The sequence below is a fragment of the Collinsella aerofaciens genome, assembly GCF_028206795.1.
Taxonomy (GTDB): Bacteria; Actinomycetota; Coriobacteriia; order Coriobacteriales; family Coriobacteriaceae; genus Collinsella; species Collinsella aerofaciens_AX.
The window spans coordinates 1-57,671 of record NZ_JAQLFJ010000001.1; the positions used below are offsets into that span (position 1 = coordinate 1).

A 57,671-nucleotide genomic window follows, 5' to 3' on the forward strand; every position below is an offset into this window, starting at 1 on the left:
TCCGCACGCAAAGGAAAGCACTTAATGTGCTTTCCGTCTTGCGCAGGACTGTAGAGCAGCAAACTTAAACAGCGGGCCGCCCGGACCGGGAATCCGCCCCCGCGCACCGAAGGGGATTCCTTTTGTGTAGGCTTTGCGGAAATATGCTCATTTTGGGATACGCCCGGCGGCGTGGTCTGTTGACGGCACAGCTAACGCCACGTATCCTATCGAACTGCGTGTTTCGTAGGGGGATGCTGACCCCTCGATTCAAGCCGTTGCACTTTACAGAAAGCTGGAATCATTCGAGAAGGAGTACGCTTTGCCTACTATTAACCAGCTGGTTCGCCAGGGCCGTCGTTCCGTGCCCAAGAAGTCCAAGAACGCTGCTCTGCAGCACAACTCCCAGAAGCGCGGCGTGTGCACCCGCGTCTTCACCACGAGTCCCAAGAAGCCGAACTCGGCTCTTCGTAAGGTTGCCCGTGTTCGCCTCGTCAACGGCATCGAAGTTACTGCTTACATCCCGGGTGAGGGCCACAACCTGCAGGAGCACTCCATCGTGCTCGTCCGCGGCGGTCGTGTCCGTGACCTCCCTGGTGTCCGTTATCACGTCATCCGTGGCGCCTACGACGCTGCTCCGGTCCAGAACCGTATGCAGGCCCGTTCCAAGTACGGTGCTAAGCGCCCCAAGGCTAAATAAGCCAGATAACGTTTTGATACTTTCGCCGTGTGCCGCCTAAGCGCCGCACGGTAGACACTTAAGGAGATTTCACATGCCGCGTCGTGCAGCAGCTAATCGTCGTGAGGTTCAGCCTGACGCCGTTTACAACAACCGCCTGGTGACTCAGCTCATCAACAAGGTCCTTCTTGACGGCAAGAAGGCCACCGCTGAGCGCATCGTTTACACCGCTTTCGAGATCGTTGCCGAGAAGTCCGAGGGTGGCGACGCTCTCGCTACCTTCAAGAAGGCTATGGACAACGTCAAGCCCACGCTCGAGGTTAAGCCCAAGCGTGTCGGTGGCGCTACCTATCAGGTCCCGATGGAGGTCAACTCCCGTCGTTCCACCGCTCTGGGCATTCGCTGGATCGTCAACTTCTCCCGCGCTCGCAAGGAGAAGACCATGGCCGAGCGTCTCGCCAACGAGATCCTCGACGCTTCCAACGGCCTGGGCGCTTCCGTCAAGAAGCGTGAGGACGTCTTCAAGATGGCCGAGGCCAACCGCGCGTTCTCTCACTATCGTTGGTAAGTTAAGGTAAGGAACTAACATGGCTAAGCCTAAGTACAAGCTTTCCGATACCCGTAACATCGGCATCATGGCTCACATCGATGCCGGTAAGACCACCACGACCGAGCGTATTCTTTACTACACCGGTAAGACCCACAAGATCGGTGAGGTCCATGAGGGCGCTGCCACCATGGACTGGATGGTTCAGGAGCAGGAGCGCGGCGTAACCATTACCTCCGCTGCTACCACGTGCTTCTGGAACAAGGACGGTAAGGACTACCGCATCCAGATCATCGACACCCCGGGCCACGTTGACTTTACCGCCGAGGTCGAGCGCTGCCTGCGCGTCCTCGATGGCGCTGTCGCCGTCTTCGACGCCGTTGCCGGCGTTCAGCCCCAGTCTGAGACCGTTTGGCGTCAGGCTTCTACCTTCAACGTCCCCCGTATCGCCTTCATCAACAAGTATGACCGCGTGGGCGCTGACTTCTTCAACGCTATCGAGACCATGAAGGACCGTCTCGACGCTAACGCCGTGGCCGCTCAGGTCCCGATGGGCGCCGAGGACAACTTCTGGGGCGTCATCGACCTCGTCACCATGACCGCATGGGACTTCAAGGCCGACGACAAGGGCATGACCTACCCCGAGCCGATGGACGAGATCCCGGCTGAGTTCGCCGACATCGCTGCCACCAAGCGCGAGGAGCTCCTCGACGCTGCTGCCAGCTTTGACGACGAGCTCATGGAGAAGATCCTCATGGAGGAGGACTTCACCGTCGAGGAGCTCAAGGCTGCTCTGCGCAAGGGCGTTCTGGCCAACGAGCTCAACCTCGTCTTCGTGGGCTCCGCCTACAAGAACAAGGGCGTCCAGGAGCTGCTCGACGCTGTCGTCGACTACCTGCCCAGCCCGCTCGACGTCGAGGCCGTCACCGGTACCGATCCGGACACCGGCGAGGAGATCGAGCGTCATCCTTCCTTCGACGAGCCCTTCTCCGGCCTGGTCTTCAAGATCATGACCGACCCGTTCGTCGGTAAGCTCACCTACGTCCGCGTTTACTCCGGCCGCGCCGAGTCCGGCTCCTACGTTGTCAACGCTTCCAACGGTCAGCGCGAGCGCCTCGGCCGCATCCTCGAGATGAACGCCGCCGAGCGTATCGACCGTGACGACGCTGCTGCCGGCGACATCGTTGCTTGCGTCGGCTTCAAGAACTCCACCACCGGCGACACCCTGTGCGCCGAGGGCAAGGAGATCGTCCTCGAGAAGATCGAGTTCGCCAAGCCCGTTATCGACGTTGCCATCGAGCCCAAGACCAAGGCCGAGCAGGACAAGATGTCCCTGGCTCTGACCAAGCTCGCCGAGGAGGACCCGACCTTCCAGGTGTCCACCAACCACGAGACCGGCCAGACCATCATCGCCGGCATGGGCGAGCTGCACCTCGAGATCATCGTCGACCGTCTGCTCCGTGAGTTCAAGGTTGACGCTAACGTCGGTAAGCCCCAGGTTGCCTACCGCGAGACCGCTGGTCACGACGTCGAGAAGGCTGAGGGCAAGTTCGTCCGTCAGTCCGGTGGTCGCGGTCAGTACGGCCACGCCGTCATCAAGCTCGAGAAGATGGAGGAGGGCTTCGGCTACGAGTTCGTCAACGCTATCGTCGGCGGCGTCGTGCCCAAGGAGTACATCCCGTCCATCGACAAGGGCATCCAGGAGGCCCTGAACACCGGTGTTATCGCCGGCTTCCCGGTCCTCGACGTTAAGGTCACCCTGTTCGACGGTTCTTACCACGAGGTCGACTCCTCCGAGGCCGCCTTCAAGATCGCCGGTTCCATGGCTATCAAGGACGCCCTCAAGAAGTCCGACCCGCAGCTGCTCGAGCCGATCATGGCTGTCGAGGTCGAGACCCCCGAGCAGTACATGGGCGACGTTATGGGCAACCTCTCCGGTCGCCGCGGCAAGATCGAGGGCATGGAGGATCGCAAGAACAGCAAGCTCATCCGTGCCAAGGTGCCGCTGGGCGAGATGTTCGGTTACGCTACCGACCTTCGCTCCCAGACCCAGGGCCGTGCATCCTACACGATGCAGTTCGACTCTTATGAGCCCGCGCCCAAGTCCATCGTGGACGAGGTCATGAGCAAGAACGCCTAAGTTCGAGCTCCCTGTTACGTAATCCGCGAGAACATCTCTCGCACTCTTTGGAGGTTTAAGTTGGCTACCCAGAAGATCCGCATTCGCCTCAAGGGCTATGATCACGAGGTCGTCGATCAGTCCGCGAAGCTCATCGTCGAGACCGCTCAGAAGACCGGCGCCCGCGTTTCCGGTCCTGTCCCCCTGCCCACCGAGCGCAACCTGTACACGGTTATCCGCTCGCCGCACGTGAACAAGGACTCCCGTGAGCAGTTCGAGATGCGCACCCACAAGCGCCTCATCGACATCCTCGACCCCACCTCGGGCACCGTTGATTCGCTTATGCGTCTCGACCTCCCCGCTGGCGTCGACATCGACATCAAGCTCTAAGCGATATCGCTCATAGCTTACAGAGCCCCGCTGCCATTACGGTAGCGGGGCTCTTTTGTTTTGCATGATGGGTTTTGACCGCCTGGTAATGCTGCTGAGTAGGTGGCTGCGGCGCCCTATTCGCCCAAGGGGCGCAGCGACGCCTCCTCAAAATGGAAGGATCGCAAGCCGTCTTCTGTTTCGATGCACGCGCGTCCAAAGGTATCGACGGTTTTAAAGATGCCTCGCGCCTGCTCGTCACCGGCAGGGGAGCGGGCGATAACGTGCTTTCCAATCCAATTGAGGTGAGCGACATATTCGCCGTGGACGGGCGCGAGCGATCCGGTGTTTTCTTCCATGGCGTTGAGGCGTTCTGCCCAGGCATCTACAGCGTCTATAACTGCGTGATAGACCTCATCGAGGAGCATGTCGACAGCAGGAACGTTCTCGTTAAGGTCCGAGAGACCGATTGCCGGCAGGCCGCCATCGGGCACCTCCGTGGGCACATAGTTCACGTTGACGCCGATGCCACAGACCGCAAAGGGGTTGCCTTCGTTATCGCGTGCGGCTTCGACCAGAATGCCGCCGAGCTTGCGTCCTCGCGCGACCAGGTCGTTGGGCCATTTGAGGCCAATCTCGTTTGCAAGACCCTGCTTTTCGAGCGCCTCGAGCACCGCTAGGCCGCTGACGGCGGCAAGGCCAGAGTACTTGGCGGGATCAACACGAGGACGTAGGACAATCGAGAGTAACAGATTGCCGGCGGTTGAATCCCACTTGTGGCCGCGTCGGCCGCGTCCTGCTGTCTGAGTCCGGGCGGCAAGTCCTGTGCCGTGCGGCGCTCCCTGTTTTCCTGCTTCGAGCAGGTCATCGTTGGTCGATCCGGTTACGTCGACTATCGTTAATTGGGCATCCATAGCGGCTGCTACCTCCCTAATGAATAAGTGAATGGCGCAATGGTGTCGATAGATAGACACAATGTGAAGCCTTTGTCGCATTTGGACAATTTAATGTTAACACGTCAACAAGGCGAAGAATGCGCTATCCTCTCTTGGTCGATGTAAACACGTCAACAACTCAAAGGAGGTTAGTGATGGGTTTCACGATTCTTGGAACAGGCTCGGCGCTTCCCAAGCGCAGTGTTTCCAATGACGAGCTGTCCGAGTTCCTCGATACCTCGGATGAGTGGATTTTTACCCGCACAGGCATCAAGAGCCGTCATGTGTGCACCAACGAGTCGCTCGACGACCTTGCCGTGGCAGCGAGCGAGCGGGCACTCCAGGTGTCCGGAATCGACGCGAGCCAGCTGGATTTGATCGTCTGCTCGACGACGACGGGTGACCACCTTGTTCCCGCCGAGGCGTGTGCCGTTGCTGAGCGACTGGGCGCGACGTGCCCTGCCTTCGATGTCTCGGCTGCCTGCGCCGGCTTCGTATTTGCGCTCGATGTTGCCGAGGGCTATATCGCCCGAGGACGAGCCAAGCATGTGCTTGTCGTTGCCGCCGAGCAGATGACGCGCGCGCTCGACTGGACCGACCGCGCCACCTGTGTGCTCTTTGGCGATGGGGCAGGCGCCGCGGTGATTGAGGCTGGGGGAGACAGCCCCCTTGCCGTTGAGCTTTCGACGGCGCCCGACGTCGAGACGTTGTGCGTTCCCGGTCTGGTCGGCACCTCGCCGTTTAAGGCCTCCGCAGATAGCGAGAGCGTGCTGTCCATGAATGGCCGCCGCGTGTTCAAGTTCGGCGTCAACGCCATCTGCGACACGGTCCATAAGCTTGCGAGCGATGCGGGCATTTCGGTCGAGGGCATCGACCATTTTGTATTCCATCAGGCTAACGAACGAATCCTGAGTCAGGCGGTCAAGCGCCTCGGCGTGCCAGGCGAGCGCGTGGTTCGAACGCTGCGCGAGACCGGCAACATTTCGAGCGCCTGCATTCCCTTTGCGCTTGACCGGCTGGCACGCACCGACGCACTGAATGCGGGCGATACCATCGCCCTCGTTGGATTTGGCGCCGGTCTGGATATAGGTGGCTATCTACTTCGTTGGAAGTAGTCGCACATAGGAAATAAAAACGCCCCTAGGGCACAAACAAAGGAGAACTACCATGGCAGATCAGAAGACCTTCGAGCGCGTTTGCGATGTTATCCGCGAGACCGCCGGTCTTGACGACGTCGAGATGAAGCCCGAGTCCACGCTCGAGGAGATTGGTCTCGACAGTCTGGGCACCGTCGAGATCCTCGTCGCCGTTGAGGACGAGTTTGGCATCCAGCTCGATACCGAGGAGAACCCCAAGACGGTCGGCGAGTTCGCCGATACGGTCGAGGCGGCATTGGAGAAGTAGAGATGCTCAAGACTCCTCTCTGCGATCTGCTCGGCATCGAAAAGCCCGTGTTCCAGGGCGGTATGGCCTGGATCGCCGACGCCTCGCTGGCGTCCGCAGTGTCCGAGGCGGGCGGCTTAGGGATTATCGCGGCCATGAACGCCGACGCCAACTGGCTGCGCGACCAGATTCATGAGCTGCGCGCCAGGACGGATAAGCCCTTTGGCGTCAACGTCATGCTCATGAGCCCGTTTGCCGACGAGGTCGCGCGGGTCGTGATTGACGAGCGGGTGCCGGTCGTCGTGACGGGTGCCGGCAATCCCACCAAGTACATGAAGGCGTGGAACGAGGCGGGCATCAAGGTCATCCCGGTCGTTGCCTCGGTGGCGCTGGCGCGCCTCGTGGCGCGTCGTGGAGCCACTGCCGTGGTTGCCGAGGGTACCGAATCAGGCGGCCATATTGGCGAGACCTCGACGATGGCACTGGTGCCGCAGGTTGTCGATGCGGTCGATATTCCCGTGGTTGCGGCTGGCGGTATCGCTGATGGCCGCGGCGTGGCGGCCGCCTTTATGCTGGGCGCCGCCGGCGTGCAGGTGGGTACGCGCTTTCTGATCGCAGATGAGTGCACCGTATCGGAGCAGTACAAGGAGATGGTCCTGAAGGCCAACGACACCTCGACGCGTGCGACCGGTCGCTCGACGGGACATCCGGTTCGCGCTCTCAAGAGCCCCTTCACCAACGCGTATGCCAAGAACGAGGCGGCTGGCGCAAGCCCCGAGGAGCTCGGGGCCATGGGCACGGGCGCGCTTCGTAAAGCCGCAAAGGACGGTAATTACGAAGAGGGTTCGTATTTGTGCGGACAGATTGCCGGAATGGTCAACGAACGTCAGAGCGCACGCGAAATCGTCGACGATCTGGTCGATGGCGCCGAGCATGTCCTGAAGGGTGCGTTCGCATGGGTAGCGTAGCGTTTCTGTTTGCCGGTCAGGGTGCCCAGCATCCCGCGATGGGCGTCGATCTTATCGAAGCATCGCCGGCGGCTGCCGAAGTGTTCGCCATTGCCGACGAGGTGCGTCCGGGGACGAGCGAACAGTGCCGGAGCGCCTCGAAAGAGGAGCTCTCACAGACCGAGAACACGCAGCCTTGCGTGTTCGTGCACGACTTGGCTGTTGCCGTCGCCCTGCGCGAGCGCGGCGTGGTGCCTGCCGCCTGTGCGGGATTCTCGCTGGGCGAGGTCGCTGCACTCACCTTTGCGGGGGCATTCGATACACGAGCGGGTTTTGAGCTCGTGTGTGAGCGCGCGGCATTGATGGCCACGGCGGCTGAGCGTCACCCCGGCGGCATGCGCGCCGTCATCAAGCTCGATGCAGCGCAAGTCGAGGGCCTGGCAAAACAGGCCGGCGAGAACTGCTGGCCGGTCAACTACAACAGTCCCCAGCAGACGGTTGTGGCCGGAGCGCCCGATGCGTTGCAGAACCTCGACGCCCTGGTAAAAGAGGCTGGCGGTCGCGCCATGAAGGTCGCGGTGTCGGGTGCATTCCATAGCCCCTATATGGCCGAGGCGACTGAGGGGCTGGCGACGTATATCCAAGCCGGGCACGCCCCGTCCCCTTTGCTGATTCCGGTCATGGCAAATATGACGGCGGCGCCCTATCCGGCCGACCCGCAGGCGGCATCGGAGGTGCTGGCCAACCAGGTGAGTCATGCCGTGCGCTGGGTCGACGCGCTGCATGCTCTGCAGGATCAAGGCATCGACACGTTTATTGAGGTCGGCCCCGGCAAAACGCTGTCGGGCCTGGTCAAGCGTACGCTGAGCGACGTTCGCGTGTATTCGTGCGAAACGGCCGAGCAGGTCGCAGCTATTGCCGACGAGCTCGCATAGTTCACAGGGCTGTAACCCGAAAGGAATGACATGGGCAACTTGAACAACGGCGCGCTCGAGCGCGACGGATCGCGCCGCGTGGCGATGGTCACGGGCGGCTCACGCGGCATCGGTCGCGCTTGTGCCGTGGGCCTGGCGGAGGATGGCTACGATATCGCCGTCGTTTATGCCGGCAGCGTCGATGCGGCGCGCGAGGCGTGCGAGGCCTGCGAGGCGGCTGGCGCCACGGCGCGCGCATATCAATGTGACGTGGCCGATTCCGCCGCCGTCAACACGTGCGTGGAGACGGTCCTCAACGACTTTGGCTCCATTTGGGCGCTCGTCAACAACGCCGGCATCACGCGCGACGGCCTGCTCATGCGTATGGGCGACGATGCCTTCGACCGCGTGCTCGATGTCAATCTCAAGGGCACGTTCAATACGACGCGCGCGCTCACCAAGACCTTTATGCGCCAGCGCGGCGGTTGCGTCATCAACATGAGCTCGGTTGTGGGCCTGATGGGCAATGCCGGGCAGGCCAACTATGCTGCCTCCAAGGCGGGCGTGATAGGGCTTACCAAGGCGGTGGCGCGCGAGCTTGCGCCCCGCGGCGTACGAGTGAACGCGGTCGCCCCCGGGTTTGTCGAAACAGATATGACGGCAAAGCTCTCGGAGAAGGTGCGTGCGGCAACCGAGGAACAGATTCCCCTTAAGCGCATGGCACGCCCCGAGGAAGTGGCCGGCGTGGTGCGCTTTTTGGCGAGTGATGCGGCTGCCTACATTACGGGTGAGGTCGTGCGCGTCGACGGCGGAATGGCGATGTAGAAACCAGGGCCGAAGAACGGCTTGAATGAGGAGAGCATGATGGAACAGAGAGTTGCAATCACCGGCATCGGTGCCGTGTCGCCGCTTGGCAACACCGCGCTTGCCACCTGGGCGGCCATGTGTGCCGGGACCTGTGGCATCGGCCCGATTACGCACTTCGATACGGATGCGTTTGCCGTCAAGGTGGCGGCCGAGGTCAAGGGCTTTGACGGCAACGACTACTTTGGCAAGCACGATGCCAAGCACTTAGACCCCTGCGTTCAGTTTGCACTGGCGGCGTCGGACGAGGCCATGCACGATGCGGGCTTTGATGTCGAAGGCGCCATCGATCGCGAGCGCCTGGGCGTCTACGTGGGTTCAGGCGTGGGCGGCATGCAGACGCTTGTCGACAACGTCCATACGATTGCCGACCGTGGGCCCCGCCGCGCATCGCCTTACATGATTGCGATGATGATTCCCAATATGGCTTCGGGCGATATCGCGATCCGCCACAAGGCAAAAGGCCCGACCCTGCCCGTGGTGACCGCGTGCGCGACCTCGGCTCATGCCGTGGGCGAAGCGTTCCGCGCCATCAAGCATGGCTATGCCGATGCGATTCTCGCCGGCGGTGCCGAGGCGGCCATCATCCCCGATGCCGTTGCGGGCTTTACGTCCTGCCGTGCACTCACTACCAATCCCGATCCTGCGACGGCTTGTCGTCCGTTCGATGCGAATCGCGACGGCTTTGTGATGGGCGAGGGCGCCTGCGTGCTCGTGCTCGAGAGCATGGAACATGCGCAGGCGCGCGGTGTGCACATTTATGCTGAGGTCGTGGGCTACGGCAACACCGATGATGCCTATCACATCACGAGCCCCGATCCCGAGGCTGCCGGCATTGCCCGTGCGATATCGCTGGCGGTGGCCGAGGGCGACGTTAAGCCTTCCGAGGGCCTCTACATCAACGCTCACGGCACCTCGACTAAACTCAACGATTCGTCCGAGACGGCGGGCATTAAGCGTGCGCTCGGCGAGGACGCGGCGCGCGCGGCGCACGTCTCGTCGACCAAGTCGATGACCGGCCACATGATCGGTGCTACGGGTGCCATCGAGGTCATGGCCTGTGCCATGGCGCTCGAGCAGGGCGTGGTGCCCCCGACCATTAACTACCACACGCCCGATCCCGCCTGCGATCTTGACTACACGCCTAATCGAGCGGTTCGCGCCGACCTTACCTGGGCGCTTTCGACCAACCTGGGCTTTGGCGGGCACAACGCCGCCATCGCGCTGCGTAGATATACGAGGAGCTAGAGCATGGATTCCAAAAGACTTGCCGAGATAGCCGATGTTATGGAGGACCGCGGCCTCACGCGCGTACGTGTTGAGGAGCCCGATGGCACCGCGGTCGAACTCGAGCGCGCGAGTGCCGCGCAGCCGGTTGCCGTGCCCATGCCTATGCCGGGTGCCGTGGCCGCTCCGGCGGTGGCTCCTGTCGCCATGCCTGCCGCCGCGCCGGAGCCCGCCGCGCAGGGGCCTGCCGCCGCGCCGGAGCCCAAGGGCACCGAGGTGACTGCTCCCATGGTGGGCGTCTTCTATGCTGCCCCTGCGCCGGGCGACGAGCCGTTTGTGCGCGTGGGCTCCAAGGTCAAGGCCGGCGAGACCCTTTGCATCATCGAGGCCATGAAGGTTCTCAACGAGGTGACGGCCGAGGCAGACGGCGAGGTGCTCGAGATCTGCGTGGCCGATGGCGACCTCGTGGAGTTTGGCAGCTGCCTCATGAGGATCGGATAGGTGATATCCATGAACAAAGAAGAGCTCAAGAAGCTGTTGCCGCATCGCGAGCCGATGCTTTTGCTCGACGAAGCCGAGCTGGTGGGCGACGAGGCCCACGGCAAGATCACGATTACGGGTGACGAGTACTTTTTGCAGGGACATTTTCCGGGAAACCCGGTCGTCCCCGGCGTGATTCAGTGCGAGATGCTCGCCCAGAACTGCTGCGTGCTGCTGATGGGCGATGAGGAGGCGCGCGGCGCGACGCCGTTCTACACGAGTCTGGACAAGGTGCGCTTTAAGCGTCCGGTGCGCCCGGGCGACACGGTGGATCTGGTGTGCTCCATCACGCGTGCGCACGGGCCGTTCCGCTTTGCGACGGGTACCGCGAGCGTCAACGGTGAGGTTTGCTGCCGCGCCGATATGTCTTTTGCACTCATGCACGAAAGTTAAGGAAGGCTTCATGTTCGACAAAGTGCTCATCGCCAACCGCGGCGAAGTCGCGGTCCGTGTTATCCGCGCGTGCCGCGATATGGGCATCAAGACCGTCGCCGTTTATTCCACGGCCGATGCGGACGCGCTACACGTGCAGCTTGCCGACGAGGCGTATTGCATCGGCGGCCCGCGTCTTGCCGAGAGCTACCTCAACGACGATGCCGTGCTCACCTGTGCCGTAAAGTCGGGAGCTAAGGCAATTCATCCCGGCTATGGCTTTTTCTCAGAGAAGGCGAGCTTCGTGCGCGACTGCGACAAATACGGTCTGGCGTTTGTCGGTCCTTCGGCCGAGGTGATCGACAGCATGGGCGACAAGGACGCCGCACGCCGAACGGCTGCTGCCGCGGGCGTGCCCATCGTGCCGGGCTGCGATTTGCTCAAAAGCCCCGAGGAGGCGACGGCCGAGGCCGAGCGCATCGGCTGTCCCGTGCTCATCAAGGCGCGTGCCGGCGGTGGCGGTCGCGGTATTCGCAAGGTCGAGCGCGTGGAAGACGCGGCAAAGGCGTTCATCGAGGCGCGTGCCGAGGGCGAGGCCGTTTTTGGCGACGGCGAGTGCTACATGGAGAAGTTCGTCGCGCCGGCGCATCACGTTGAGGTACAGATTATGGCCGATAAGCAGGGCCATGTGTTTTCACTCGGCGAGCGCGAGTGCTCGGTGCAGCGCCGCAACCAAAAGCTGATCGAGGAGAGCCCCGCGCCGTGCCTCGACGGACGCGACGATATTCGCGCGCGCATGCACAAGGCCGCGCGCGACTTGGCTCGTGCCGTCGGTTATGAGGGCGCTGGCACCATCGAGTTTCTGTACTCGGACGACGGCAATTTCTACTTTATGGAAATGAACACGCGCTTGCAGGTGGAGCATCCGGTTACAGAGTTTGTAACCGATACCGACTTGGTCAAGTGGCAGCTGCGCGTGGCAGCCGGCCAGCCTCTGCCCTTTGAGCAGGAGGACATGCCGGTGCGCAACCACGCCATGGAGTGCCGCATCAATGCCGAAACGCCGGACTTTCTGTCGTCGTGCGGAACGGTCACCGCGTTGCGTGTGCCGGGTGGCCCGCGCGTGCGCTGGGATTCCGCCATGTTTACCGGTGCGAAAGTTCCGCCGTACTACGACTCCATGCTCGGCAAGCTCATCGTGTGTGCGCCCACGCGTGACGGCGCCATTCGCAAGATGCGCTCGGCCCTGGGCGAGCTCGTGATTGGGGGCGTGAGCGAAAACAGCGAGCTTCAGCTCGACGTGCTGGCAAACGACGAGTTCTTGTCGGGCATGTATCACACCGATCTGATGGGGCATCTCTATGCTGATGAATAGGAAAGCGAAGACGGTCAACGTCCTTGAGGGGCCGATGACCGAGTCATGCGCCGAGTTTCCCGCGCGCCACGTGTTTATCAAGTGCCCGGAGTGCCGCCGTGTGATCGATGAGGCACGCCTGCACGACAACCTCGAGGTGTGCCCCCGTTGCGGCAAGCACTTTCGCGTGAGTGGGCGCGACCGTATGCGCATGACGGTCGACGAGGGCACGTTTGAGGAATGGGATGCTAATCTGGCGTCGGAGGACTTCCTCTCGTTTCCCGGTTATGCCGACAAACTCAAGAGCGTGAGCGAGCGTTCGGGCGAGCGCGATGCCGTTGTGTGCGGCAGGGGCAAAATCTGCGGTTGCGATACCGCGCTCTTCTTTATGGATGCCAACTTTATGATGGGCTCGATGGGCTCCGTGGTGGGCGAGAAGATCTGTCGCACATTTGAGCATGCGACCGAGCTGGGATTGCCAGTTGTCGGCTTTACCGTTTCGGGCGGTGCGCGCATGCAAGAGGGCGTGACATCGCTTATGCAGATGGCCAAGATTTCTGCGGCGGTTAGGCGCCACAGCGAGGCGGGCGGCCTGTATATCACGGTGCTCACCGACCCCACGACCGGCGGCGTAACCGCGAGCTTTGCCATGGAGGGCGACATTATCCTGGCCGAGCCCGATGCCCTGACGGCATTTGCCGGCCCGCGCGTGATCGAGCAGAACATGCACAAGCGCCTGCCCAAGGGATTTCAGCGCTCCGAGTTTTTGCTGGAGCACGGCTTTTGCGATGCCGTTGTTCTGCGTGGCGAGATTGCGCTCACGGTAGGCGAGCTGCTGGCGCTGCACGAAGGGCGCGCGCCCGGCCTAGGGGCTCCGCATGAGATCGTGCATATGGGTCGTCGCGGCAAAAAGCTGGGACACTTGTTTAAGCGCTCGGCCGCACCAAAAAGCGCGCTCGAAATCGTCAAACAGACTCGCTCGGCGAACCGCGCCACGGCAGGCGAGATGATCTCGTTGGGCCTCGACGGATTCGTAGAGCTGCACGGCGACCGTTACTTTGGCGACGACGCCGCTGTGGTGGCTGGCATTGGCTGGAAAGACGGACGCCCCGTAACGGTCATCGCCATCGAGCGCGGCACCACGACCAAAGAGCGTATGCGCCGCAACTTTGGCATGGCGCATCCCGAGGGTTACCGCAAAGCGCGTCGTCTGATGCGCCAGGCCGAAAAGTTTGGTCGGCCGGTTCTGTGCCTGGTTGATACTTCGGGCGCGTTTTGCGGCATCGGTGCCGAGGAGCGCGGCCAGGGCGAGGCGATTGCCCAGAATCTCATGGAGATGAGCGGCCTTAAGACGCCGATTGTCTCGGTGGTGACAGGCGAGGGCGGCTCTGGTGGCGCGCTGGCGCTGTCCGTGGCCGACCGCATCCTGATGCTCTCAAGCTCGGCCTATTCGGTCGTGAGCCCCGAGGCCTGTGCGTCGATCCTGTGGAAGGATACCGAGCGCGCGAATGAGGCCGCTGAGGCGCTTAAGCTCACGGCCCCCGATCTGTTGGCGCTCGGCATCATCGACGGCATTGTTGACGATAGGGGCCTGTCGCATGAGGAGATCGCCGGTGTCGTCATGTCCTCGGCATTTGATGCCTTCGATACGCTTGGGCAGCTCGACGACGCGACCCTCACAAACCTCCGCTACGAAAAGTACCGCGCAATCGGTCAGTACCGCACGATGTGACAAAGGGACAGTCCGCATGTCACATTGGGAAAGGCGTTCCATGTCACAAGTTTCTAACACCTCGTTTACAACGACGGTTTCATCAAACGCCATGGCCGTGGTGGACTATCTGTCCAAAAGCATGATGTCGGCGTTGCCGTTTATTGTCTGCGCGGCGCTGTTCCGCACCGTTGCCGTCATTATGGGCGAAGGCATGCTTGGTCTATGGCCTGCCGATTCCGAAATCTATCGCCTGTTTTACAGCTGGCTGTATAACGCTGGCTATTACTTTTTGCCCATCTATCTTGGTTGGGCCGCTGCCCGCCAGCTCGGTTGCTCGGAGCAGCTGGGCATGATGCTGGGCGGCGTATTGATTGTGCCCGATCTGCTTAAGCTCGTTGATGCCGCATCGACGACGGGGGCATCGATGACTTTCGTGTATGGTCTACTTCCCGCGCCGGTCAACGATTACACGACGACTGTTATTCCGGTTCTCATCTCGGTGCCCGTGCTATGGCAGGTGGAGCGTTTCTTTAAGCGCACTATCCCTCAGGCTGTGGCGTTTTCTTTTGTACCGTTTGCAACCATGCTTGTCATGGTTCCGGTGTCGCTGTGTGTTACGGCGCCGGCAGGCAGCTATCTGGGCATGCTGCTGGGACAGCTTATGTTTATGCTTGGCAATTCCGGTGGCATCGTGTCGCTGCTCACGCTCATGGGGCTTGCCGCGGGCTGGGAGTTTCTTAAGATCGCGGGTGTCAGCAACGTTGTCCTATCGCTCGCCTATGCGCAGTTTATGAGTGTGGGAACGGATTCGTGCATCCTGATCGCCGCGACGATGGCAACGTTCGCCGTTTGGGGTATGCCCTTTGGCGCGTCGCTCCGCGTTGCGGATAAGGACGAGAAGGCGCTCATGCTGGGCTATTCGATCTCGGGCGTGCTTGGCGGCGTAAGCGAGCCGGCGCTGTACGGCTGCGGCTTTAAATATGGCAGGTGTCTGACATGCATGGCCATTGGCGGCGCCGTCGGAGGCCTTGTTGCGGCCGTGGGCCACGTTACGGCCTATACCATCGGCATGACGAATGTCCTTATGGTCATTGGCTTTGCCACGGGCGGCATTTCGAACCTGCTGTGGTGCTGCGCTGCCGGTGGCACGGCATTTGCGGTGTCTGCGGCGCTGAGCTACTGCTTTGGCGTGGTGCCGGCGAAGGAGCAGGTGACGGGGGACGGAGCCGATTTGCCCGAAACCTCGAAGAGCGTGGCCGAGGCAAACGCATAAACCTGTGCGACAAAGGGACGGTCCCGCATGTCGCATTCCAAGGCCGTGGCCCGTGTGGGTTGCGGCCTTTTTGTATCTGGGGGACAAAGTAGCTACACTACAATCCGTTTGAGCAATAGATATATAGGTAGTACCGTGGGGGCGGATGCAGATGGTCGAGTGGATTGTTCGTCGTGCGCAGGGCGACCGTGCACGCGTGGGAACGTTGACGGGCATGGTGTGTATTCTCGCCAATGTGGCACTATGCGCTGCGAAGGGTGCAATTGGCGTGCTGTCGGGATCGGTTTCAATCGTGGCGGACGCTATGAACAACCTGTCTGATGCCAGCTCGAACATCGTGAGCGTGCTTGGCTTTAAGCTGGCGGGCAAGCCGGCCGACCCCGAGCATCCTTACGGCCATGGCCGCTACGAGTATCTCTCGGGTCTGGTCGTGGCGGCGCTCGTGCTGCTGATCGGCCTTGAGCTTATCAAGTCCTCGGTTGAGCGCGTCATCCACCCCGAACCTGTCGAGTTCTCGCTTGCCCTGGTGGCAGTCCTTGCGCTTTCGATGGTCGTAAAGCTTTGGATGGCGGCCCTCAACCAAAAACTCGGCGATCGCATTGAGTCCGAGACGCTGCATGCGACCGCGCAGGATTCCAAGAACGATGTTCTAGCCACGGGCGCCGTGTTGGCGTGCGCGATTGTTTCGCAGGTGACGCATATCAATCTAGATGCATGGGTCGGCCTTGCCGTTGGCGCCTATATTGGCTGGAGCGGCTTTGAACTCATCCAGGATACGGTGAGCCCGCTTTTGGGCCAGGCGCCCGATCCTAAGCTGGTCAAGCACATTCGAGACAAAATCATGAGCTACCCCGGCGTTTTGGGCGTTCACGATTTGATGGTTCACGACTACGGCCCAGGCAGAAAGTTCGCAAGTGCCCACGCCGAGATGGCGGCTGAGGCCAGCCCGCTGGAAAGTCACGACACGCTCGACAACATTGAACAGGCATTTAGGAACGAAGACGGCATGATTGTCACGCTCCATTACGACCCCATCGTGACCGACGATCCAAAGGTGGCGAGCATGCGTCTGCGCATCAACGCTATGGCTCAAGAGATTGATAGCCGCCTCTCGATCCACGACCTACGCTGTGTTCCGGGCCCCACGCACACCAACGTGATCTTTGACTGCGTGCGTCCCTCGGATCTACAGATGAGTGCCGAAGACTTAAAGCACGCACTGGCACAACGGGTCGAATCGGAATATCCCAGGTCGATTGCCAAGATCGCGATCGACGAAGACTACGTAGGGCATACCCACGAGTAAGGCTGTGCCGGCAAAGCAGGTTATGCAGAAGGGGAGAGCATGAAGAAGCTGTATCTACTCCGCCACGGTCAGACGGAGTTCAACGTCAAAAAGCTGGTCCAGGGCCGCTGCGATTCACCGCTGACCGACCTGGGTCGTCAGCAAGCCGGGATGGCAGCCGCGTGGCTCAAAGCCCACAACGTCGTTCCCGACAAAGTGGTCTCTTCGCCCTTAGGCCGAGCCATGGACACGGCAAGTCTCGTCGCAACCGAACTCCTCGGCCGGGATGCAGCAGTCGAGCCCTGCGAAGGCATCATCGAGCGCAGCTACGGCACCTTCGAAGAAGGCCCCCACGACGCCCTGCCCACCGACGTCTGGGACCCGGGTGAGGACCTGGTCCCCTTCGGAGGAGAAGGAAGTCGCGCACTGCAAGAACGCATGGTAGGTACCCTCACCAATCTCATGGGCGCTGAGGGCATCGAAACCCTTCTAGCAGTAAGCCACGGCAGCGCCAGCCGCCAATTCATCAAGGCTGCAGCCCCAGGGGGCTTCGAGCTCCCAACAAAACTCCCCAACTGCGCCATCATGATCTTCGATTTTGACGAGGCAAAGTCGGGAGAAGAAGGCGACGCGCCCCAATCCAAGTTCATCTTGCAGCAAATCATCGATCCTCAACAAAGTAATTAGCTGAGCGAGCAGAGTTAAGCAGACATCAACGTGTCGTCTCCCGAGCACGGCGGAGGGCCGGAGAAATATATTAAGGTCATCGCGAGTTCCGCACGCAAAGGAGAGCACTTAATGTGCTCTCCGTCTTGCGCAGGACTGTAGAGCAGGGACCTTAATATATTTCTCCGGCCCTCCGCCGTGCTCGGGAGCCATCCACGCACTTTACCTGCGTAAACAATGTGAGTGAAATATGAATCTCGATGGATACGCCCGCAGCCGTGTATACTAAACAGCTGTGTGAAACCAGGGGAGTATTCTGGCTGGACAAAATGCCTGCTTAATAGGGTTGTCAGGTAGTCCGGGCGAAATACAAGGCTGGGGAGCACGTCGTGTAAGTGGTGGTCCTCTAGGGGCGTACGCTCGGTGGTGTACGCATTGTCCCAAGACCACGCGAGAGTTGGGATCATATCTTGATCAGCATGATTCTCGGCCGCAAGATTGGCATGACCCAGGTTTGGGACGAGGACGATAACGTCGTTCCCGTCACGGTCATCCAGGCTGGCCCCTGCGCTGTCTCGCAGGTTAAAACTCAGGCAACCGACGGCTATGACGCCGTCCAGATCGGTTTCGGCGACATCAAGGCCAAGAACGTGAACAAGCCCATGGCTGGTCACTTCGCCAAGGCTGGCGTCGAGCCTGTCCGCTTCCTTCGTGAGGTCCGCGTCGAGAACGGCGAGGAGCACAAGGTCGGCGAGGTCGTCACCGTCGCTGATTTCGCTGATGTCGAGAAGGTCGATGTCATCGGTACCTCCAAGGGTAAGGGCTTCCAGGGTCGCATCAAGCGCTGGGGTCAGCGCCGCGGTCCTATGACGCATGGTTCTCACTTCCAGCGTCACCCCGGTTCTATCGGTCAGTGCGCCTATCCTGCGCGCGTCCTCAAGGGCGTCAAGATGGCCGGTCACATGGGTAACGAGCGCGTTACCGTCAAGAACCTTTCCGTTGTCCGCATCGATGCCGAGCAGAACCTCATCTTGGTCAAGGGCGCTGTCCCGGGTGCCAAGAATGGTCTCGTCGCCATCCGTATGGCCTAAGGGCCCAGCCCATTTAGCCCAGCGTCATACCAAGGAGAACACTTAAATGGCAAAGTTTGAAGTAAAGAACAGCGAGGGCAAGAAGGTCGCCGAGGCCGAGCTCGCCGCTGAGGTGTACGGCATCGAGCCGAACATCCACGTTATGCACCACATCGTCAAGTGCCAGATGGCCTCTTGGCGTCAGGGCACCCAGTCCGCTAAGGGCCGCTCTGAGGTTTCCGGTGGCGGCAAGAAGCCTTGGCGTCAGAAGGGCACCGGCCGTGCCCGCCAGGGTTCCATCCGTGCTGCCCAGTGGCGTCACGGTGGCGTTGTCTTCGCCCCCAAGCCCCGTTCCTACGCTAAGCGTATGAACAACAAGGAGGTCAAGCTGGCTATGCGCTCCGCGCTGTCCGCCAAGCTGGCCGATGGCGAGCTCGTGCTCGTCGACGACTACGGCTTCGAGAAGCCTTCCACCAAGGCTGCCGTTGCCATGCTCAAGGCTCTCGGCCTTGAGGGCAAGCGTCTGACCATCATCGTTCGCGATGAGGACGTCAACGCCTACCTGTCGTTCCGCAACATTCCCAAGACGTTCATCATCACTGCCGACGAGGCCAACACCTACGATCTCGTCAACAACAACGCCGTGCTGATGCCCGCCGACATCGCCGCTCACTTCGGGGAGGTGCTTGCATAAATGACCGCCCACGAGATTATCATCCGTCCGATCGTGTCCGAGCGTTCCTTCTCCGGCATGGAGCTGAACAAGTACACGTTCGAGGTCGCCAAGGATGCTAATAAGTATCAGATCAAGGACGCTGTCGAGGAGATCTTCGGCGTCAAGGTCGTTCGCGTGAACACCCTGACGGTCAAGCCCAAGACCAAGCGCGTGCGCTATGTCGCCGGCAAGACCCGTTCTTGGAAGAAGGCCATCGTCACGCTGGCCGAGGGCGACACCATCGAGGTCTTTGGCAACCAGGCCTAAGACTCGCTGCTGTTGAGTGAGCTCATGCCTCCCAAATAGGGGAGGCGGGAGCTCAAGGTTTTGGGCGTATAAAATGGACACGCCCGGAGCCGTGTATACGTCCGGTGTCATCGCACCCGAGGCAGAACCTCGAATCCCTGTCTGTGATGGCTAACGGATTCCTATTGAAAGGGATTGTAATGGCTGTAAAGCACCTTAAGCCGACCTCCGCTGGTAGGCGTTGGCAGACGATCTCCGACTTCTCCGAGATCACCTGCACCAAGCCCGAGAAGTCTCTTCTCGAGCCCCTGCCCAAGAAGGCCGGTCGTAACAACAACGGCCGTATCACCACCCGCCACCAGGGCGGCGGCGTGAAGCGTCGTTACCGCGTGATCGACTTCAAGCGCAACAAGGACGGCGTGCCCGCCAAGGTTGCCACGATCGAGTACGATCCGAACCGTTCCGCTCGCATCGCTCTGCTGCACTACGCTGACGGTGAGAAGCGCTACATCCTTGCCCCCAAGGGCCTCGAGGTCGGTCAGACCGTCATGTCCGGTTCTGACGCCGACATCAAGCCGGGCAACGCTCTGCCCCTCGCCGACATCCCCGTCGGTACGCTCATCCACGCCGTCGAGTTCCAGCCGGGCAAGGGCGCTGCTATCGCCCGTTCCGCCGGTAACTCCTGCCAGCTGATGGGTAAGGAGGGCAAGTACGCTATCGTCCGTATGCCTTCCTCCGAGATGCGCCGCATCCTCGTTACCTGCCGCGCTACCGTCGGTGAGGTCGGCAACGCCGATCACTCCAACATCGTCATCGGCAAGGCCGGCCGTAAGCGTCACATGAACGTGCGCCCGACCGTCCGCGGTACCGTCATGAACCCTGTCGACCACCCGCACGGCGGTGGCGAGGGCAAGAACCACACCTCTGGTCGTCCCTCTGTTACCCCCTGGGGTAAGCCGACGAAGGGCCTTCGTACGCGCAAGAAGAAGAAGGTCTCGAACCAGCACATCATTCGTCGCCGTAAGAAGTAATTTCGGATACCGAGTTTTAGGAGAAAGCACTTATGAGCAGAAGTCTCAAAAAGGGCCCGTTCGTGGAGACTCGCCTTCTCTCGCGTATCACCGCGATGAACGAGGCTGGCAAGAAGGACGTCGTGAAGACCTGGTCCCGCGCGTCCACCATCTTCCCCGAGATGGTTGGTCACACCATCGCCGTCCACGACGGCCGCAAGCATGTGCCCGTGTATGTTACCGAGTCCATGGTTGGTCACAAGCTCGGCGAGTTCGCGCCGACTCGTACGTTCCGTGGCCACAAGGCCAAATAGGGGGTTAACCGTAAATGGCAACTAAGTCTATTGAAACTGAGGCCACCGAGGTTCGCGCCGTCGCTAAGTACGTGCGTGTTTCCCCCAGCAAGGCCCGCCTGGTGGTCGATCTGATCCGCCGCAAGCCTGTCGCTCAGGCCTTCGACATCCTCCACTTCTGCGACCGCGCCGTCGCCGTGGATGTCGAGAAGGTTCTCCGTTCCGCCGTTGCGAACGCCGAGAACAACAACGGTCTGCGTGCCGACAATCTGGTTGTCGCCGCTGCCTATGTTGACGAGGGTCCGACGCTTAAGCGCATCCGTCCCCGCGCCAAGGGTTCCGCTTCTCGCATTCTGAAGCGTACTTCCCACATCACCGTCGTCGTTGCTCCTCGAAAGGAGGCGTAAAGCTGTATGGGTCAGAAAGTCTACCCCACCGGCTTCCGTCTTGGCATCACCGAGAACTGGCGCTCCCGCTGGTTCGCAGAGAAGGATTACGCTAAGACCCTCGGTAACGATCTCGAGATCCGCAAGTACCTCGAGAAGCGTCTTTCCCGCGCAGCTGTCTCCCGCGTCGAGATCGAGCGCGCTGGCGACAAGGTGAAGGTCATCATCCTCACCGCTCGCCCCGGCGTTGTCATCGGTAAGAAGGGTGCCGAGATCGATACCCTCCGCACCGAGCTCGAGAAGGTCGCTGGCGTCTCCAAGGGCCAGCTCTCCGTCGACGTTGTCGAGATCAAGCGCCCCGAGCTCGACGCCAACCTCGTTGCTCAGTCTATCGCCGAGCAGCTCGAGGGCCGCGTTGCCTTCCGTCGCGCTATGCGCAAGGCTGTCCAGTCCGCCCGCAAGGCCGGCGCTAAGGGCATCCGTATCCAGTGCTCCGGTCGTCTCGGCGGTGCCGAGATGGGCCGTCGTGAGTGGTACCGTGAGGGTCGTGTGCCTCTGCACACCCTCCGTGCCAAGATCGACTACGGCACGGCCGTCGCCAGCACCACCATGGGCGCTTGCGGCGTGAAGGTCTGGATCTACCTGGGCGAGAAGCTCCCGGGCCAGCCTGTTCCCAACCCTGCACTCGAGGGCTCTTCCCGTCCTCGTCGTCGTAACTCCGAGAGGAGGGGTCAGTAGTGCTTGCCCCTAAGCGTATTCTTCACCGCAAGGTGCAGCGTGGCTCCATGAAGGGCCAGGCCAAGGGTAATACCGAGCTGCATTTCGGCGAGTTTGGTATCCAGGCTCTCGAGGCCCATTGGATCACCAACCGTCAGATCGAGGCCGCTCGTATTGCAATGACCCGCTACATGAAGCGTGGCGGTCGTGTCTACATCACGATCTTCCCCGATAAGCCCATCACCAAGAAGCCTGCCGAGACTCGCATGGGTTCTGGTAAGGGTAACCCCGAGGAGTGGGTGGCCGTCGTCAAGCCCGGCCGCATCATGTTCGAGGTCAAGGGCGTGCCCGAGGAGGTCGCTCGCGAGGCTCTGCGTCTTGCACAGCACAAGCTTCCCATCAAGACCAAGATTGTTGCTGCTAAGAACGCTGAGCAGCGCATCGAGAAGGAGATGGCTGAGGAGGCCGCTCTCGAGGCCAAGTGGGCTGCTGAGGACGCCGCCGCCGCCAAGGAGGAGAACTAATGAAGCCCGCAGAGATTCGTGAGCTCTCGGACGCTCAGCTCGTTGAGAAGCTGAAGGAAATGCGCGCCGAGCTCTTTAACCTTCGTTTCCAGATGGCCACCAGCCAGCTGGACAACACCGCTCGCGTCAACACCGTGAAGAAGGACATCGCTCGCGTCCTCACGGAGCAGCGCGCCCGCGAGATCGCAGCGGAGAAGTCCGCTGTCGCCGAGTAGGACCTAAGGAGAGAACATGACTGATTCGCGTAACTCGCGTAAGGTCCGTACGGGTGTCGTTACCTCCGTCTCCGGTGCCAAGACCATTGTTGTCACCATCACCGAGCGCAAGCGTCACCCCAAGTACGGCAAGATGATGACCAGCTCCAAGAAGCTGCACGCTCACGACGAGGAGTGCACGGCTGGCGTGGGCGACACCGTCCGCGTTATGGAGACCCGTCCTATGTCCAAGATGAAGCGTTGGCGCCTCATCGAGGTCGTCGAGCGCGCTAAATAAGCAGTCGCTCTTACGACTTGTACGTTTCCGAAGATGTGCGTATGCCTGGCTTGCATACCACGAGCCGCATAAAGGCTGCGCACCTCTCTTCGGTTCTTAGTTCGGAGGAACATCTACCATGATTCAGATGCAAACCATGCTGAACGTCGCCGACAACTCCGGCGCTCGCAAGATTCGCTGCATCAAGGTGCTTGGCGGTTCCAAGCGTCGTTATGCAGGCATCGGCGATGTGTTCATCGGTGCTGTCCAGGAGGCTACCCCTGGCGCCAACGTCAAGAAGAAGGACGTTGTCCGTTGCGTCGTCGTTCGCACCGTTAAGGAGATCCGCCGCAAGGATGGCTCCTACATTCGCTTTGATGAGAACGCTTGCGTTGTCATCAACAACGATGGTTCGCCCGTCGGCACCCGTATCTTCGGGCCCGTCGCTCGCGAGCTTCGTGACAAGAAGTACATGAAGATCGTCTCGCTCGCTCCCGAGACCCTGTAGTTAGGGGAGATATATGTATATCAAGAAGGGCGATAAGGTCCAGGTTCTCTCTGGTAAGGATCGCGGCAAGCAGGGTGTTATCCTGCGTGCTCTCCCCGCCGAGAACAAGGTCGTTGTCGAGGGCGTTTCGGTCGTCAAGAAGGCCGTCAAGCCCAACGCTGCCAACCAGCAGGGCGGCATCGTTTCGCAGGAGGCTCCCATCGACGCCTCCAACGTCAATCTCGTCTGCCCCGAGTGCGGTAAGGTTACCCGCGTCGGTCACGAGAAGGACGGCAAGAACAAGCTGCGCGTCTGCAAGAAGTGCGGCCACAAGTTCTAAGCTGCCCGCAACATCAAGTTGCTAGCAAAGGCCCGGATGCCAAGGCACCCGGGCCTTTTTCTATCCCTACTCATTGGGTACTCATTGGGGACAGACTTAAATGAGCGGAAGTCGCTTGGCATTCATTGGGGACCATTTATTGGGGACAGACTTAAATGACCGGTCGTTGGGGGGCAGACTCTATGTGCCGGCAGTTTGGGACGGTCCTTTGATGTCTGGTGCCCCCAGAGGGGTGAAGTAATACAGCTGGCTCTGTTTTTTGGCTTCGGTGCTCCGCCCCTTTATGTTTCACAAGGATCGTCGCATGCGCATTTACGCGCATGCCTTGCGCGATAATGCGCATAGCCGCGCAAACATCTGACAACTATGGCTAAATAATGACCGATACGCAAATAAGCACGCAAACACGAGCAGATACGCGCGCAATTGTGCGAATATAGGGTTATTAGAAATGAAGGACTTCCGATGATTCAGGAGGCACATATGGCAGATTCCAAACAGGCTCCACTCGACTCCGCGGCAGCCGCAAAAGCAGCGTTCGCTTCGGTCCAGGACAAGCCATTCCCTGATGATATCTTTACGGCTCCCGAGCTTCGCTGGGCTGTGATCGGGTGCGGCGTTATCGCCAACCAGATGGCCCAGTCTCTCGCTCTTGCCGGCCGCAAGCTTGCGGGCGTCGCCAACCGTACGCTGTCCAAGGCTCAGGCTTTTGCTGAGCAGTATGGCATCGAGAAGGTCTATGAAACGGTCGAGGACCTCTATGCCGATCCGAACATCGACGCGATCTATATCACCACGCCGCACAACACGCATATTACCTACCTGCGAGCCGCTCTGGCAGCTGGTAAGCACGTGCTCTGCGAGAAGGCCATTACCCTCAATTCCGCTGAGCTCGACGAGGCGCGTGCCATCGCCGACGAGCACAACGTCGTCCTTATGGACGCCACCACGGTGCTTCACATGCCCTTGTACCAGGAGCTGCGCCGTCGCATGAATGCGGGCGACTTTGGCCGCATGAACCTCGCTCAGCTCAACTTTGGCAGCTACAAGGAGTACGGCGACCTGACCAACCGCTTCTACAATCGTAACCTTGCTGGTGGTGCCATGCTCGACATTGGCGTCTATGCCCTGTCCGTCATGCGCTTCTTTATGGCAAGCCAGCCCACTGAGGTCATTTCGCTGGGCAACACCTGCGAGACCGGCGTTGACGTTGCGGGCGGCATCGTCTGCCGTAATGCAGAGCAGCAGCTGGGTGTTGTGAGCCTTACGCTCCACTCCAAGCAACCCAAGCGCTCGGTCATTAGCTTCGATAAGTGCTATATCGAGGTCAACGAGTATCCGCGTGCCGACCACGCGGCCATCGTGTGGACTGCGGATGGCCACCGCGAGGAGGTCCACGCCGGCACCGAGGCTTACGCCCTTTGCTATGAGATGGCCGATCTTGAGCAGGTCGTTGCCGGCGACGACTCCAAGCGCGAGCTTCTGGGCTATGCTTCCGATGTTATGGAGCTGATGACCAAGCTCCGCGCCGATTGGGGAGTCGTGTACCCTGAGGAGGAGTAAGCGATGCTTGCGGAAGATAGGCTCAACGCGATCGTGTCGATGGTGCAGCAGGCTGGCTCGGTTACTGTGCCAGAGCTTGCCGAAGCCCTGGGTGTGACGGCGTCTACCATTCGGCGCGACCTGCAGACGCTCGACCGAGCGCACCGCATCGCCAAGGTCCACGGTGGGGCGACGAGTCTTGAGCGCGCGCACGTGACGCGCGACCTAACGCTTAATGAGCGCAGCGACCTCCATAACGATGACAAGGAGCGTATCTGCGCCCGTGCGGCGGCGCTTGTGGAGCCTGAGAGCTTTGTATACATCGACTCGGGCTCGACGACGCTCAGGCTCATCGAGCATCTTCCACACCTTGAAGATGTCACCTATGTGACCGATTCCGTGCTCCATGCTCAACGCCTTGCTTTGCGCGGCATGCGTACCGTGGTGCTGGGCGGCGAGCTCAAACCCGAGACCGAGGCGCTCGTTGGCCCCGATGCCTTGGCAACCTTAGACCGCTACAACTTCAACTGTGGCTTTTGGGGCTCTAACGGCATTGCCGCCGAGCAGGGCTTCACAGCGCCCGATATCGAGGAGGCGCAAGTAAAGCGTATCTCGATGCGCCATACGGCCAAGCGCTTCGTAATCTCGGACGCCAGTAAATTTGGCATGGTGGCGCCCGTCAAGTTCGCGGACTTCCGCGACGCAACGATTATTACCGCAGGCGAGGTGCCCGCCAAGTACCGGGCAATGGATAACGTCATCACGGTCTAACAGCAGGGGACGGGCTAAGGCTAAAACCGCCACGAAGGGGACAGGCACCTTCGTGGCGGTTTTGACGTTTGCCCGGATAAAACCTGCCAAAATAAACCTGTCCCTATTTGGCGGGTTTTAGGGCTCCCAGGGGCAGGGGGCTTCGATGTGGATGTGCTCGCCGGTTACGGGATGCGTGAAGGACACGCTGTGGGCGTGGAGCATCAGGCCACAGGGACGCGGCGTTCCGTACAGGTCGTCGCCAACCAGGGGATGACGCTCGCTCGCCAGGTGCACGCGAATCTGATGCTTGCGGCCGGTGAGCAACTCGACATCGATATACGAGCGCGTGGGCAGGCCACGGCGGCTCTTAAGACGCTTGAGCACCTTGACGCGCGTCTGAGAGGGCTTTCCGCTGGCGCCGACACGCATCTTGCGGCTATCGTGGCGGTCGCGGGCGATCGGCTTGTCGATGAGCTTCTCGTTCCAGTCGATCTTTCCCTCGGCGAGCGCCAGGTAGTGCTTTTCGAACGCGTGGTCGATGATCATCTGGTCAAAGGCGGGCTGCGTTTGCTTGTCGAGCGAGAACAGCACCACGCCGGTGGTGTCGCGGTCCAAGCGGTTGAGCGGCTGCATGTCGGTCGCGGCAAAGCCGTCGCCCATCGCCAGCAAAAGGTCGCTGGCGTAGTCGGTAAGTGTGCGCTCGCCGGTGCCGTCACCGTGGACGATCATGCCGGCGGGCTTGTCGATGGCCATGAGCCAGGCGTCGCAATAGAGGACTTGAGGTTCTTCGTTCACGTGTAAACCTTTCGGTTAGCTAATTCCCACAAACATGCAGCCCGAGGTGGCGCCGCGCAGGCGGGCGGCCGGCTTGCGGCCGGCTTGAGCCGCCTCGACAGCGCGACGGACGCGAGCGACGGCACGGCCAATCTCATCGGCCTCGAGCAGCGTTCCGTCCACCATGAGACGACGGACGCCGGCGTCGAGCAGCTGTGGTACCTGGGGCGTAAGGTCGATGGGGTAGGCGTCGTACAGGCGTGAGCGGCCGTGGATGTCGGTGCGCACCGGCATGACCTTGCCGTCGATATTCTTGAGCGACAGCTTGCGGGCGCGCAGGCGGCAGTTGGCACAATCGTGGATGCAGCCGTTGGCAACCTGCAGAATGCAATGCTCGCTTGTCATGACGCGCGGGCGGCCAAAGACGGTGATGCCCAGAGCCGCGGGCGCGGCGGCGCCGAGCGAGACGATCTCGTCGAGCGTGATCTCGGGCGAGAGCCAAAACGCACCGGCTCCGCGCTCGGCAAGCGCCTCCATGCAGGGCGTGTTGTGCACCGGCAGGCAAGAGCGAATCTCGGCCGTGGCGCCAACCTGGGCGGCCAGGGCAAGCTCAGAGATGTTGCCAATAGCGACCGTGGCGCCGGCAACAACCCATGGGTCAACGCGGACGTGGTCAACGGCGCGGCAGACCTCATCGAGCACGGGTACGATGCCCTGCTCAAACGTATCGGCGGGGGAGAGTTCGGCCGCATCGAGTGCGTCGGTGGTCATGTAGATGCGCGTTGCACCCTCGGCGCGAGCGGCCTCGGCGGCCTCGAGCGAGGTGACGGTAGCGCAGATCTGCGGCTCATCGCGGTAGTGCTCGGGCGCGGGGCGGGAATCATTGGTGACAATCGCCGGTAGCTCGAGCGTGCGGGCGCGCTCCTCGTACGGTGCCAGAATGGCCTCTTCCAGCGCCTTACAAGCGGCGGCGCGCACCTTGTGCACGGCGGAAAAGCCCATGCCGCAACTCTCGTCGAGGGCCACGTCAAAGCTCGCGGCCTCAAAGGGAGAGGAGCCCATGCGCCCGACGTGCTCAACCAGATCGGATGCATCGACGGCGCGTGTCTTGGCGGCCTCGACGGTGAAGCCTGTGGCGGTGGCGGTGAGCGCGGGGTCGTCACAGCAGGTGAGTGTGACAGTAAACGGCTTGCCCAGGCGCGCCACGACGGACACATCAACAGCGCGGCGGCGCAGCACATCGCGCTTGAGCGCGGCGCCGGCGGCGTCGATGGCACGCTGGCTGCGAATCACGCGGACGCGGCAGCCCTCGGGCATGCTACGGGGCACGCGACACTCGATAACATCGCCGGCAGCGGCATCATCGGCGGCAATGGTGGTCAGGAACTGGTCAAACTCGTTATCGTGGCGAAGCTCCAGCAGGTCGCCCTTGCCCACGGGCTCAAACAGCTCAATGCGGGCGATGGCGGCGCGGCGACGGCGGTCGTCGGGCTTGAGGCCGCGCACATCGCGGTTGGCCGGGCGGCTGCCCAGCACCGTGCCCACGATCTGGCCGCGGTTGTTGGAACGCTCATAGCTCATCATCTCGTCGCCCGAGGTGCCGTCCTGATAGGCGTGCGTAAAGTCGCGGTTAAAGCAGCGCTTGAGCTGGCGCTGGCGGGCGGCTTCCTCGTCCTTGGCAACGGTGGCTCCGGATAGCATGTCGTCAATTTCGTGACGATACACATCAACGATGGAGTACACGTAATCGGGCGCCTTCATGCGGCCCTCGAGCTTGAGCGACGCGGCGCCGGCGTCATACAGACGGCGAACAAGCTGCGAGGTGTTGGTGTCACGCGGGCACAGCGCGCGCTCGCGGCCGGCGGGGGAGAGCGTGCGGCCGTTCTCGTCGATCAGCTCGTAGGGCAGGCGGCAGGGCTGGGCGCACATGCCGCGGTTGGCCGAGCGGCCCGCCATGGCAAAGCTCGACAGCAGGCACAGACCCGAGTAGCAAAAGCAGATGGCGCCATGGCTAAAGACCTCAAGGTCCACATCGGGCGCGGCATCGTGAATGGCGGCAATCTCGTCGATGGAAAGCTCGCGCGAGAGGGTCACGCGGTCGGCGCCCTGCTCGCGGCACCAAAGGGTTCCGCGGTCGTCGTGGATGTTTGCCTGGGTCGAGATATGCGTCTCGATGCTGGGCATCGTGCGCTTGACCTCAAAGAACAGGCCCCAGTCCTGGATGATGAAGGCGTCGGCGCCCAGCGTGGAGCAGCGATGGATGAGCTGCAGCGCATCGCTCATCTCGGATTCCTTGATGACGATGTTGACCGTGACGTAGACGCGCGAGCCGGCCAGATGCGCGGCGCGGCAGGCCTGCTCAAAGGCCTCGTCGGTAAAGTTGGTGGCCTTGCGGCGGGCGTTGAAGCTGCCCATGCCGCAGTAGATGGCGTCTGCCCCGGCGGCGAGCGCGGCGGCAAAGGGCTCCGGGCCTCCGGCGGGCGCCAAAAGCTCGGGTCTGCGGTTGGTGGTTCGACTGGCGGTTGCGGTCATATCCTGCCTTTCAAAATGCTCAGATACTCAAAAGTATAGTGGTGCCGTCGCGGCAGGCGATGCCCGTGCTCTAAGCGGGATAAAGTCTTCAGCAGCTTGGACTGGCTGCTTCACATGAGAACCGTTCAGCGGTCCGGGGAAACCGTTGGACGATAAAATATTCTCGCAACGTGATAATAATCTTGCATCGCGCGGAAACCTTGAGTACTATCCCAATCAAGCGCGGTGTTCAGACCGAACTGTGCCTCCCGGTGTGAACGCCGCGCTCCCGTTCCCTTTTACTTGTAAGGAGAAAAACATGAGCAAGACCGTCGTGTCTTCCGATAACGCACCCGCAGCCATCGGCCCGTATTCCCCCGGTATCCAGACTGGCAACATGGTGTTCCTGTCCGGCCAGCTGGGCATCGACCCCGCAACCGGTAAGATGCCCGAGGGCGTCGAGGCCCAGGCCAAGCAGTCCCTTGCTAACGTCGAGGCCCTGCTGACCGCTGCCGGCGCCACGTTTGCCGATGTCGTCAAGACCACGGTCTACCTGGCCGACATCGCCGACTTTGCCGCCGTGAACGAGATTTACGCCTCCAAGTTCGAGGCTCCGTTCCCCGCGCGCAGCGCTTTCCAGGTTGCCGCCCTTCCGGCTGGCGGTCTGGTCGAGATCGAGGTTGTCGCCGCTCTCTAAGGTGTTGGTAACAACTAAACATGACATGCAAAAAGACCCTGCAGCGCGTGCGAGCTGCAGGGTCTTTTGTCAAGCGATGCGACAAAAATGATCCGTTTCCCTTCGTCCCCAAGGGATCACGTTTAGCCCTCCTTGCGGACTTTTTGCAGGTAGCGGTACACGCTGGGCTCCGAGATGCCCAACGCGGTGGCAGCGCAGGCCACGGCGCCCTTGAGCATGAACACCCCGTTGCCGTTGAGGTGGCGAATGACGTCCACGCGGTCGCTCTGACCAAGCGACGCTACATCCAGCCCGCGCGCGCTCAGCAACTCGGCAATGCTGCGGTCGATGAGCTCCTGGGTGGACTCCGAAAGGCTTTCGACCTCGATAGGGGCGGGCTCCGTGCGCGTCGGCGCTGCGTCGAAGCACGCCATGAGCTGCTGCGCCATGGCGTTTATGGAGCGTACGGTCGAGAGGTCGGTGTTGACGCAGAGCATACCGACGATCTCGTCATCCTCGCGGATAAAGAACGTCGCGGACTCCAGCGTCTTGCCTCCGGCGCCGCGGCCCTCGTAGCCCGTAATAAACGGCAGGTCGCGATACTTGGGGTCGTGCATGATCTTGAGCGCCAGATCGGTGGCGGGACCGCCGACCTTACGGCCGCTCACAATGCCGTTGCGAATATCGACGATGGCGTGGTCGGGATCCGAGAAATCGTGCAGCACGATCTCGCTGTTCTTACCGAGTATCTGCTCCAGGAAATCGACCATCGGCAAAAAGCGGCGTATGGTCTCGTTCACGGGCAACTCCTTTGGGTGAAATCGGGAATGTTCATAACAATTTTTTCTCATGGTAACACGGTGTCTATTGACTCGCATATTCGCAGGTACATTGCGTAATACAGACGAGCGGTAGGATTTTGGCGGTAAACGGTTGACCAAAAGAAAAGTTAGATGTTATTTTGACCGGACACTTTCCTGACCTGCGGAAATGCATTGTCTCAGCTTAAGAATAGTCTGATAACAAAAAATTATTATTGAGAATGAGAATCATCTTTAATACGATATGCAACGAAGGCACAACCTCAGCCCCGCACTGCGTCACAATAGGACGCTAGATGCGAAAACAACTACTTCTAGGATTGGTGGTCAAATGGCCCAGGAGACGGTTACGAACGGCACTGAAGCCCTGTTCACTCGTGAAGGCATGCCGCCCGTTAAGGAAATGATCCCGTGTGCCCTTCAGCACGTGCTGGCATCGTTTGCCGGCATCATTACCCCGGCGGTCATCATGGCCGGCGTCTACGGCTTTAATAGCCAGCAGAGCACCGACATCATTCAGGTCGCGCTCATCCTTTCGGCGATCGACACGGCCCTTCAGGCCTTCGCCCCCTTCCGTCGCATCGGCGGCGGCCTGCCCATCGTCATGGGCGTCTCGTTCGCGTTCCTGCCGGCCCTTCAGGCCATGGGCGCCTCGGGCTTTAGCTTTGGTGCGCTGCTGGGCGGCGAGATTGTCGGCGGTGCCGTCGCGGCCCTCTTTGGTCTGGCCTACAGCAAGATTAAGTGGCTGTTCCCGCCCGTCGTGACCGGTACGGTCATCTTCTCCATCGGCGTTTCGCTGTATCCCACGGCCGTCAAGTATATGGCCGGCGGTATGGGCACGCCGCTGTGGGGCACCCCGCAGGCATGGTGCGTCGCTCTTATCACCTTCGCCGTGGTCTTTGCGCTCGCCAACTTTGGCAAGGGCACGCTCAAGCTGGGATCCGTGTTCTTTGGCATGATCGTCGGTATGATCGTCTCCATCCCCTTTGGCATGATCGACTTCTCCAGCGTCGCCACCGCTCAGGTCTTCGCCCTTCCCAAGCTCATGCCCTACGCGCTCGAGTTTGATCCCGAGGTCTGCATTACCCTCGCCGTCGTGTTCCCCATGGTTGCCATCCAGGTTATCGGTGACGTCTCCGCCGCCTGCCTGGGCTCCATCGACCGTATGCCCACCGAGCGCGAGCTCTCCGGCGCTATCGTGTCCCAGGGCCTCACCTCTATGGTCGGCGGCCTGCTGGGCGGTCTTCCCACCAGCGCCCTTGGCCAGAACGTGGGCATCATCTGCTCCAACAAGGTCGTCAACAAGTGGGTCTTTGTGATCATCGCGGCCGTCTTTGCCATCGCCGGCCTGTTCCCGCAGCTCTCTGCCGTCCTTTCCGCTATCCCGCAGCCCGTCATCGGCGGCGCGACCGTCGGTGTCTTTGGCACTATCACCATGAACGGCGTGCGCATGTTCACCCGCGAGGGCCTCACGCAGCGCACTACCACCATCGTCGGCACCTCCGTCGTCTTTGGCCTGGGTATCTGGATGGCCAGCGGTTGCCTTGCCGGCGAGGGTATGCCCGCCTGGGTGTCCACCGTCATCGGCTCCAATGCCGTAACCCCCACCGCCATCATGGCCATTGTCCTTAACCTGATCCTTCCGCAGACGCCGGTCGTGGCTCAGCACATCGATGCTGCCAAGGACGCTGCCGTGGATCTGGTCTTGCCCGAGAGCAAGAAGTAACCAATTCGGTGCTATTCGTCGGCGGACGCATCGCCTCGTCCGCCGACGCCATGCGGCGCCAAGCCGCACTTCAAAGGGTTTGTCCCTTTGGTGAAGCGTTGACGGGAGAGGGCCCGTTTCCGGTGTAGGCCGGCGCTTCGCACTCCGCCATGTCAGAGGTGTCAAACCCCGCCCCTGATGTTGAAGGGAGCATTCATGCTTCTGGTCGCTAACGGTTCCGTCTTTACCCGCAACACTCAGACCCCGTTCATTCCAAACGGTGCGGTCGCCATTGACGGAGATACGATCGTCGAAGTAGGTCCCGAGTGCGAGCTCAAGGCCAAGTACCCGGATGCCGAGTACGTCGACGCCCAGGGCAACCTCATCATGCCCGGACTCATCAACTGCCACACCCACATCTACTCGGGTCTGGCCCGCGGCCTTGCCATTAAGGGCTGCAACCCCACCAACTTCCTGGAGAATCTTGAGCAGCAGTGGTGGAAGATCGACGACAACCTGACGCTCGACGGCACCAAGGCAAGCGCCTACGCCACGATTCTGGACTCCATCCGCGATGGCGTCACCACGATCTTCGACCACCATGCGAGCTTCTGCGAGATCCCGGGAAGCCTCTTTACCATTAAGGATGCAGCTCAGGAGCTGGGCATGCGTTCGTGCCTGTGCTACGAGGTCTCCGATCGCCGCGGCCAGGAAAAATGCGACCAGGCCATTGCCGAGAACGCCGAGTTTGCCCAGTGGGCCGCCAAGGAGCGTCGCGATAACGACAACCACATGATCGCCGCCATGTTTGGCGGACATGCCACCTTTACGCTTTCGGACGAGACCATGGATAAGATGGCCGAGGCCAACAACGGCCTGACCGGCTTCCACATCCACGTGTGCGAGGGCATGAACGACGTGTGGGATTCCCGCCTCAACCGCGGAGGCATCAGTCCCGTCGAGCGCCTGCTGCAGCACAACCTGCTGGGTCCCGACACCATGCTGGGCCACTGCATCCACGTGACGCCTGCCGAGATGGATATCGTCAAGGAGTCCGGCACCTGGCTCGTCAACAACCCCGAATCCAATATGGGTAACGCCGTGGGCTGCGCCCCCGTGCTCGAGTTCTTCCGCCGCGGCATCCCCGTGTGCATGGGCACCGACGCCTACACCCACGATATGCTCGAGAGCCTTAAGGTCTTCCTGATCATTCAGCGTCACAACGCCGCCATGCCCAACGTGGGCTGGTGCGAGGCCATGACCATGCTGTTCGAGAACAACGCCAAGATGGCAAGCAAGTACTTCGATCGCAAGCTCGGTGTGCTCGAGGCCGGCGCTGCCGCCGACGTCATCGTCATGGACTACAAGCCCTTTACGCCGCTGAGCGAGGAGAACATCGACGGCCACATGCTCTTTGGCATGATGGGCAAAAACTGCCGCACCACCATCATCAACGGTCGCGTCCTGTACAAGGATCGCGAGTTTGTCGGTATTGATGAGGACAAGATCAACGCGTGGACCATGGCTGAGTCCAAGAAGCTCTGGAGCACGCTCAACGATCGCTCCTACTAATTACAAGTAGATTCACGCGCGTCGGGTGTTTCGCCGCATCCGACGCGCGTATAGGCGGCCTCCGCGGGGTCGCCGGCGCTGTGCTAGCGCTACACCGTATTTGCGCCCGCCGCGCGGTCTCGCCGGGCGTTACAGAGAGGAGTTCATTATGAGCGACATCATGAGGCCGATCCCGTTTTCGCAGCTGATGAACTGGATCATCGAGGAGCATAAGACCCAGGACGCCATCTTTGGCGTGCGTAAGATGGTCACGACCAACCAGGAGGGCGCGCTTCCCATTTTTGACGAGCGCATCGAGACTCCGTTTGGCCCGGCCGCCGGCCCCAACACGCAGCTGGCCCAGAACATCGTGGCATCCTACGTGGCCGGCTCCCGCTTCTTTGAGCTCAAGACCGTTCAGGTTATGGACGGCGAGGAGCTCTCCAAGTGTGTGAACAAGCCCTGCATTGTGGCGCAGGACGAGTGCTACAACTGCGAGTGGTCGACCGAGCTCGAGGTTCCGCAGGCCTTTGCCGAGTACGTGAAGGCATGGTTCGCCTGCCACCTGATCGCTCGCGAGTACGGCCTGGGCAGCCCGAACGGTTTTGTCTTTAACATGTCCGTGGGCTATGACCTGGAGGGCATCAAGAGCCCTAAGGTCGACGCCTACATCGAGGGCATGAAGGACGCCAGCGGCTCTGACGTCTGGAACGAGTGCCGCACGTGGGCGCTCGCTAACTTGGACAAGTTTGAGCATGTCGACGCCGCGTTTGTCGAGTCCATCCCGGCGCGCGTCTCCAACTCCATCACCGAGTCCACGCTGCATGGTTGCCCGCCGGCGGAGATCGAGCGCATCGCGACCTATCTGATCACCGAGAAGGGCCTCAACACCTACATCAAGTGCAACCCCACGCTGCTGGGCTATGAGTTTGCACGTCAGCGCCTCAATGAGCTGGGCTTTGACTACATCGTCTTCGACGATACGCACTTCCGCGAGGACCTGCAGTGGGCCGACGCCGTGCCCATGTTCGAGCGCCTGATTGCCCTATGCGCCGAGCACGGCCTGGAGTTTGGCGTCAAGCTGACCAACACGTTCCCCGTCGACGTGACGAGGGACGAGTTGCCCTCCACCGAGATGTACATGTCGGGCCGTTCACTGTTCTCGCTGACCATCGAGGCTGCCCGTCGCATTACCGAGCAGTTCGATGGCAAGCTGCGTATCAGCTACTCCGGCGGTGCCACGGTCTACAACATCCGCGCCCTGTATGACGCCGGCATTTGGCCCGTCACCCTGGCGACCGACGTGCTCAAGCCCGGTGGCTACGAGCGCTTTAGCCAGATGGCCGGCGAGTTTGCCGACCTCGATGGCAAGCCGTTCGCGGGCGTCTCTCTCGACGCCGTGACCGCGATCCAGACCGACTCGCTCACCAACCCGCTCTACAAGAAGCCGCTGCGTCCGCTGCCCGACCGCAAGGTCGCCGGCAAGAGCCCGCTTTCCGACTGCTTTACCACGCCGTGCCGCACGAGCTGCCCCATCCAGCAGGATATTCCCGCCTACCTGGCGGCTGTTGACGAGGGCCGCTACGAGGACGCACTCAACATCATCATCGAGCGCAACGCCCTGCCGTTCATCACCGGCACCATCTGCCCGCATCCCTGCGGTCGTGCCTGTGAGCGTGCGTTCTACGAGCCCGAGGGCGCCCAGATCCGCGCCAGCAAGCTCAAGGCCGCCCGCGAGGCCATGACCGCCGTGCTGCCCAAGCTGCGCGCCCAGGCCATCGCAAACGACGGCGAGCGCAATGTTGCCGTTATCGGCGGCGGCCCGGCCGGCCTGGCGACGGCGTTCTTCCTGACGCGTGCCGGCGTGCCCGTCACCATCTTTGAGGCCCGCGATTCGCTCGGCGGCGTGGTCCGTCACGTGATCCCCGAGTTCCGTATCGCGAGCGACGATATCTCCCACGATGCCGAGCTCTGCTTGGCCTTTGGCGCCAAGGTGCAGCTCAACGCTCGCGTGGATTCCATTGACGAGCTCAAGGCCCAGGGCTTTACCGACGTGGTCGTGGCCACCGGTGCCTGGATGCCCGGCTCTGCGGGCCTGGGCGAGGGCGCCGAGCTCGACGTGCTGGAGTTCCTCGAGGCCGCCAAGAAGGGCGAGAAGCTCGAGCTGGGCGAGGACGTCGTGGTCATTGGCGCTGGCAACACCGCCATGGACGCGGCCCGCGTGGCCAAGCGCCTTGCTGGCGTGAAGAACGTGCGCCTGGTGTATCGCCGCACCAAGAAGCAGATGCCCGCCGACGAGGAAGAGCTTGATCTTGCTCTTGCCGACGGCGTTGAGTTCTGCGAGCTGCTGGCGCCCAAGGCACTCAACGGCGCCGTGCTGACCTGCGACGTTATGGAGCTTGGCGAGCCGGATGCAAGCGGCCGTCGCAGCCCCGTCGCCACGGGCAAGACCGTCGAGCTTCCCGCCACCACGGTGATCTGCGCCGTGGGCGAGGGCATCGATGCCAGCCTGTACGATGCCGCGGGCGTCGAGCACGACCGTCGCGGCCGCCTTGCCGCCACCTCCACCGGCGTCGAGGGCGTCTGGGCTGCAGGCGATTGCCGTCGCGGTCCGGCCACCGTGGTCGAGGCTATTGCCGACGCCGCCGAAGTCGCCCGCGCCATCGCCGGCGTGGACTTTAACAAGTACGCCGACTGCAACGAGCAGGCCGGTCGCGAGGACACCTGCTACGAGCGCAAGGGGTCGCTGTGCCGCGACAAGCGCAACTGCACCAAGACCCGCTGCCTGGGCTGCGGCTCGGTGTGCGAGGTCTGCTGCGACGTGTGCCCCAACCGCGCCAACGTTGCCATTAAGGTGCCGGGCCTGGCCAAGCATCAGGTCGTTCACGTCGATGGCATGTGCAACGAGTGCGGCAACTGCGCCGTGTTCTGCCCCTATCAGGAGGGTCGTCCCTACAAGGACAAGCTCACCCTGTTCTGGAGCGAGCAGGACATGGAGAACTCCGAGAACGAGGGCTTCCTGGCCGTGGACGAGGATCACTTTAAGGTTCGCGTCGCCGGCACGGTCCGCACCGTCTCGGTCGATGCCGTTAACACCGGTCTTCCCGAGGCCGTCCGCCTGACCATCAGGGCTGTGCGCGACAACTATTCGTACCTTCTTAAGAAATAGGCGAGTCTCTTATGGCCAAATCCATTCAACATAACGTGGCCTACGTTGCCTGCGGAAGCGGTTGCGCCTCCGCAGGCGGCGACGCCCGCTGCAGCGAAGGCTGCATTGGCTGTGGCGCCTGCGTCACGGCCTGCCCCCACGGCGCCATTGCGCTGGTCGATGGCATCGCCCGCGTGGATCGCTCAAAGTGCACGGGCTGTGGCCTGTGCGGCATGGCGTGCCCGCAGCGCGTGATCGCCTTCGTTCCCGGCTACCAGAACATTCTGGTGCGCTGCAACAACACCGATAAGGGCGCCATTGCGCGCAAGATTTGCGACACGAGCTGCATCGGTTGCGGCATGTGCGCTAAAAAGTGCCCTGCCGGCGCTATTCGCATCGAGGACAACTGTGCCCATATCGACGGCGTGGACTGCCTGTCGTGCGGTATGTGCGCCGTCGTCTGCCCGCATGGCGCCATCCACGACCGCACCGGCATCGCCGCCGGCGTGTAGAAGGGAATCACCATGGCACAGGAATTCACTTTTACCGTTAACGGCGTCGAGCGCACGACGACTCAGAACAAGCCGCTGCTCCGCTACTTGCGCGACGACCTGCATATCCACTCCGCCAAGGACGGCTGCTCCGAGGGCGCCTGCGGCACCTGCACCATCCATGTGGACGGTGCGGCCGTGAAGGCGTGCGTTCTGACCACCGCTCTTGCCGCCGGCCGCAACATCGTGACCGTCGAGGGCCTGCCCCAGGACGTGCGCGAGGCCTTTGTGTACGCCTTTGGCGCCGTGGCTGCCGTGCAGTGCGGTTTTTGCATCCCCGGCATGGTCATGGCGGGTGCGGCGCTCATCGCCGAGGACCCCGAGCCCACCGAGGAGCAGATCAAGTACGCCATCCGCGGCAACGTCTGCCGCTGCACCGGCTACAAGAAGATTATCGAGGGCATTTCGCTGGCCGCTGCGGTGCTCCGCGGCGAAAAGCGGATCGACGAGGGCCTGGAGCGCGGCGACGACTACGGTGTGGGCAAGCGCGCCTTCCGTATCGACGTGCGCAAGAAGGTGCTCGGCGAGGGCAAGTACCCCGACGACATCGACGAGCTCGATCAGCCGGGTCTGACCTATGCCAGCGCCGTGCGCTCCAAGTATCCGCGCGCCCGTGTGCTCTCCATCGATACCTCCAAGGCCGAGGCCCTGCCCGGTGTGGTGGGCATCCTGCGCGCTGAGGACGTGCCGGTCAACCAGGTCGGCCACCTTATCCAGGATTGGGACGTCATGATCGCGGCGGGCGATATCACCCGCTGCGTGGGCGATGCCATCGTGCTGGTGGTTGCCGAGGACGAGGCGACGCTCGAGAAGGCCAAGAAGCTCGTAAAGATTGATTACGAGCCGCTGGAGCCCGTGCGCAACATTGTCGAGGCCAGGGCTGCCGACGCCCCGCGCCTGCACGACAGTTTCTTTGCCTTTGGCAACACGGTGGAGCTCAAGGACAACGTGTGCCAGAGCCGTCACGTGACGCGCGGCGACGCCGCCAAGGCGCTGGCGGAGAGCGCGTTCACCGTGACACAGCGCTTTACCACGCCTTTTACCGAGCATGCCTTCTTGGAGCCCGAGTGCGCCGTCGCCTTCCCGTACAAGAACGGCGTCAAGGTGCAGTCGACCGACCAGGGCGCCTACGATACGCGCAAAGAGTGCGCCCATATGTTTGGCTGGGATAACGAGCCCGAGCGCGTGGTCGTTGAGACCATGCTCGTGGGCGGCGGCTTTGGCGGCAAGGAGGACGTTTCGGTCCAGCACCTGGCCGCGCTCGCCGCATATAAGTTCCAGCGTCCTGTGAAGTGCAAGCTCACGCGTGCCGAGTCGCTCGCTTTCCATCCCAAGCGTCATGCGATGGACGGCACCTTTACGCTGGGCTGCGACGCCGAGGGCATCTTTACCGGCCTGGACTGCGAGATCAACTTTGACACCGGCGCCTACGCGTCGCTGTGCGGCCCGGTGCTCGAGCGCGCCTGCACGCATGCCGTCGGCCCCTACAAGTACCAGAACACCGACATCCGCGGCTTCGGCTACTACACTAACAACCCGCCTGCCGGCGCGTACCGCGGCTTTGGCGTTTGCCAGTCCGAGTTTGCGCTCGAGAGCCTCATCGACCTGCTGGCCGAGAAGGTCGGTTTGGATCCGTGGGAGATTCGCTACCGCAACGCCATCGAGCCGGGCGAGGTTTTGCCCAACGGCCAGATCGCCGATTGCTCCACGGCGCTTAAGGAGACGCTGCTCGAGGTCAAGGATGCCTATTACGCGCATCCCGGACACGCCGGCATCGCTTGCGCCATGAAGAACGCCGGCGTGGGCGTGGGTCTGCCCGATGCCGGCCGCTGCAAGATTCGCGTCGAGGACGGCGTGGCCGTGGTCTATGCCGCCACGTCCGACATCGGCCAGGGCTGCAACACGGTCTTTTTGCAGGACGTTGCCGAGGCCTGCGGTCTGCCGCTGAGCTGCATCGCCAACGGCGAGTGCTCTACCGAGAACGCTCCCGACTCCGGCACCACGTCTGGCTCGCGTCAGACGGTTGTGACCGGCGAGGCCGTGCGCGGCGCCGCCTTCTTGCTGCGCGATGCCATGGTTGGCATCGAGGCCGGCAAGCCTGCGCCTACCGCCCCGGTGAGCGCCCATGGCGACGGCGTCAAGATCGAGTACGACGACGGCCGCGCCTATCAGCTGCGCACGCAGGAACTCGTCGCCGGCCAGGGTATGCATCCTCAGGATCCCGCGGCCGCCATCAAGGCACTCGAGGGATGCGAGTTTGGCTACGTGTACCTGGAGCCGACCGACAAACTGGGTGCGGATGTTCCCAACCCCAAGAGTCACATCTGCTACGGCTTTGCCACGCATGTGGTCATTTTGGATGATGACGGTCGCGTGAGCGAGGTCTATGCCGCGCACGATTCCGGCAAGGTGGTCAACCCCATCTCCATCCAGGGTCAGATCGAAGGCGGCGTGCTCATGGGTATGGGCTATGCGCTTACTGAGGACTGGCCGCTCAAGGACTGCGTACCCCAGGCAAGGTACGGTACGCTCGGGTTGTTCCGTGCCCCCGAGATTCCGGATATCCACGCCATCTACGTGGAGAAGGACGAGCTGCTGCCCGTGGCATACGGCGGCAAGGGCATCGGCGAGATCGCAACGATCCCCACGGCGCCCGCCGTACAGAACGCCTACCGCGCGTTTGACGGCAAGCTGCGTCCGGATCTGCCCATGGTGGATACGCCGTACAGCCGCGCTCGTCACCGCGGGTAGAGTAGAGCGCGGACGACCATTGCTGACTGCCGTCTGCGCTTGCCATCAACTGTATAAGCTGCGCCTTTGGCCCCAGCTCCATCGTGAGCCGGGGCCTTTTGCTTGGAGCGGAAACTGCGTCCCGGAATTGGCGCTCAGAATGGGATGCAGTTTCCGGATCGGCCTTCAAGCGGAAATTGCATCCCATTCTGAGTCTTCATTCTGGGACACGCTTTCCGCAAGGAGCTTCGTCGGGAAAGCGCATCCCATTTTGAGCATTCAATCTGGGACATGGTTTCCGCGGGTGCTGCCAACCGGAAAGTGTGTCCCGGTTTGGCAGGCAGACGGGCATAAGCTCAGCAGCGCCTACAGGTCTACCTCGTTGAGCCATGTCGGCAGCGCGGTCTGCCGGATGCCTGCCGTCTGCAGCTTTTTCGCGAACATGCCTGCCGAACGGACTTCGTTCATGGTAAAGCGCAGCAAGGGATGACCGTAAAGCGATAGATGCGCCTCGCGCTGTCGTTCGGCAACGAGCGCCTCGGCGGTGGTGCGTCCGGCCAGCATGGTCTGGTCGGTATATTTGATGAGCCCATCGAGTTCGCCCAGCGTGAGCTCCCTGGCTTGACGCTCCCAGGCAAAATCCGTTCGCATGCTTTCGGTCGAATCGAAGGGATCCGTTAGCTCGTATTGAAGTTGGTCGGGTGCAAAGCCGGTCTCGATCATGACAGCGCGGGCGACCGATTCCCCGCCGCTCTCGGCGCGCGCGTCAGCATATTGGAGCGTGGTGAGGGCCGTGCGCACCGCGCGACCGTTGCGAGCGCCCGCTCGTTTTTCGACTGCTCCCATCAGCTGCTCTCGCGTTAGGCCAAGCTTTGAGATCGCCGAATCGGCAATGGGCATGCCATCGGCAAAACCGGTCTGCAGCAGGCAATCCGTTACCGTTTTGATGGGCGGCGTTACCGATGTGCTGGATAGACGGATTGCTCCGGCCGGCTCGATCTGATGCCGCTGAATATGCGCGCCCGGGCGAGCCGATGGTTTTGTCGAGCTGCAGACGTGTGCGACGTTCAGGTGCCGCCACGAGACTTCGAGTCCCAGGAGGCATGCTGCCGAAAACGAGCAGAACGTCCAATCGGGGTGGATGATTGCAAGGGCGCGGATAATCTCGCAATGGCGTTGCGCTCGGTTGAGTTCGTCCCAGCGCGTTTTTCGCGCAAACAACCCCGGCATGGGCGAGGCGACCGTGACGCCCATGCGTCGAAGGAGCGCTTTTCGGATCGCCGTGCTCGGGGGAATAAGGCATCGTCCCTCCTGCTCGGCCTGAGTGAGCAGTTGGTCGATGAGTTGGTCATTGCAATGGGTCATGAGCTACCGCCTCCTTTTGGGTAGCAAAAACGTATCAGCCGGAACTTGCCGCTCAACTGACCAAAAGCTGACCAAAATCTAACCATGCAGGTAGATGGCCTGTTTTCGGCGACATTTTTACATCCGAATCGGTGGGCGGTAATCGGCGACCGTGAACGGTAGCGAGTTATGAAGACTGGGTAAGTTTCAGGTCGTGTACTTTTTAAAAAAATGGTTGTTTATCTGCTATTTTGCAGCTCTGGATTGCGCGTTTGAGGACGTGTGATGTGAGCGGTTGATCGGATTTCAACCGGAAACTGCGTCCCAGAATTCGGATCCAGAGTGGGAGGCCGTTTCCGAATCGGCCCTCAAATGGAAATTGCATCCCGGAACGAGCTCTCAGAGTGGGATGAACTTTCCCCAGCGGGACTGCAGACGGAAAATGCGTCCCGGATTCGACGCTCAGAATGGGATTCGTTTTCCGGTAGAAGTTTCAGTGGAAACCGCATCCCAGAATTTAGGCTCAGAACGGGACGCGCTTTCCTGATGGCATGCTTGGCGGAAACTACGACCCAGTATTTGGCTCCAGAACGGGATACATTTTCCGGAACGGTCCCCAAACGGAAACTGCGTCCCGGATTCGACGCTCAGAACGGGATGCCGTTTCCGGCTGAGTCTTCGAGTGAAAAGCGCGCCTCAGAATTCGGGGCCTGCGATATCGGTATAGTCCATTTACCGATGCTTGTCTCAGTTTAATTGGGCGGGTAGAATAAAGTCGACGGCAGCCCAAGTAGTGAAGAGCTGGGCAGCGCCGTTGCTTGGTCAAGAGGTCAGTGCCTTAATGGCAGCGACTTGTTAGGCTTCGAATGCTGCTTGAGTGCCTCGGAAAGTTCGATAAGCGCCGTGAAGAGCAAGACCAAAGCAACCAAGAGCTCTACGAGCTCTGATGGGCCCGGGATGACCGCTGATTCAAGTCACCGGGCCTAAATCTTTTTCATGCATTTGAATAGAGCGGGCGACTCCCTTGGTGCCGTCTGTGTGGCGAGTGCCTGGCGCATGGCATTGCGTCCCGCTTTCATGTCCGCGCGAGCGCCTATCCTTACGGCAATGTAGCCGCCTATGTAGCAAGCGGCAGGCAACGGAGAAAGGCCCTAACCGTGTCAGCTGAAAAGACGCCGGGTATCTTGGCTATCGATACGACGAACTTTGCGCGCCAGATTGTGCTGGACTTTGAGTTTGCGCCGGTGCCAAAGCAGCGCCAGCGCCGTGGACTGCGCAACGAGATTATCGAGGTCGGCGCCGTCAAGCTCGATTACCACGGCAACGTTATGGGCGAGTTCTCGCAGTTTGTGCAGACGGAATTTACCGAAGGCGTTGCGTTTCCCGTCCGCGAGCTTACGGGGATATCGGCTGTGGACACCGCGATGGCCGATCCGCTCTACGTGGTGATCAAAAGGCTCAGCGATTGGATCGGTCGCTACTCCGCCCAGGTGGTTTGTTGGAGTGGGACGGATCGTCGACAGCTTTTGACCGAGCGCCAGGCAAAGCACATCGATCTTTTTGCATTTCCTACGGACTGGGCCGACCTGCAGGCGTTTTACACCTCGATCATGGACGTGGGAAGCCACGGGCGCGTCTCGTTGGGCGACGCGGCAACGTGGTTTGGCATCGAGTTCGACGAGTCGACGGGCCACGCCCACAGCGCCCTGGCCGATGCGCGCGTAACCGCCAAGCTGCTCAAGCGGATGATGGAGGGGGACTATCACGTGAGTCCACACGCCCAGGAGATCCGCCAGCGGTGGGGGATAGGCGAGCGAGCCCAGACGCGCCTTTCCAGCAAGTGCCCCGAGCTGGGCGATCTGCTACTGAAGCTGAAAGCGGAGGGGAGGTAGGGGTGCTTATTTGGCGACAAGCAGAATGAATGGTTGCGCGAGGGATTCCGGAATCAGCATCAGAGGGCTGTGCTTGAGATGCTATTCAAGGACACGCTGACATCCGCCGAGACCAAGCAGGTCAAGAGTATGGACATCGAGATGGCATCCATTGTTGAAGAACGGCTTGCAAACATGATTCGCTGGATGGACAGGCATAGACCCGTGACGCTGCGCGCGTTATCGTGCACAATGAGGCATACGGGCTGCCAGAGGCGAGCTATCCCGACGAGGTTATGAACAACTGTATCATCGAGATTATCGAGTACTTCTACGAGAGGGATTTGGCGGCGTAGAGCAACCTGATTTTACGCGTTTGCAGGAGGAAACCGGTATGGCAGACGAACTTGTTTTTAGTGGCGGCGAGATAGTTTACGCCATGCCTCAACTGCCCAAAGTTACATCTGTGCCGCTGAACGGTAGCGCCGTGCTGGTTGGTTTTAAGGACGCTCCCGATGGGGAGGAGGTCCTCTTTGATTTTGACCCTCGGGCTGAAAAGGCTACGAAGCTCGACTATGAACTTGCAGCCGTTAGCGGGCTCCTCACGGGTGCGTTGAATATCCTTTGGCAGAAAGACTTCAACCTAGAGGGTGCCAAAGAGTGGGGCGACGAGAAGGTTGGCAAATTCGTTCTTACGATTGCCAAGTCTGCGGGTATGACAAAGGCGGATGCAACTCTAGAAGACGCTATTCGCTTTCTAGAGAAAGAGTTTTCTCTTGCCGCGGACAAGCTGACTGCCGAGTTTGGCGGCGGGCTCCAACACCATCTGCGGGATTTCTCGCACCACCCGAGCTTGGTTGGCCTTGCGTGTTCGATTCTCTCGCAATTCACGTGCAAAGGCTATGGTACCGATACGGCCGGCCGGTTTGTCGCCTTTGACCTGCCTGCCGCCGCCTTCGATCCCGACTGCCCTCTTGTAGGCAGGAACGTTCCAGAGAAGATCGCGTTTGGCACTCTGTTCTGGGCGATGCATCTCGTGAGCGACATGGCGGGGTCTAGTTCAAACCCCGGTAAGGGGACGGGCATTCCCGGCGTCGTGCTGTCCCTGCTAAAGGAGCTCTCCTCCCTGCCTGTTTTTCAAGACATGCAGATTGCCTATAAGGGCGAGGATATTCGCATTCAGCAATGGATCTCAAAGCTGTTTAACGGAACGGCGTTCAAAACCGAGGACGGCAAGCCCATTCGCTTCGACCTTCGGACGGAAGTCGGCCTGCTCGATCAAGCTTTAAGCCAGGTGCCAGCAGTCGTGGCCAACGAGGTTATCGTTCGTTGTCTCTACATGCTTTCAAGGCTCAAGGCCGAGCTGGAACGTTGCGAAGTGAGCAAGGTTTCCGGCTTGCACAAGCTCAAGGCTTCGCATTTTATGCCCTATAACAGCAGGGTTCTCACTCGCATGGTCACGGTTTCGAGCACTTCGTTCGTTTTGGCGAATCTAGCGACGGCGGCGGTCAGGGCGGGTATCGAATGCGAGGGGAACAAGGTTGTTTTCGCCCAGAAGTTCTTCTTGCGAATAAACTACGTTGGAGTTGGACGCCTTGCGTTTGCCCTCCATGCCGACTGGGGCTATATGGCGGAGGAAATGTCCGAGGCTTGGGCTGAGCGCGCCAGACGCCGCCAGGATATCTTCGATGGATTCCACTTTTATAGCCTAGATAGAGAAACGACGAGGATTGCCTTTTCGCTGAAGCTTGCCGCCATCAACTACGACTGCGGGAACGAGAAGAACGAAGTGCGCAAAGGGCAAAAGAGGAGCTGGGCTCGCGCGTGGCGGGATTCGGTCGCGGATGGCCCAGGCATAGATGCAGACAGCTACTTTTTGAGCGAGGAAGATGCGTACGGAGCCCTTGAGGCTATTTCGCGGCAGCGAGGCGGTAAGGTGCGCGCCCTGCTGGTTGCACAGGAGTTAGTTGAGTTTTGCCCCTATTCGCAGCTGGGAGATGAAGAGAAGAAGGAATACAAAGGTTTGAAGGAGAGTGGGTCTTGGGTTAAAGATGAATTTCCCAGGAGACAAGACGCGGTTGATCTGGACGCCATACGTTCCCTAGAGAAGCAATGCGGGGCGCATATCCGTGAGCTTTCAGGCACATTGCCAAAGGCCTTGGTGGGTGGCGCTATTGCCGTGGCGACGGCCCTGGGCACAGGAGGAGTGGCCGCGGCATTGGCTCCGGATATTGCTGTCGGTATCTTTGGAGGCTCGTTTGTCGGTCTCCACGGAGCAGCGCTTGTTAATGCGAGCCTTGCTGTGGCTGGCGGCGGTGCCTTGGCCGCTGGCGGCATGGGCATGGCCGGTGGCACTGCTTTGATTACGGGCGGCGGCGCCGCGCTTGGTCTATTGGGTTCCGGCGGCGTTGCCTTGGCGGCATCGATGGGGGAGAACTACGCGCAGTTCGTGCTCGTCGAATGTTCGAGGCTCCTTGCTTTTCTTGATGTGGCAACTGACCGCTGCCCGCATGAGGGGGCCATTTTGGTGCGGAAGGCGGCCGAGGCCGTGCGGCGCAGCATCGCTGGTGTTGAGGAAGATATCGGGAAGGAGAATGGAAAGGGGGACCGCAGGGATAGCAGGTTGCTTAAGCAGTTGAAGAAGGGGCTTGGGTATTTGGTTTCATCCCTTAAGCTGATCGAGAAGATGCAGAAGCGCCTTGGTGCCGTCGGTGAGAGCGAACCGCTCAACAGCTTGCCGGCATCAAGTGATGAATAGGTTCGGGCGGTCTGGCTGCAATTCTATGCCATCAGCGCCCTCGCTCAAGCTGGCGTCATGCTTACCCATCTCTTTGTGGAATGTGATAAGTGCGTCAGCGGCTTGCTCAGTTTCTTTTTGAGTTGCCGACTAGTTCTCGTCGAGCTCTTTCAGGCGGGGGAGACGACGGTTCAGAATGTTATTCCTCCTTCTTATTGGCGTTAATTACTTGTCTATCCATCTGTGCTAGACGGTAATTAGTTTTCAGTCCTTTGCTAGAATCATAGGCACATTTGTATTGCATCATGCAATCGCGGAGGTTGCCAATGAAATACGCCGAGCTTGTCGACGGAGAGGCCAAGACAAGCGAGCTCAAGAGCTTTCTTGTGGACGGCGAGAACGTTGCCGTGACCATTCGCATACCTAAAAACATGCGTGATGCGGCGAAGGACGCCGCTGCGCTTTCTGGCATCAGCTTTACCTCGCTGGTAAAGATGAGCCTCATTGAATACCTGACCAAGAAGGAGAAATAGCAGTGGCGGATAGCGACGATCTCATCAAGGCCGTTGGCGCCAATATTCAAGAGAAGGCATCTCTCATTTGGAGTGCCGCCGATACCCTGCGTGGCCCCTACAAGCCTCATGAGTACGGCCTGGTCATCCTTCCTATGACCGTTATCAAACGCTTCCACGACTGCCTTGAGCCCACGCACGATGCCGTTCTCGCCGCAGCTGAGAAATACAAAGCCTTTTCCGTGAAGGACGGCTTTTTGCGCGATGCCTCCGGCTACCCCTTCTACAACACCTCTAAGTTCACCTTCGAGACGCTCAAGGCCGACCCGGAGAACATCGAGGACAACTTCAAGGACTACATCAACGGGTTCTCGGACAATGTGCAGGACATCCTGGCGCGCATGAAGTTCGCCGACCAGATCGAACGCCTCTCCGACCCAGACGCCCCGCTGCTCTACCAGGTCGTCTGCGACTTCTGCAAGCCGCAGGCTGACATGTCTCCCGACAAGATAAGGGCGGTGGACATGGGCTACATCTTCGAGAACCTCATTCAGCGCTTCTCCGAGTCCTACGACGAGGACGCCGGCGCCCACTTCACGAGCCGCGACATCGTGTACCTCATGACCGACCTGCTCATTCAGGCGGACCCGCACGTCTTCGACGGCGACCGCATCACCAAGACGGTCTACGACCAGACCATGGGCACCTCGCAGATGCTCGGCTGCACCGAGGAGCGCCTGCGCCAGCTCGACGCCGAGGCCCGTGTAACCTGCTACGGCCAGGAGTTCAATCCCTTCACTTTCGGCATCGCGAAGGCGAGTGCGCTAATTCGTGGCGAGGACGACGCCAACATGCGCTTCGGAGATACCCTCTCCGCCGACAAGTTCGATGGCTTCAAGTTCGACTACTGCATTTCCAATCCGCCCTTCGGTGACCCGTGGAACCCGCAGGCAGCCGCGGTGGAGAAGGAGTTCAAGACTGCCGGCGGCGGACGCTTCCCGGTCGAGAAGCTCCCGGCAAAGGGCGACGGGCAGATGCTCTTCGTGCTCAACGGCCTGTCGAAGCTCAAGGACGACGGCGTGATGGCGATCATCCAGGACGCCAGCCCGCTCTACAAGGGCAAGCCCGGCAGCGGTGAGGACAGCATCCGACGCTACATGCTGGAGAACGACTGGCTCGACGCCATCGTACAGCTGCCCTGCGACTCGTTCTACAACACCGGCATCGCCACCTACGTTTGGCTCTTCAGCAAGGCGAAGGCACCGGAGCATCGCGACCACGTGCTGCTCATCGACGCCTCCCGGTGCTTCGAGAAGCGCCGCAAGGGCATCGGTGACAAGAAGAACGACATCACCAAGTCCTGCCGCGACCTTATCGTCCAGGCGTACTCCGAGTATCGCAACGGCACTTGGACGGGCGCCGGGTCCAACGGACTGGAGGTCTCCGTTGAGGCGCGCCTGATGGAGACGGTCGAGTTCGGCTTCAACCGCGTTGCCGTGGAGAGCCCCGTCGTCGACGAGGATGGAGATCCCGTCCTTAACAAGCGCGGGAAAATGCAGGCGGACAAGGCCAAGGAGGACACCGAGGACATCCCGCTCACTCAGGACATTGACGCCTATATCGAGCGCGAGGTACGCCCGTATAACAAGTACGCCTGGGTGGACAAGAAGAAGACCAAGGTAGGCTACACCATCCCGTTCACGCGCGTGTTCTACAAGTACGCCGAGCTCGAACCGGCCGATGAGATCGCCAAGCGCATCCTCGAGCACGAGAAGACGCTCGAGAAGAGCCTCGAAGCGCTCTTCGGAGAGGTGCGTTAGCGATGCGGGAGATGAAGGACAGCGGATGCAATTACCTTGGGATGATTCCGTCATCCTGGTCGACAAGTCGCCTGAAAGGCTATTTCAAAGTATCGAGAACAACGGGCAGGCCTGACGCGACGGTCCTGTCACTGTACCGTGATTACGGAATAGTGCCAAAGGACAGTCGAAGCGATAACCATAATGTGACGTCGCTCGATACGAGCAAGTACAAATTCGTTGAGGTTGGAGACTTTGTCGTTAACAAGATGAAAGGTTGGCAAGGCTCTATGGCCTTGTCTGCCTACGAAGGCATAGTCAGTCCCGCTTACCATGTGTTTAAGTTCACCAGCCCTCTGTTGCTGCCGAAGTATGCGCACTATCTGCTGCGCTGTCGTTCTTACGCTGACGAGTGGCACAAACTGTCAACTGGCCTCAGGGTGGGCCAGTGGGATCTTCATGTTGAGGATTTTCTCAACACGCGGATTCCGATTCCTTCGCTCGACGAGCAGCGCCGCATCGCGGACTGTCTGGACGAGGAGTGCGCCGAGATCGGCCGCGCCGTCTTTGCCGCCGAGCGATCCGTTGAGGAGTACAAGGCATATCGCCTATCGGTCATTTCGACAAAGATGCCCACAGGATGCATTACTATCCCCATCAAGTACCTCTGTGACTTGCTCCCTGGATACGCCTTTGAAAGCGGGAAATTCGTTCAAGGGAATGGCGTGCGCCTCCTTCGTGGCATCAATGTCGGCGTTGGAGAGACTCGGTGGGCGGATGCTGCCCATTATCCTGAGGAAGACCTTGACGGTCTTGAAGCCTATGCTCTTGAACCTGGGGACTTGGTTATCGGCCTGGATAGACCTTGGATTAAGGACGGGCTCAGGGCGTCGTTTATCACTGAGTCCGACTTGCCTTGTTATCTTGTGCAGCGCGTTGTTCGCGTTAGGGTGCCGGATAACTTGGAGCCTCGTTATCTTAAATATGGGCTCGATTCCGGAATTCTCGAGCGCTATGTGGCGTCTGGCACTACGGGAATCAGCGTTCCTCATATTAGCCATTTACAGATTGCGAACTGCAAAGTTCCTCTTCCATCTCTCGACGAGCAGCGCCGCATCGCGGACTATCTGGACGAGAAGTGCGGCGAGGTCGATGCCGCCATCGTCACCAAGCAAGCCATCATCGCCGATCTCAAGGCGTACAAGCAGTCGCTCATCTACGAGACCGTCACCGGAAAGCGGGAGGTGTAGCCAATGGGTGATTCCTATCGTCTTCCGGGCATCGTGCTTGAGGCGTCGTCGTCGAAAACGTGGGATGCGGCCGTCTCCGAATGGCACGTGGTGGGATGCCATGACAATGGGGATGCTTCCGGAGATTGCCTTTGTGGACACGAGGGCATTAGGTATGAGTTCACTATCAAGAACTCCGTCAACGGGAACGAGCTTTCGCCAATAGGCTCAACCTGCATCCTGAAGTTCGAAAACGATGAGCTCAAGAACGAGGTTGAGGGCTGGAAGGCAGCGATCAAGCTGCTGGAAGCCCTTGAGGCGAGGAAGCCGGGCACGCAGCTCGACGGCATTAACAGAGAACTGTTCTCCCGACGACTCTATGCCTTCCTTTATGAGAGGGGTGCTTTTCCGCCTAACAGATACAACGGTTACGACGGTTGGAATGACTACGAGTTCATGGTGGATATGTTCAACAAGAGAACGGCACCGACAGAAAGACAGCGCGCGAAGATGTACATGGTGCTAAACAAGAGCATCTTTCCCTGGCTCGTTCTCTTTGGTCGCGAGTTGAGAGAGATGAGGTTGTAGCATGCCTGCGCAGACCAAGGAAAAGAACCTCGAAGAGGATATCGAAGCGTTTCTCTGCTCGCCTGCTGGCGGCTTCCTCAAGTGCGCCGATAAGCATTCGCTCCTCTACGTCGAGGACGGTACCTATCAGATGGTCGGCGGCGGCTACATGGAGCACCGCGACCGCGCGCTCGATGCTGCGACTCTGGTCAACTTTATTCAGACGACGCAGCCCAAGGCTTGGGAGCGCTTCGAGCGCATGTGCAACTCTGATTCCACGGCGAAGTTCGCCAAGGTATTCAACGACGCCGTCGACCGCCTGGGTATGGTCGCGGTGCTCAAACACGGCTTCAAGCACCGAGGAATTCCGTTCAAGGTTGTATTCTTCAAGCCGGAGAGCGGGCTTAACGAAAGCGCCGCCGACCGCTATTCCAAGAACGTCTGCCGCTGCATCCGCCAGTTCCACTTTGCCGAGACAGGTAACCAGACCATCGATATGGTCCTGGACGTGAACGGCATCCCCCTGGTGGGCATAGAGCTCAAGGACCAGTTCACCGGACAGGACGTCGAGAACGCCATGCGCCAGTGGCGCGAGGACCGAGACCCGCGGTGCCGCTGTCTCAAGTTCAACACGCGCATGGTGGCGTTTTTCGCCGTCGACCTCGAGAGCGTCTACATGACTACCAAGCTGGAGGGCGCGAAGACCTTCTTCCTGCCCTTCAACCAGGGTTCCGCCGGGGCGGGAAACGACGGCGGCGCCGGCAACCCCGCAAACCCCGACGGCTATGCCACGAGTCACCTGTGGGAGGTCGCTCTACAGAAGGACAGCCTGCTCGACATCGTCAACAAGTTCCTCCACCTGGAGGTCAAGGAAGAGACAGAGATCGATGCGCGCGGCAACGAGGTGAAGCGCAAGAAGGAGCGCATCATCTTCCCCCGTTACCACCAGCTCGACTCCGTGCGTAAGGTCATCGCTGACGTGCGCGCGAACGGGACGGGCAAGAACTACCTTGTGCAGCATTCGGCGGGGTCGGGCAAGTCGAACAGCATCGCCTGGACGGCCTATCGCCTGGCATCCCTCTTCGTGGATGACACCCCGCTGTTCGACTCCGTGGTCGTCGTCACCGACCGCCGAGTGCTCGACAGCCAGCTGCAGGAGACCATCTCGGGCTTCGACCACGCCATAGGCTCGGTCGTGACCATCGGCAAGGACAAGACCTCGGCCGACCTGCGGGACGCCATCAACGGCGGCGCTCGTCTCATCGTCTCGACCCTGCAGAAGTTCCCCGTGATCTACGAGCAGGTCGAGAGCGAGGGCAAGCGCTTCGCCATCATCGTCGACGAGGCGCACTCATCCCAGACGGGAACGAGCGCGCTCAAGCTCAAGAGCGCCCTTGCCGACAAGCGTGACGCGCTCGAGGAGTACGCCGAGATCGAGGCGGAAGCCGAGGAGGCCGCAGCCGATTGGGAGGACCAGCTCGCCGACGAGCTCGCGAGCCACGGCCGTCACAAGAACCTGACCTTCGTTGCCTTTACCGCCACGCCGAAGGAGCAGACGCTCGAGATGTTCGGCGATGAGTGGCCTGACGGGTCCTTCCACCCGTTCCACGTCTACTCGATGCGCCAGGCGATAGAGGAGGGCTTCATTATGGACCCCCTCGCCAACTACGTGAGCTATTCGGAGGCCGTCGAGCTCGCGCGCACGGTCCCCGACAACCCCGACGTACCGAGCAGCTCCACGCTCAAGCTGCTCCGCAAGTATAAGGAGCTGCATCCCTACGCCCTCGGCCAGAAAGCCGAGATCATCGTGGAGACGTTCCGCAATGTGACACACACCAAAATCCGCGGCAAGGGCAAGATGATGGTGGTCACTGCCTCGCGCCTCGCGACGGTTCGCTACTACCACGAGATCAAGCGCTACATGCAGAAGAAGGGCTACGATGATATCGAGGTGCTGGTGGCGTTCTCGGGTGCCATTAGCGACCCGGCTGACGGTCCCGACGGTCCCGAGTACACCGAGCCGGCCATCAACGTCGGCCACGATGGGCAACGCGTCGCAGAGAGCCAAACGAAGGCCGAGTTCCACAACTATGGGGACGTGCTTGTTGTTGCCGAGAAGTACCAGACGGGCTTCGACGAGCCGCTGCTGCACACGCTGGTGGTGGACAAGAAGCTCAAGGACGTGAAGGCCGTCCAGACGCTCTGCCGCGTCAACCGCATCCACCCGGACAAGGAGGACACCTACATCCTCGACTTCGTGAACAAGCCCGAGGACATCCAGAAGGCTTTCGAACGCTTCTACACCGAGACGTCGCTTTCCGAGCAGATTAACACCGACCTCCTCTATCAGGTGCAGACCGATATTCGCGGCTACGGGCTCTATGACGAGTCTGACATCGAGGCCGCTGCCGAGATAATCTTCACCGATGGCAAGGGTAAATCGCAGAGCAACGTGCAGGGTAAGCTCGCGGCCGTCTTGAAGCCGGCGGTCGCGCGTTATAACGAGTTGGACGACGATGAACGCTATCAGGTTCGTCGCAAGGTGCGTAGCTTCTGCAAGTGGTACACCTACATCACCCAGATCGTGCGCATGTTTGACCGAGACCTGCATAAGGAGTACGTGTATTTAAGCTATCTGCGTCACCTCCTCAAGGTCGAGAAGATCCCCGTCGAGGCTGTGGACGACAAGGTCGAGATGCGCTTCTACAAGCTCAAGCAGGAGTTCGAGGGCAGCATTTCGCTTGAGCCTGGCGGCGGCGTGCTCGATCCCGGTGGCGCGGCCAAGACCGTGACGCCCGACAAGAAGCGCGACCCACTGCAGGTGCTCGTGGATAAGTTCAACGAGCAGTGGGCTGGCAACTTCACCGAGGGAGATCGTGTGGTTATCGACACGCTGTGGAAGCGTATCGCCGAAAACCCGCAGGTCGCCGACACCATCCGTCGCGACGGCAGACAAGTCTTCGAATCAAGCCTGCTGCCCAAGGTGTTCGATGAGGAGGCTCGCCGCGCCTATGTGGAGAACACGGACTCCTTTACCAGCCTCTTTGAGGACAGTGAGAAGTATCGCGCCATGATGAGCGCCATCGGGCAGCTGCTGGTGGAGAAGTTCAAGTAGACGATGAGGACTAAGAGCAAGGTGGGCTTAGCATGGCAAAAAATCAGTCAGATTACTTTCAGGCAAAACATCCGTGGTCTGAGACTAAGGATGATCTTCTGGCATGCTATCTAACGCCTTTTTTCACTAAAGTGTATCGACCTTCACGGAACGGCATTCTTTATATCGATGCTTTTGCTGGTGCGGGTTTATTTGCCGATGGCAGTAAAGGATCTCCCTTGATTGCCCTTTCTAAGTATTTTGCAATTGCAAAGAAAAATCGTTCAAAGACGCCCATCCAGTTCATTCTTAGTGAATCCAACGCGGAATCTAGAAAGCATCTCGAATCGACATTTAACGAAGCAAAGGGAGCTAGCGGCTATATCAAGCCGCCAATTATCGTTTCCAGTTGCGAGGATGCTATAAGACGGGCACAACAAACTAGCGTTTGTGGGGGCGGTAAGCCCTCAACAGTCTTCTATTACATCGATCCATTCGGGGTTAAAGACCTACGACTCGATCTTCTAACTAATTCGCCGAATATGGCTCACACGGAGGCCCTGGTCAACTTCAATAGTTTTGGCTTATTCCGCGTTGCCTGCGCTGCCATGAAAGTGCCACTGTCACTTCCAAATGAAGTTGAACTGCCGGAAGACGACTTTAATGAGCTCACGAAAGCCAGCGTTTGGGTTGAACGTCTGAATGCCTGCATCGGAAGTGGTGACTGGAAAGAAGTGGTCGTTCGTTATAAGGCTGGAAAGATCGACGCTTGGCAGGCCGAACATGCGCTCTCGGAACTCTTTTGCAACAACGCGCGTTCTTACTATAAGTATGTAACGAATATGCCTATCAAAGATATGAGTAAACGCGTTAATGTCGGTGGGCTCGTCAAATATAGAATGATCCATATGACCAATAGCCCAGACGGTTGCGTTCTGATGAACGATAACATGATTAAGCGCAACCTCGACCGGCAATGCAAGCAGTTGGGATTGTTTGCGGTGGATGTTGATGGTCGCAATGTTGAGACTGCCGTAATTGCGGCCAAGGCCAGTGATTTTGTCCAGCATATGCCCGTTCACCAAAACATGAAAATGGGCGATATTGCTGCCACGTTGATTTCCGAGTGCGGAGTCTTTGACAGAAGCAATACTATTTTGAAGACCTATGTGGGCCCAATGATTGAGGAAGGTGTTCTTGAGCGTGCGGTCAAGTTCACTTTGAAAGGAAAGCCAAAAAAGAGCTTTGCGCTCAAAGACGAGGTTTATCGAGCAAGATGAGTGCTTAGGTCGGTCGTATCTTTGGTGTGAGGAAGTTTAGCGAGAAGAGAATTAAAGAACAATGGAACAACTTGGGCACATATATCGAAAAAGTATGCTCTACCGTACAAAAGTTGAATATGGCGATTGGGCGATGAATCATGTGCAAGGCTGTTCGCATGGATGCAATTTTCCATGCTATGCATATTTAATGGCAAAACGTTTTGGGCGTGTCAAAACATACGAGGAATGGCGGCGGCCGAGCCTTGTCGACAACACTTTGGATCTGCTGCGCAAAGAGTTGCCGCGTTATTGTGATGAGATAAAACAGGTTCAACTGTGCTTTACAACCGATCCTTTTATGCTCGGATATCCAGAAGTTGGCAGTATGAGCTTGGGTGCAATTGAGCTCATTAACGAGTACGGTAAGCCGTGCAGCATTCTAACGAAAGGAGAGCTTCCCGTTGAACTTGCGGCGTTGCCTAATGCGGCGTTGAACACCTATGGAATTACCTTGGTGTCACTTGATGAGGACAATCGGAAAAGGATGGAACCCGGTGCAGCGGCATACTCAGTCAGGCTTGCCGCTCTCGAGTCTCTCCATAAGGCTGGCTGTAAGACTTGGGTTAGCATGGAGCCATATCCGACTCCAAATATCTGTGAGCAAGATTTGGATGCGCTGCTGCGCAAAATCTCTTTTGTCGATAAAATTGTTTTTGGTAGGACGCACTATGACAGGCTAACAAGCTCCTACGGCGACTGCGCCCGCTTCTATCGTGATAGTGCAAGGGAAGTTCGTGATTTTTGTTTTGATCACGGCATCGAGTGTCACATTAAAAAGGGGACTGTCAACTAGTGCTGAGCCTGCTGCGGTTTGGTAGTCATGGTATCGGGTTTCACTATGGTCCTGACTGCATTCGTGCAGCTATGTTTTTCAATGCGTCCTTAAGCTAGTTGCAATTTGGGACCATTGAGAGCTGCTATCCACGACCTTATTTGCACACCTCTGTCATCGCTATTTCTCGCATAACATCTTGTACGCCCATTGCTCTGCTTGCCAAGAAGCCGACGCACACGCTTGATCCCACCTTATTTGGGATGCAGGCTTTTACGTCCTCACACGTCAAGCGTTTAGTCACTTTTTATCAACACTCCCTGACCGTACATCGATTGCAATGTCGATGCGGGCAATCATTAATGTGGAGCTTTTGGCAACCAGATTGCGGAAAGCGGGCTCATCGGGATCGGTGAGCCCGCAGACGTTGTGCATGCCGTTGTGGTTGCCTAGTTTGAAGGCTGAGGCTGAATCTGCCGAGGGATGGGTGCGAGGTATTTGATGGCGAGCTAAAGCCTGATGCTGATGATGCCAATGGTGCTGGCGAGAAGAATGAGGGCTATCAACGCAATCACAACTGCCAAAACTGCATACAACCGCTTCATGTTTGCCTCCTGCCGAACTGGAAGAAATGAGTTCAATAACTGCTGGTAGAATTCTACCAGCAGATTACTACTCAATGGTATGAGTGAGGCTTGTTTTGAAACATAGCAAACATGAGAGGGGCATTCAGCCCGAATGTACCTCCGGGCATGATGAGCGTGTGGAAGTGATCCAAAAAGAAGCGGTCGAGGTGAATGACAAGCGGGGCAAGAAGGTTGTCGAGTTTTTCGGAAAGCTATCATTTAAGGTAAAGATTGTTTTTCTCGTGGTTGTGGCGGCTGTCCTCTTTGTCTTTTTTCTCGGCGTCCTTCCTTGGATAACCGATAACCATGAAACTCAGTATCTCACGACATCGGATCTTAAGTCTGCTGTAGATATCGACAGTCTTTCTACGGTTGATTACATCTACCACGGCATCGTCGAGAAGCACGGCAGGTTCCTCTGGATGGATCGCGTGGACTATCGCGTTAAATACGAGGCTCATATTCGTGCATCGTATACGATGAGCGACATCCAGTTTGGCATTGACAAAGAGAATAAGGTCGTTACCGCCTATCTCCCCAAAGCGCAGGTTGGCGAGCCTCAGCTAGACAATAGTAAGTTTGGCTACCTTCCCGAAAACGCAACTGCAGATATGAAAGATGTTCTGTCACTTTGTCGCAAAGATGCCGCAGATGAAGTCGATAAAAAGGAGATTAAAAAACAGGCGGACACGAGCTTGCGGGATACCGTGAAGGCGCTGACGCTCCCGCTTATTGACGGTGAGTACGAGCTCAAATTCAAGCCGTTGGCTGAGTACAAAGAGGGGGCTGATTCTAATGCGTAGGCCGTGGCTGGTTTGTTTTGTCCTCGTGGCGACGCTGTCGTTTACCGGGCTTTCGGGTTGCGCAAAAAAAGACGAGGAGCCCGATTTCTCTGGCTATACGAAGATTGCCGAGCTTGCTACCGTTGAGTGCAGATTTCATAATGTCGCGGAAATCTACAACGACGGCACCAATATGCTCTTTGGGATAAACGTGGGATATAAAAAGGCGTGGTTCGAGTATGACGGGACGGTGCAGCTGGGCGTTGATGTCGCTAAGGTAAATGTCAGTAATCCGGATGAGAACAACGTCGTGACCATCACAGTTCCTGACGCAGAGGTTCTCGGCCAGCCCCAAGCCGACGAGAGCACCTTTTCTGATATCTACAGCGATACCGGGTTGCTAACTCCTATTACGACAGTTGACCAGTCTGCTGCGCTTGAAGAAGCCCAAAACGAAATGATAAAAAGTGCCGAGGGCAATTCAGCATTGATGAGCAGCGCCCGTGAAAGAGCTAAAACTCTCTTGAGCCAGTACGTCACAAAGATTGGTGATCGGACGGGCAAAAAGTACGAAGTTCAGTTTAAGGATGCTGAATAGACCGACTTACAATTGCCTTGCTTGAGAGCGGCTTCGGATATGAAGGGCCTCCCATTTCTGGTTGTGTTAGAGATGGGAGGCCTCTTTTTGTATTCAACATCTCTTTACTGCTGCGTATCTAGCCGCGGCATCAATGAACTTCGCTAGCGCTTTCGGACTGTCAAAGGCATATACAAGTGCCAGTCTTTTGACATCGTGTGATTTGAGGCGCGGCATGCAACGAGTGCACG

The 57,671-nt window shown here is 59.7% G+C and carries 53 protein-coding genes and 1 pseudogene (1 of these 54 running past the window's edge); 48 read left to right on the plus strand and 6 right to left on the minus strand.

The features are described 5' to 3' along the window. Positions 1-301: 301 nt before the first annotated feature. The 4 genes from rpsL to rpsJ all read left to right on the plus strand — a co-directional run bounded on the left by rpsL (position 302) and on the right by rpsJ (position 3,714). Positions 302-679: a 30S ribosomal protein S12 gene (rpsL, locus tag PMX70_RS00005; protein WP_006235012.1), complete on the plus strand. Its 378-nt coding sequence runs from the start codon at positions 302-304 to the stop codon at positions 677-679. Between the two features lie 73 nt (positions 680-752). Further along, positions 753-1,226, plus strand: a complete 474-nt coding sequence (gene rpsG, locus PMX70_RS00010) for a 30S ribosomal protein S7 (RefSeq protein WP_006235013.1) — start codon at positions 753-755, stop codon at positions 1,224-1,226. A 19-nt stretch (positions 1,227-1,245) separates the two neighbouring features. Further along, positions 1,246-3,345 carry an elongation factor G gene (gene fusA / locus PMX70_RS00015; RefSeq protein ID WP_117854517.1) on the plus strand — a complete coding sequence of 700 codons (2,100 nt, stop codon included), beginning with the start codon at positions 1,246-1,248 and terminating at the stop codon, positions 3,343-3,345. Positions 3,346-3,405: 60 nt separating this feature from the next. After that, on the plus strand, positions 3,406-3,714 hold the full coding sequence (gene rpsJ, locus PMX70_RS00020) for a 30S ribosomal protein S10 (protein ID WP_022094184.1): 309 nt from the start codon (positions 3,406-3,408) through the stop codon (positions 3,712-3,714). A 116-nt stretch (positions 3,715-3,830) separates the two neighbouring features. Here the strand turns inward: rpsJ and PMX70_RS00025 are convergent, their stop codons facing one another. Then, the gene (locus PMX70_RS00025; protein ID WP_271742440.1) at positions 3,831-4,607 is read right to left on the minus strand and encodes a biotin--[acetyl-CoA-carboxylase] ligase; all 777 of its coding nucleotides are present in this window, start codon (positions 4,605-4,607) and stop codon (positions 3,831-3,833) included. A 176-nt stretch (positions 4,608-4,783) separates the two neighbouring features. On the opposite strand from PMX70_RS00025, the gene PMX70_RS00030 reads away from it, so the two are divergent. The 27 genes and pseudogenes from PMX70_RS00030 (at position 4,784) to PMX70_RS00160 (ending at position 25,739) form a co-directional block, all read left to right on the plus strand. After that, complete coding sequence (locus PMX70_RS00030; protein ID WP_271742441.1) at positions 4,784-5,743, plus strand: 3-oxoacyl-ACP synthase III family protein; 960 nt, start codon at positions 4,784-4,786, stop codon at positions 5,741-5,743. Between the two features lie 52 nt (positions 5,744-5,795). After that, a complete protein-coding gene (locus PMX70_RS00035; RefSeq protein WP_006235019.1) occupies positions 5,796-6,032 on the plus strand; it encodes an acyl carrier protein in 237 nt (78 codons plus the stop codon). 2 nt (positions 6,033-6,034) lie between these two features. Continuing rightward, positions 6,035-6,979 carry an enoyl-[acyl-carrier-protein] reductase FabK gene (fabK, locus tag PMX70_RS00040; protein WP_271742442.1) on the plus strand — a complete coding sequence of 315 codons (945 nt, stop codon included), beginning with the start codon at positions 6,035-6,037 and terminating at the stop codon, positions 6,977-6,979. Further along, on the plus strand, positions 6,967-7,893 hold the full coding sequence (locus PMX70_RS00045) for an ACP S-malonyltransferase (RefSeq protein ID WP_271742443.1): 927 nt from the start codon (positions 6,967-6,969) through the stop codon (positions 7,891-7,893). The genes fabK and PMX70_RS00045 overlap by 13 nt, the downstream gene beginning before the upstream one ends. A gap of 30 nt (positions 7,894-7,923) precedes the next feature. Next, the gene (gene fabG, locus PMX70_RS00050) at positions 7,924-8,697 is read left to right on the plus strand and encodes a 3-oxoacyl-[acyl-carrier-protein] reductase (RefSeq protein ID WP_271742444.1); all 774 of its coding nucleotides are present in this window, start codon (positions 7,924-7,926) and stop codon (positions 8,695-8,697) included. Between the two features lie 39 nt (positions 8,698-8,736). Further along, positions 8,737-9,984: a beta-ketoacyl-ACP synthase II gene (gene fabF / locus PMX70_RS00055; RefSeq protein ID WP_271742445.1), complete on the plus strand. Its 1,248-nt coding sequence runs from the start codon at positions 8,737-8,739 to the stop codon at positions 9,982-9,984. Positions 9,985-9,987: 3 nt separating this feature from the next. Continuing rightward, entirely contained in the window at positions 9,988-10,464 is a 477-nt protein-coding gene (gene accB / locus PMX70_RS00060) for an acetyl-CoA carboxylase biotin carboxyl carrier protein (protein WP_117854504.1), read from the plus strand. A gap of 9 nt (positions 10,465-10,473) precedes the next feature. Beyond that, the gene (gene fabZ / locus PMX70_RS00065; protein ID WP_118449977.1) at positions 10,474-10,896 is read left to right on the plus strand and encodes a 3-hydroxyacyl-ACP dehydratase FabZ; all 423 of its coding nucleotides are present in this window, start codon (positions 10,474-10,476) and stop codon (positions 10,894-10,896) included. A gap of 10 nt (positions 10,897-10,906) precedes the next feature. Beyond that, entirely contained in the window at positions 10,907-12,250 is a 1,344-nt protein-coding gene (locus PMX70_RS00070; RefSeq protein WP_271742446.1) for an acetyl-CoA carboxylase biotin carboxylase subunit, read from the plus strand. Beyond that, positions 12,243-13,961 carry an acetyl-CoA carboxylase, carboxyltransferase subunit beta gene (accD, locus tag PMX70_RS00075; RefSeq protein ID WP_271742447.1) on the plus strand — a complete coding sequence of 573 codons (1,719 nt, stop codon included), beginning with the start codon at positions 12,243-12,245 and terminating at the stop codon, positions 13,959-13,961. Before PMX70_RS00070 ends, accD begins: the two co-directional genes overlap by 8 nt. 40 nt (positions 13,962-14,001) lie before the next feature. Then, positions 14,002-15,216, plus strand: coding sequence for a PTS sugar transporter subunit IIC (locus tag PMX70_RS00080; protein ID WP_271742449.1), 1,215 nt, complete (start codon positions 14,002-14,004; stop codon positions 15,214-15,216). Between the two features lie 151 nt (positions 15,217-15,367). After that, positions 15,368-16,522, plus strand: a complete 1,155-nt coding sequence (locus PMX70_RS00085; protein ID WP_271742450.1) for a cation diffusion facilitator family transporter — start codon at positions 15,368-15,370, stop codon at positions 16,520-16,522. A gap of 39 nt (positions 16,523-16,561) precedes the next feature. After that, positions 16,562-17,188 (plus strand): histidine phosphatase family protein, encoded by a 627-nt coding sequence (locus PMX70_RS00090; protein ID WP_271742451.1) that lies wholly within the window; start codon positions 16,562-16,564, stop codon positions 17,186-17,188. 449 nt (positions 17,189-17,637) lie between these two features. Next, positions 17,638-18,258, plus strand: a complete 621-nt coding sequence (rplC, locus tag PMX70_RS00095; protein WP_035137484.1) for a 50S ribosomal protein L3 — start codon at positions 17,638-17,640, stop codon at positions 18,256-18,258. Positions 18,259-18,304: 46 nt separating this feature from the next. Beyond that, entirely contained in the window at positions 18,305-18,931 is a 627-nt protein-coding gene (rplD, locus tag PMX70_RS00100; RefSeq protein ID WP_006235032.1) for a 50S ribosomal protein L4, read from the plus strand. Then, on the plus strand, positions 18,932-19,219 hold the full coding sequence (gene rplW / locus PMX70_RS00105) for a 50S ribosomal protein L23 (RefSeq protein WP_022094197.1): 288 nt from the start codon (positions 18,932-18,934) through the stop codon (positions 19,217-19,219). A 179-nt stretch (positions 19,220-19,398) separates the two neighbouring features. Then, positions 19,399-20,229 carry a 50S ribosomal protein L2 gene (gene rplB, locus PMX70_RS00110; protein ID WP_138113074.1) on the plus strand — a complete coding sequence of 277 codons (831 nt, stop codon included), beginning with the start codon at positions 19,399-19,401 and terminating at the stop codon, positions 20,227-20,229. A gap of 32 nt (positions 20,230-20,261) precedes the next feature. Next, positions 20,262-20,522 carry a 30S ribosomal protein S19 gene (rpsS, locus tag PMX70_RS00115; RefSeq protein WP_006235035.1) on the plus strand — a complete coding sequence of 87 codons (261 nt, stop codon included), beginning with the start codon at positions 20,262-20,264 and terminating at the stop codon, positions 20,520-20,522. 14 nt (positions 20,523-20,536) lie between these two features. Continuing rightward, a complete protein-coding gene (gene rplV / locus PMX70_RS00120) occupies positions 20,537-20,908 on the plus strand; it encodes a 50S ribosomal protein L22 (protein ID WP_006235036.1) in 372 nt (123 codons plus the stop codon). Between the two features lie 6 nt (positions 20,909-20,914). Continuing rightward, positions 20,915-21,625, plus strand: a complete 711-nt coding sequence (gene rpsC / locus PMX70_RS00125; protein ID WP_006235037.1) for a 30S ribosomal protein S3 — start codon at positions 20,915-20,917, stop codon at positions 21,623-21,625. Next, positions 21,625-22,041: pseudogene (rplP, locus tag PMX70_RS00130) on the plus strand (50S ribosomal protein L16); the annotation flags it as partial. The gene rpsC and the pseudogene rplP, both read left to right, overlap by 1 nt. Positions 22,042-22,127: 86 nt before the next feature. Further along, positions 22,128-22,343 carry a 50S ribosomal protein L29 gene (gene rpmC, locus PMX70_RS00135; protein WP_006235039.1) on the plus strand — a complete coding sequence of 72 codons (216 nt, stop codon included), beginning with the start codon at positions 22,128-22,130 and terminating at the stop codon, positions 22,341-22,343. 16 nt (positions 22,344-22,359) lie between these two features. Beyond that, positions 22,360-22,620, plus strand: coding sequence for a 30S ribosomal protein S17 (gene rpsQ / locus PMX70_RS00140; RefSeq protein ID WP_006235040.1), 261 nt, complete (start codon positions 22,360-22,362; stop codon positions 22,618-22,620). Between the two features lie 118 nt (positions 22,621-22,738). Beyond that, positions 22,739-23,107 (plus strand): 50S ribosomal protein L14, encoded by a 369-nt coding sequence (gene rplN / locus PMX70_RS00145; RefSeq protein ID WP_006235041.1) that lies wholly within the window; start codon positions 22,739-22,741, stop codon positions 23,105-23,107. 13 nt (positions 23,108-23,120) lie between these two features. Next, on the plus strand, positions 23,121-23,426 hold the full coding sequence (rplX, locus tag PMX70_RS00150; RefSeq protein ID WP_099432059.1) for a 50S ribosomal protein L24: 306 nt from the start codon (positions 23,121-23,123) through the stop codon (positions 23,424-23,426). A 483-nt stretch (positions 23,427-23,909) separates the two neighbouring features. Continuing rightward, complete coding sequence (locus PMX70_RS00155) at positions 23,910-24,989, plus strand: Gfo/Idh/MocA family protein (RefSeq protein ID WP_271742452.1); 1,080 nt, start codon at positions 23,910-23,912, stop codon at positions 24,987-24,989. Between the two features lie 3 nt (positions 24,990-24,992). Continuing rightward, positions 24,993-25,739: a DeoR/GlpR family DNA-binding transcription regulator gene (locus PMX70_RS00160; RefSeq protein WP_117775841.1), complete on the plus strand. Its 747-nt coding sequence runs from the start codon at positions 24,993-24,995 to the stop codon at positions 25,737-25,739. Between the two features lie 117 nt (positions 25,740-25,856). Here the strand turns inward: PMX70_RS00160 and PMX70_RS00165 are convergent, their stop codons facing one another. Then, positions 25,857-26,516: an RluA family pseudouridine synthase gene (locus tag PMX70_RS00165; RefSeq protein WP_231501551.1), complete on the minus strand. Its 660-nt coding sequence runs from the start codon at positions 26,514-26,516 to the stop codon at positions 25,857-25,859. A gap of 15 nt (positions 26,517-26,531) precedes the next feature. Then, on the minus strand, positions 26,532-29,027 hold the full coding sequence (locus PMX70_RS00170) for a U32 family peptidase (RefSeq protein WP_271742455.1): 2,496 nt from the start codon (positions 29,025-29,027) through the stop codon (positions 26,532-26,534). Positions 29,028-29,325: 298 nt separating this feature from the next. On the opposite strand from PMX70_RS00170, the gene PMX70_RS00175 reads away from it, so the two are divergent. After that, the gene (locus tag PMX70_RS00175) at positions 29,326-29,703 is read left to right on the plus strand and encodes a RidA family protein (protein WP_035137477.1); all 378 of its coding nucleotides are present in this window, start codon (positions 29,326-29,328) and stop codon (positions 29,701-29,703) included. Between the two features lie 122 nt (positions 29,704-29,825). On the opposite strand, the gene PMX70_RS00180 is transcribed toward PMX70_RS00175, so the two are convergent. Continuing rightward, positions 29,826-30,482, minus strand: a complete 657-nt coding sequence (locus PMX70_RS00180) for a helix-turn-helix transcriptional regulator (RefSeq protein ID WP_271742456.1) — start codon at positions 30,480-30,482, stop codon at positions 29,826-29,828. 352 nt (positions 30,483-30,834) lie between these two features. On the opposite strand from PMX70_RS00180, the gene PMX70_RS00185 reads away from it, so the two are divergent. The 5 genes from PMX70_RS00185 to xdh all read left to right on the plus strand — a co-directional run bounded on the left by PMX70_RS00185 (position 30,835) and on the right by xdh (position 40,209). Beyond that, positions 30,835-32,229 (plus strand): uracil-xanthine permease family protein, encoded by a 1,395-nt coding sequence (locus PMX70_RS00185; RefSeq protein ID WP_271742457.1) that lies wholly within the window; start codon positions 30,835-30,837, stop codon positions 32,227-32,229. A 195-nt stretch (positions 32,230-32,424) separates the two neighbouring features. Further along, on the plus strand, positions 32,425-33,780 hold the full coding sequence (gene ssnA, locus PMX70_RS00190; protein WP_271742458.1) for a putative aminohydrolase SsnA: 1,356 nt from the start codon (positions 32,425-32,427) through the stop codon (positions 33,778-33,780). 148 nt (positions 33,781-33,928) lie between these two features. Next, on the plus strand, positions 33,929-36,928 hold the full coding sequence (gene ygfK / locus PMX70_RS00195; protein WP_271742459.1) for a putative selenate reductase subunit YgfK: 3,000 nt from the start codon (positions 33,929-33,931) through the stop codon (positions 36,926-36,928). Between the two features lie 11 nt (positions 36,929-36,939). Continuing rightward, positions 36,940-37,419, plus strand: a complete 480-nt coding sequence (locus PMX70_RS00200; RefSeq protein ID WP_006235055.1) for a 4Fe-4S binding protein — start codon at positions 36,940-36,942, stop codon at positions 37,417-37,419. A 12-nt stretch (positions 37,420-37,431) separates the two neighbouring features. Then, positions 37,432-40,209 carry a selenium-dependent xanthine dehydrogenase gene (gene xdh, locus PMX70_RS00205; RefSeq protein WP_271742460.1) on the plus strand — a complete coding sequence of 926 codons (2,778 nt, stop codon included), beginning with the start codon at positions 37,432-37,434 and terminating at the stop codon, positions 40,207-40,209. A gap of 345 nt (positions 40,210-40,554) precedes the next feature. On the opposite strand, the gene PMX70_RS00210 is transcribed toward xdh, so the two are convergent. Further along, complete coding sequence (locus tag PMX70_RS00210; protein WP_271742461.1) at positions 40,555-41,553, minus strand: hypothetical protein; 999 nt, start codon at positions 41,551-41,553, stop codon at positions 40,555-40,557. 1,136 nt (positions 41,554-42,689) lie between these two features. Between PMX70_RS00210 and PMX70_RS00215 the strand changes: the two genes are divergently transcribed. The 11 genes from PMX70_RS00215 (at position 42,690) to PMX70_RS00265 (ending at position 57,441) form a co-directional block, all read left to right on the plus strand. Beyond that, positions 42,690-43,424 carry a 3'-5' exonuclease gene (locus PMX70_RS00215; RefSeq protein ID WP_197032143.1) on the plus strand — a complete coding sequence of 245 codons (735 nt, stop codon included), beginning with the start codon at positions 42,690-42,692 and terminating at the stop codon, positions 43,422-43,424. A gap of 373 nt (positions 43,425-43,797) precedes the next feature. After that, on the plus strand, positions 43,798-46,161 hold the full coding sequence (locus PMX70_RS00220) for a hypothetical protein (protein WP_271742462.1): 2,364 nt from the start codon (positions 43,798-43,800) through the stop codon (positions 46,159-46,161). Between the two features lie 305 nt (positions 46,162-46,466). After that, complete coding sequence (locus PMX70_RS00225) at positions 46,467-46,673, plus strand: hypothetical protein (RefSeq protein ID WP_117773406.1); 207 nt, start codon at positions 46,467-46,469, stop codon at positions 46,671-46,673. A 2-nt stretch (positions 46,674-46,675) separates the two neighbouring features. After that, positions 46,676-48,472: a type I restriction-modification system subunit M gene (locus tag PMX70_RS00230; protein WP_117773404.1), complete on the plus strand. Its 1,797-nt coding sequence runs from the start codon at positions 46,676-46,678 to the stop codon at positions 48,470-48,472. 2 nt (positions 48,473-48,474) lie between these two features. Beyond that, positions 48,475-49,701, plus strand: a complete 1,227-nt coding sequence (locus PMX70_RS00235) for a restriction endonuclease subunit S (protein ID WP_117773402.1) — start codon at positions 48,475-48,477, stop codon at positions 49,699-49,701. Between the two features lie 3 nt (positions 49,702-49,704). After that, positions 49,705-50,268 (plus strand): hypothetical protein, encoded by a 564-nt coding sequence (locus PMX70_RS00240; protein WP_271742463.1) that lies wholly within the window; start codon positions 49,705-49,707, stop codon positions 50,266-50,268. A 1-nt stretch (position 50,269) separates the two neighbouring features. Next, complete coding sequence (locus tag PMX70_RS00245) at positions 50,270-53,362, plus strand: type I restriction endonuclease subunit R (protein ID WP_271742464.1); 3,093 nt, start codon at positions 50,270-50,272, stop codon at positions 53,360-53,362. 32 nt (positions 53,363-53,394) lie between these two features. Then, positions 53,395-54,621: a three-Cys-motif partner protein TcmP gene (gene tcmP, locus PMX70_RS00250; RefSeq protein WP_117773397.1), complete on the plus strand. Its 1,227-nt coding sequence runs from the start codon at positions 53,395-53,397 to the stop codon at positions 54,619-54,621. Positions 54,622-54,682: 61 nt separating this feature from the next. Continuing rightward, positions 54,683-55,456 (plus strand): radical SAM protein, encoded by a 774-nt coding sequence (locus PMX70_RS00255; protein ID WP_117773395.1) that lies wholly within the window; start codon positions 54,683-54,685, stop codon positions 55,454-55,456. Positions 55,457-56,135: 679 nt separating this feature from the next. Further along, positions 56,136-56,864: a DUF4230 domain-containing protein gene (locus tag PMX70_RS00260; RefSeq protein ID WP_117773495.1), complete on the plus strand. Its 729-nt coding sequence runs from the start codon at positions 56,136-56,138 to the stop codon at positions 56,862-56,864. After that, on the plus strand, positions 56,857-57,441 hold the full coding sequence (locus PMX70_RS00265) for a DUF4230 domain-containing protein (protein ID WP_117773393.1): 585 nt from the start codon (positions 56,857-56,859) through the stop codon (positions 57,439-57,441). The genes PMX70_RS00260 and PMX70_RS00265 overlap by 8 nt, the downstream gene beginning before the upstream one ends. Before the next feature lie 160 nt (positions 57,442-57,601). Here PMX70_RS00265 and PMX70_RS00270 read toward each other — a convergent pair whose 3' ends face one another. After that, positions 57,602-57,671, minus strand: partial view of a hypothetical protein gene (locus PMX70_RS00270; protein ID WP_117773391.1) — the 3' portion only. Its footprint extends 449 nt past the window's final position; only the last 70 of its 519 coding nucleotides appear in the window; the start codon falls outside the window, past its right edge — the gene reads right to left on this strand; its stop codon occupies positions 57,602-57,604.

Excerpts from the sequence above, each read along its gene's own strand:
- PMX70_RS00245 (WP_271742464.1), top strand. The coding sequence starts at position 50,270 with ATGCCTGCGCAGACCAAGGAAAAGAACCTCGAAGAGGATATCGAAGCG.
- PMX70_RS00155 (WP_271742452.1), top strand. The coding sequence starts at position 23,910 with ATGGCAGATTCCAAACAGGCTCCACTCGACTCCGCGGCAGCCGCAAAA.
- PMX70_RS00170 (WP_271742455.1), bottom strand. The coding sequence starts at position 29,027 with ATGACCGCAACCGCCAGTCGAACCACCAACCGCAGACCCGAGCTTTTG.
- rplN (WP_006235041.1), top strand. The coding sequence starts at position 22,739 with ATGATTCAGATGCAAACCATGCTGAACGTCGCCGACAACTCCGGCGCT.
- PMX70_RS00080 (WP_271742449.1), top strand. The coding sequence starts at position 14,002 with ATGTCACAAGTTTCTAACACCTCGTTTACAACGACGGTTTCATCAAAC.
- fabF (WP_271742445.1), top strand. The coding sequence starts at position 8,737 with ATGGAACAGAGAGTTGCAATCACCGGCATCGGTGCCGTGTCGCCGCTT.
- PMX70_RS00240 (WP_271742463.1), top strand. The coding sequence starts at position 49,705 with ATGGGTGATTCCTATCGTCTTCCGGGCATCGTGCTTGAGGCGTCGTCG.
- PMX70_RS00045 (WP_271742443.1), top strand. The coding sequence starts at position 6,967 with ATGGGTAGCGTAGCGTTTCTGTTTGCCGGTCAGGGTGCCCAGCATCCC.
- PMX70_RS00160 (WP_117775841.1), top strand. The coding sequence starts at position 24,993 with ATGCTTGCGGAAGATAGGCTCAACGCGATCGTGTCGATGGTGCAGCAG.
- fusA (WP_117854517.1), top strand. The coding sequence starts at position 1,246 with ATGGCTAAGCCTAAGTACAAGCTTTCCGATACCCGTAACATCGGCATC.
- PMX70_RS00185 (WP_271742457.1), top strand. The coding sequence starts at position 30,835 with ATGGCCCAGGAGACGGTTACGAACGGCACTGAAGCCCTGTTCACTCGT.
- PMX70_RS00090 (WP_271742451.1), top strand. The coding sequence starts at position 16,562 with ATGAAGAAGCTGTATCTACTCCGCCACGGTCAGACGGAGTTCAACGTC.
- PMX70_RS00070 (WP_271742446.1), top strand. The coding sequence starts at position 10,907 with ATGTTCGACAAAGTGCTCATCGCCAACCGCGGCGAAGTCGCGGTCCGT.
- PMX70_RS00035 (WP_006235019.1), top strand. The coding sequence starts at position 5,796 with ATGGCAGATCAGAAGACCTTCGAGCGCGTTTGCGATGTTATCCGCGAG.
- PMX70_RS00210 (WP_271742461.1), bottom strand. The coding sequence starts at position 41,553 with ATGACCCATTGCAATGACCAACTCATCGACCAACTGCTCACTCAGGCC.
- rpsS (WP_006235035.1), top strand. The coding sequence starts at position 20,262 with ATGAGCAGAAGTCTCAAAAAGGGCCCGTTCGTGGAGACTCGCCTTCTC.
- rplW (WP_022094197.1), top strand. The coding sequence starts at position 18,932 with ATGACCGCCCACGAGATTATCATCCGTCCGATCGTGTCCGAGCGTTCC.
- rplX (WP_099432059.1), top strand. The coding sequence starts at position 23,121 with ATGTATATCAAGAAGGGCGATAAGGTCCAGGTTCTCTCTGGTAAGGAT.
- accB (WP_117854504.1), top strand. The coding sequence starts at position 9,988 with ATGGATTCCAAAAGACTTGCCGAGATAGCCGATGTTATGGAGGACCGC.
- PMX70_RS00175 (WP_035137477.1), top strand. The coding sequence starts at position 29,326 with ATGAGCAAGACCGTCGTGTCTTCCGATAACGCACCCGCAGCCATCGGC.
- PMX70_RS00025 (WP_271742440.1), bottom strand. The coding sequence starts at position 4,607 with ATGGATGCCCAATTAACGATAGTCGACGTAACCGGATCGACCAACGAT.
- PMX70_RS00265 (WP_117773393.1), top strand. The coding sequence starts at position 56,857 with ATGCGTAGGCCGTGGCTGGTTTGTTTTGTCCTCGTGGCGACGCTGTCG.
- rpsG (WP_006235013.1), top strand. The coding sequence starts at position 753 with ATGCCGCGTCGTGCAGCAGCTAATCGTCGTGAGGTTCAGCCTGACGCC.
- PMX70_RS00220 (WP_271742462.1), top strand. The coding sequence starts at position 43,798 with ATGGCAGACGAACTTGTTTTTAGTGGCGGCGAGATAGTTTACGCCATG.
- xdh (WP_271742460.1), top strand. The coding sequence starts at position 37,432 with ATGGCACAGGAATTCACTTTTACCGTTAACGGCGTCGAGCGCACGACG.
- ygfK (WP_271742459.1), top strand. The coding sequence starts at position 33,929 with ATGAGCGACATCATGAGGCCGATCCCGTTTTCGCAGCTGATGAACTGG.
- rplB (WP_138113074.1), top strand. The coding sequence starts at position 19,399 with ATGGCTGTAAAGCACCTTAAGCCGACCTCCGCTGGTAGGCGTTGGCAG.
- PMX70_RS00085 (WP_271742450.1), top strand. The coding sequence starts at position 15,368 with ATGGTCGAGTGGATTGTTCGTCGTGCGCAGGGCGACCGTGCACGCGTG.
- tcmP (WP_117773397.1), top strand. The coding sequence starts at position 53,395 with ATGGCAAAAAATCAGTCAGATTACTTTCAGGCAAAACATCCGTGGTCT.
- PMX70_RS00200 (WP_006235055.1), top strand. The coding sequence starts at position 36,940 with ATGGCCAAATCCATTCAACATAACGTGGCCTACGTTGCCTGCGGAAGC.
- accD (WP_271742447.1), top strand. The coding sequence starts at position 12,243 with ATGAATAGGAAAGCGAAGACGGTCAACGTCCTTGAGGGGCCGATGACC.
- PMX70_RS00030 (WP_271742441.1), top strand. The coding sequence starts at position 4,784 with ATGGGTTTCACGATTCTTGGAACAGGCTCGGCGCTTCCCAAGCGCAGT.
- rplV (WP_006235036.1), top strand. The coding sequence starts at position 20,537 with ATGGCAACTAAGTCTATTGAAACTGAGGCCACCGAGGTTCGCGCCGTC.
- rpsC (WP_006235037.1), top strand. The coding sequence starts at position 20,915 with ATGGGTCAGAAAGTCTACCCCACCGGCTTCCGTCTTGGCATCACCGAG.
- fabK (WP_271742442.1), top strand. The coding sequence starts at position 6,035 with ATGCTCAAGACTCCTCTCTGCGATCTGCTCGGCATCGAAAAGCCCGTG.
- fabZ (WP_118449977.1), top strand. The coding sequence starts at position 10,474 with ATGAACAAAGAAGAGCTCAAGAAGCTGTTGCCGCATCGCGAGCCGATG.
- rpsQ (WP_006235040.1), top strand. The coding sequence starts at position 22,360 with ATGACTGATTCGCGTAACTCGCGTAAGGTCCGTACGGGTGTCGTTACC.
- rplD (WP_006235032.1), top strand. The coding sequence starts at position 18,305 with ATGGCAAAGTTTGAAGTAAAGAACAGCGAGGGCAAGAAGGTCGCCGAG.
- ssnA (WP_271742458.1), top strand. The coding sequence starts at position 32,425 with ATGCTTCTGGTCGCTAACGGTTCCGTCTTTACCCGCAACACTCAGACC.
- fabG (WP_271742444.1), top strand. The coding sequence starts at position 7,924 with ATGGGCAACTTGAACAACGGCGCGCTCGAGCGCGACGGATCGCGCCGC.
- rpmC (WP_006235039.1), top strand. The coding sequence starts at position 22,128 with ATGAAGCCCGCAGAGATTCGTGAGCTCTCGGACGCTCAGCTCGTTGAG.
- PMX70_RS00255 (WP_117773395.1), top strand. The coding sequence starts at position 54,683 with ATGGAACAACTTGGGCACATATATCGAAAAAGTATGCTCTACCGTACA.
- PMX70_RS00235 (WP_117773402.1), top strand. The coding sequence starts at position 48,475 with ATGCGGGAGATGAAGGACAGCGGATGCAATTACCTTGGGATGATTCCG.
- PMX70_RS00225 (WP_117773406.1), top strand. The coding sequence starts at position 46,467 with ATGAAATACGCCGAGCTTGTCGACGGAGAGGCCAAGACAAGCGAGCTC.